Origin of the sequence: Photobacterium rosenbergii, from assembly GCF_033022775.1 — a bacterium.
In the GTDB taxonomy this organism is placed as follows: Bacteria; Pseudomonadota; Gammaproteobacteria; order Enterobacterales; family Vibrionaceae; genus Photobacterium; species Photobacterium rosenbergii_A.
The window spans coordinates 1-57671 of record NZ_JAWJZI010000020.1 but is presented as its reverse complement, the minus strand read 5'-3'; the positions used below and the strand labels follow the sequence as shown (position 1 = coordinate 57671).

General features: G+C 52.8%; 48 protein-coding genes and 4 tRNA genes. 26 read left to right on the top strand and 26 right to left on the bottom strand.

Annotated elements, in window-relative coordinates; translation table 11 throughout:
• Nucleotides 1-49: 49 nt before the first annotated feature.
• From R2X38_RS23880 to R2X38_RS23870, 3 genes are all read right to left on the bottom strand, one after another.
• On the bottom strand, nt 50-679 hold the full coding sequence (locus R2X38_RS23880; protein WP_317524830.1) for a nicotinamidase: 630 nt from the start codon (nt 677-679) through the stop codon (nt 50-52).
• A gap of 11 nt (nt 680-690) precedes the next feature.
• A complete protein-coding gene (gene pssA / locus R2X38_RS23875; protein WP_317524828.1) occupies nt 691-2040 on the bottom strand; it encodes a CDP-diacylglycerol--serine O-phosphatidyltransferase in 1350 nt (449 codons plus the stop codon).
• A gap of 103 nt (nt 2041-2143) precedes the next feature.
• Entirely contained in the window at nt 2144-2596 is a 453-nt protein-coding gene (locus R2X38_RS23870) for a GNAT family N-acetyltransferase (RefSeq protein ID WP_317524827.1), read from the bottom strand.
• 75 nt (nt 2597-2671) lie between these two features.
• On the opposite strand from R2X38_RS23870, the gene murB reads away from it, so the two are divergent.
• The 16 genes from murB (at nt 2672) to rpoC (ending at nt 19341) form a co-directional block, all read left to right on the top strand.
• Nucleotides 2672-3712 carry a UDP-N-acetylmuramate dehydrogenase gene (gene murB / locus R2X38_RS23865; protein ID WP_317524826.1) on the top strand — a complete coding sequence of 347 codons (1041 nt, stop codon included), beginning with the start codon at nt 2672-2674 and terminating at the stop codon, nt 3710-3712.
• Nucleotides 3709-4671, top strand: coding sequence for a bifunctional biotin--[acetyl-CoA-carboxylase] ligase/biotin operon repressor BirA (gene birA, locus R2X38_RS23860; RefSeq protein WP_317524825.1), 963 nt, complete (start codon nt 3709-3711; stop codon nt 4669-4671). Before murB ends, birA begins: the two co-directional genes overlap by 4 nt.
• Nucleotides 4671-5402: a type III pantothenate kinase gene (locus R2X38_RS23855; RefSeq protein ID WP_317524824.1), complete on the top strand. Its 732-nt coding sequence runs from the start codon at nt 4671-4673 to the stop codon at nt 5400-5402. The genes birA and R2X38_RS23855 overlap by 1 nt, the downstream gene beginning before the upstream one ends.
• A 96-nt stretch (nt 5403-5498) precedes the next feature.
• Nucleotides 5499-5574 (top strand) — tRNA-Thr (locus tag R2X38_RS23850).
• A gap of 35 nt (nt 5575-5609) precedes the next feature.
• Nucleotides 5610-5694 (top strand) — tRNA-Tyr (locus R2X38_RS23845).
• 39 nt (nt 5695-5733) lie between these two features.
• Nucleotides 5734-5808: transfer RNA gene (locus R2X38_RS23840), tRNA-Gly, on the top strand.
• 12 nt (nt 5809-5820) lie between these two features.
• Nucleotides 5821-5896: transfer RNA gene (locus R2X38_RS23835), tRNA-Thr, on the top strand.
• A gap of 105 nt (nt 5897-6001) precedes the next feature.
• The gene (gene tuf / locus R2X38_RS23830; protein ID WP_044622103.1) at nt 6002-7186 is read left to right on the top strand and encodes an elongation factor Tu; all 1185 of its coding nucleotides are present in this window, start codon (nt 6002-6004) and stop codon (nt 7184-7186) included.
• A gap of 216 nt (nt 7187-7402) precedes the next feature.
• Nucleotides 7403-7780, top strand: coding sequence for a preprotein translocase subunit SecE (gene secE / locus R2X38_RS23825; protein WP_281025905.1), 378 nt, complete (start codon nt 7403-7405; stop codon nt 7778-7780).
• 11 nt (nt 7781-7791) lie between these two features.
• Nucleotides 7792-8337, top strand: a complete 546-nt coding sequence (gene nusG, locus R2X38_RS23820) for a transcription termination/antitermination protein NusG (protein ID WP_039458779.1) — start codon at nt 7792-7794, stop codon at nt 8335-8337.
• Nucleotides 8338-8461: 124 nt separating this feature from the next.
• Complete coding sequence (rplK, locus tag R2X38_RS23815) at nt 8462-8890, top strand: 50S ribosomal protein L11 (RefSeq protein ID WP_007462791.1); 429 nt, start codon at nt 8462-8464, stop codon at nt 8888-8890.
• A gap of 4 nt (nt 8891-8894) precedes the next feature.
• Nucleotides 8895-9599 (top strand): 50S ribosomal protein L1, encoded by a 705-nt coding sequence (rplA, locus tag R2X38_RS23810; RefSeq protein WP_317524820.1) that lies wholly within the window; start codon nt 8895-8897, stop codon nt 9597-9599.
• Between the two features lie 254 nt (nt 9600-9853).
• Nucleotides 9854-10348: a 50S ribosomal protein L10 gene (rplJ, locus tag R2X38_RS23805; protein WP_036817332.1), complete on the top strand. Its 495-nt coding sequence runs from the start codon at nt 9854-9856 to the stop codon at nt 10346-10348.
• 61 nt (nt 10349-10409) lie between these two features.
• On the top strand, nt 10410-10775 hold the full coding sequence (gene rplL, locus R2X38_RS23800; RefSeq protein WP_187460011.1) for a 50S ribosomal protein L7/L12: 366 nt from the start codon (nt 10410-10412) through the stop codon (nt 10773-10775).
• 223 nt (nt 10776-10998) lie between these two features.
• Nucleotides 10999-15024 carry a DNA-directed RNA polymerase subunit beta gene (gene rpoB, locus R2X38_RS23795; protein WP_317524819.1) on the top strand — a complete coding sequence of 1342 codons (4026 nt, stop codon included), beginning with the start codon at nt 10999-11001 and terminating at the stop codon, nt 15022-15024.
• Nucleotides 15025-15123: 99 nt separating this feature from the next.
• Nucleotides 15124-19341 carry a DNA-directed RNA polymerase subunit beta' gene (gene rpoC, locus R2X38_RS23790; RefSeq protein WP_317524818.1) on the top strand — a complete coding sequence of 1406 codons (4218 nt, stop codon included), beginning with the start codon at nt 15124-15126 and terminating at the stop codon, nt 19339-19341.
• 227 nt (nt 19342-19568) lie between these two features.
• Here rpoC and rsd read toward each other — a convergent pair whose 3' ends face one another.
• Nucleotides 19569-20057 (bottom strand): sigma D regulator, encoded by a 489-nt coding sequence (gene rsd, locus R2X38_RS23785; RefSeq protein WP_317524835.1) that lies wholly within the window; start codon nt 20055-20057, stop codon nt 19569-19571.
• 143 nt (nt 20058-20200) lie between these two features.
• On the opposite strand from rsd, the gene nudC reads away from it, so the two are divergent.
• Together nudC and hemE are read left to right on the top strand one after the other, a co-directional pair.
• Nucleotides 20201-20983 carry an NAD(+) diphosphatase gene (gene nudC / locus R2X38_RS23780; protein WP_317524817.1) on the top strand — a complete coding sequence of 261 codons (783 nt, stop codon included), beginning with the start codon at nt 20201-20203 and terminating at the stop codon, nt 20981-20983.
• Nucleotides 20984-21274: 291 nt separating this feature from the next.
• Complete coding sequence (hemE, locus tag R2X38_RS23775) at nt 21275-22342, top strand: uroporphyrinogen decarboxylase (protein WP_317524816.1); 1068 nt, start codon at nt 21275-21277, stop codon at nt 22340-22342.
• Nucleotides 22343-22741: 399 nt separating this feature from the next.
• On the opposite strand, the gene R2X38_RS23770 is transcribed toward hemE, so the two are convergent.
• Nucleotides 22742-23356 (bottom strand): uracil-DNA glycosylase family protein, encoded by a 615-nt coding sequence (locus tag R2X38_RS23770; RefSeq protein WP_317524815.1) that lies wholly within the window; start codon nt 23354-23356, stop codon nt 22742-22744.
• An 18-nt stretch (nt 23357-23374) separates the two neighbouring features.
• On the bottom strand, nt 23375-24286 hold the full coding sequence (locus R2X38_RS23765) for a D-2-hydroxyacid dehydrogenase (protein WP_317524814.1): 912 nt from the start codon (nt 24284-24286) through the stop codon (nt 23375-23377).
• Between the two features lie 103 nt (nt 24287-24389).
• On the opposite strand from R2X38_RS23765, the gene R2X38_RS23760 reads away from it, so the two are divergent.
• Both R2X38_RS23760 and brnQ read left to right on the top strand, forming a co-directional pair.
• On the top strand, nt 24390-24977 hold the full coding sequence (locus R2X38_RS23760; protein WP_039458751.1) for a YjaG family protein: 588 nt from the start codon (nt 24390-24392) through the stop codon (nt 24975-24977).
• Nucleotides 24978-25491: 514 nt separating this feature from the next.
• Nucleotides 25492-26793, top strand: a complete 1302-nt coding sequence (gene brnQ, locus R2X38_RS23755; RefSeq protein ID WP_317524813.1) for a branched-chain amino acid transport system II carrier protein — start codon at nt 25492-25494, stop codon at nt 26791-26793.
• Between the two features lie 91 nt (nt 26794-26884).
• Here the strand turns inward: brnQ and R2X38_RS23750 are convergent, their stop codons facing one another.
• Nucleotides 26885-27940 carry a hemolysin family protein gene (locus R2X38_RS23750; protein WP_317524812.1) on the bottom strand — a complete coding sequence of 352 codons (1056 nt, stop codon included), beginning with the start codon at nt 27938-27940 and terminating at the stop codon, nt 26885-26887.
• Between the two features lie 227 nt (nt 27941-28167).
• Between R2X38_RS23750 and hupA the strand changes: the two genes are divergently transcribed.
• Nucleotides 28168-28440: a nucleoid-associated protein HU-alpha gene (hupA, locus tag R2X38_RS23745; RefSeq protein ID WP_107301220.1), complete on the top strand. Its 273-nt coding sequence runs from the start codon at nt 28168-28170 to the stop codon at nt 28438-28440.
• A gap of 39 nt (nt 28441-28479) precedes the next feature.
• Nucleotides 28480-29181: a DUF1481 domain-containing protein gene (locus tag R2X38_RS23740; RefSeq protein WP_317524811.1), complete on the top strand. Its 702-nt coding sequence runs from the start codon at nt 28480-28482 to the stop codon at nt 29179-29181.
• Between the two features lie 116 nt (nt 29182-29297).
• Here the strand turns inward: R2X38_RS23740 and purD are convergent, their stop codons facing one another.
• Together purD and purH are read right to left on the bottom strand one after the other, a co-directional pair.
• Complete coding sequence (gene purD / locus R2X38_RS23735; protein ID WP_317524810.1) at nt 29298-30590, bottom strand: phosphoribosylamine--glycine ligase; 1293 nt, start codon at nt 30588-30590, stop codon at nt 29298-29300.
• A 302-nt stretch (nt 30591-30892) separates the two neighbouring features.
• Entirely contained in the window at nt 30893-32485 is a 1593-nt protein-coding gene (gene purH, locus R2X38_RS23730; RefSeq protein ID WP_317524809.1) for a bifunctional phosphoribosylaminoimidazolecarboxamide formyltransferase/IMP cyclohydrolase, read from the bottom strand.
• A 221-nt stretch (nt 32486-32706) separates the two neighbouring features.
• On the opposite strand from purH, the gene zntR reads away from it, so the two are divergent.
• A complete protein-coding gene (zntR, locus tag R2X38_RS23725) occupies nt 32707-33177 on the top strand; it encodes a Zn(2+)-responsive transcriptional regulator (protein WP_317524808.1) in 471 nt (156 codons plus the stop codon).
• 93 nt (nt 33178-33270) lie between these two features.
• Complete coding sequence (locus R2X38_RS23720) at nt 33271-33552, top strand: pyrimidine/purine nucleoside phosphorylase (protein ID WP_107301215.1); 282 nt, start codon at nt 33271-33273, stop codon at nt 33550-33552.
• A gap of 61 nt (nt 33553-33613) precedes the next feature.
• Here the strand turns inward: R2X38_RS23720 and R2X38_RS23715 are convergent, their stop codons facing one another.
• The 12 genes from R2X38_RS23715 to R2X38_RS23660 form a co-directional block, all read right to left on the bottom strand.
• Nucleotides 33614-34126 carry a fasciclin domain-containing protein gene (locus R2X38_RS23715; RefSeq protein ID WP_411185881.1) on the bottom strand — a complete coding sequence of 171 codons (513 nt, stop codon included), beginning with the start codon at nt 34124-34126 and terminating at the stop codon, nt 33614-33616.
• 179 nt (nt 34127-34305) lie between these two features.
• Complete coding sequence (fis, locus tag R2X38_RS23710) at nt 34306-34602, bottom strand: DNA-binding transcriptional regulator Fis (protein ID WP_005372656.1); 297 nt, start codon at nt 34600-34602, stop codon at nt 34306-34308.
• A gap of 22 nt (nt 34603-34624) precedes the next feature.
• On the bottom strand, nt 34625-35590 hold the full coding sequence (gene dusB, locus R2X38_RS23705) for a tRNA dihydrouridine synthase DusB (protein ID WP_317524832.1): 966 nt from the start codon (nt 35588-35590) through the stop codon (nt 34625-34627).
• A 149-nt stretch (nt 35591-35739) separates the two neighbouring features.
• On the bottom strand, nt 35740-36624 hold the full coding sequence (gene prmA / locus R2X38_RS23700; protein WP_317524806.1) for a 50S ribosomal protein L11 methyltransferase: 885 nt from the start codon (nt 36622-36624) through the stop codon (nt 35740-35742).
• Between the two features lie 106 nt (nt 36625-36730).
• A complete protein-coding gene (panF, locus tag R2X38_RS23695; protein ID WP_317524805.1) occupies nt 36731-38188 on the bottom strand; it encodes a sodium/pantothenate symporter in 1458 nt (485 codons plus the stop codon).
• The gene (locus R2X38_RS23690; protein WP_317524804.1) at nt 38181-38462 is read right to left on the bottom strand and encodes a YhdT family protein; all 282 of its coding nucleotides are present in this window, start codon (nt 38460-38462) and stop codon (nt 38181-38183) included. The genes panF and R2X38_RS23690 overlap by 8 nt, the downstream gene beginning before the upstream one ends.
• A 185-nt stretch (nt 38463-38647) precedes the next feature.
• A complete protein-coding gene (gene accC / locus R2X38_RS23685; RefSeq protein WP_317524803.1) occupies nt 38648-39991 on the bottom strand; it encodes an acetyl-CoA carboxylase biotin carboxylase subunit in 1344 nt (447 codons plus the stop codon).
• 12 nt (nt 39992-40003) lie between these two features.
• Nucleotides 40004-40468, bottom strand: a complete 465-nt coding sequence (gene accB / locus R2X38_RS23680; RefSeq protein WP_317524802.1) for an acetyl-CoA carboxylase biotin carboxyl carrier protein — start codon at nt 40466-40468, stop codon at nt 40004-40006.
• Nucleotides 40469-40487: 19 nt separating this feature from the next.
• On the bottom strand, nt 40488-40943 hold the full coding sequence (aroQ, locus tag R2X38_RS23675) for a type II 3-dehydroquinate dehydratase (RefSeq protein WP_317524801.1): 456 nt from the start codon (nt 40941-40943) through the stop codon (nt 40488-40490).
• Between the two features lie 351 nt (nt 40944-41294).
• Nucleotides 41295-43244, bottom strand: a complete 1950-nt coding sequence (gene acs / locus R2X38_RS23670; protein ID WP_317524800.1) for an acetate--CoA ligase — start codon at nt 43242-43244, stop codon at nt 41295-41297.
• A 250-nt stretch (nt 43245-43494) separates the two neighbouring features.
• Nucleotides 43495-44136 carry a 3'-5' exonuclease gene (locus R2X38_RS23665; RefSeq protein ID WP_411185866.1) on the bottom strand — a complete coding sequence of 214 codons (642 nt, stop codon included), beginning with the start codon at nt 44134-44136 and terminating at the stop codon, nt 43495-43497.
• An 18-nt stretch (nt 44137-44154) separates the two neighbouring features.
• Nucleotides 44155-45957, bottom strand: a complete 1803-nt coding sequence (locus R2X38_RS23660; protein WP_317524799.1) for a putative nucleotidyltransferase substrate binding domain-containing protein — start codon at nt 45955-45957, stop codon at nt 44155-44157.
• A gap of 217 nt (nt 45958-46174) precedes the next feature.
• On the opposite strand from R2X38_RS23660, the gene R2X38_RS23655 reads away from it, so the two are divergent.
• Nucleotides 46175-47359, top strand: a complete 1185-nt coding sequence (locus R2X38_RS23655) for a 3-phenylpropionate MFS transporter (RefSeq protein WP_317524798.1) — start codon at nt 46175-46177, stop codon at nt 47357-47359.
• A gap of 133 nt (nt 47360-47492) precedes the next feature.
• Nucleotides 47493-50960, top strand: coding sequence for a PAS domain-containing hybrid sensor histidine kinase/response regulator (locus tag R2X38_RS23650; protein ID WP_317524797.1), 3468 nt, complete (start codon nt 47493-47495; stop codon nt 50958-50960).
• A gap of 176 nt (nt 50961-51136) precedes the next feature.
• Here R2X38_RS23650 and R2X38_RS23645 read toward each other — a convergent pair whose 3' ends face one another.
• From R2X38_RS23645 to R2X38_RS23625, 5 genes are all read right to left on the bottom strand, one after another.
• Complete coding sequence (locus tag R2X38_RS23645; protein ID WP_317524796.1) at nt 51137-52840, bottom strand: sodium:solute symporter family protein; 1704 nt, start codon at nt 52838-52840, stop codon at nt 51137-51139.
• Between the two features lie 11 nt (nt 52841-52851).
• Nucleotides 52852-53118, bottom strand: a complete 267-nt coding sequence (locus R2X38_RS23640) for a DUF4212 domain-containing protein (protein ID WP_317524795.1) — start codon at nt 53116-53118, stop codon at nt 52852-52854.
• A 209-nt stretch (nt 53119-53327) separates the two neighbouring features.
• Nucleotides 53328-53963, bottom strand: a complete 636-nt coding sequence (locus R2X38_RS23635) for a response regulator transcription factor (protein WP_317524794.1) — start codon at nt 53961-53963, stop codon at nt 53328-53330.
• 285 nt (nt 53964-54248) lie between these two features.
• Complete coding sequence (locus R2X38_RS23630; protein WP_317524793.1) at nt 54249-56144, bottom strand: protein-disulfide reductase DsbD; 1896 nt, start codon at nt 56142-56144, stop codon at nt 54249-54251.
• 149 nt (nt 56145-56293) lie between these two features.
• Nucleotides 56294-57205 carry a LysR family transcriptional regulator gene (locus tag R2X38_RS23625; protein ID WP_317524792.1) on the bottom strand — a complete coding sequence of 304 codons (912 nt, stop codon included), beginning with the start codon at nt 57203-57205 and terminating at the stop codon, nt 56294-56296.
• Nucleotides 57206-57671 lie beyond the last annotated feature (466 nt).

Genomic DNA, 57671 nt, shown 5'->3' with positions numbered 1-57671 from the left:
CCCAGCCAATGGCTGGGTTCATAATATTAAGAACAAACGGTGGCTTCGGTTATAACAGGGCTTTGACAGCCTCAGTGCTATCGCACACGCAAATACCGGCCGCTTTCATTTCTATACAAGCTTGTTCGACAGTATCGGGTGCAATGCCACGACATGCTGCGAGATTGACGATCACCTGGAATAGGCCGGAAGCTTGTAATTGCAAGGCTGTGGTTTTAACACAGTAGTCAGTAGCAAGACCACCAACTAAGACTGTTTTGACCGCCTTGGCTTGCAGCCACTCGATAAGGCCCGTGCTGAGCTTCTCTTGAAGATCATGATAACAGGCACCGTAGGGGTGAAGATCCGGCTCGATCCCTTTCCAAATAACATGATCATACTCTGTCACCGGAGGAAGTTCAGGGATCGTTTCAAATCCAAGGGTGCCCGGAACAGCATGGCTAACCCAGGTTAAATCGGCATTAGGGTGATCCAATGGAGAGAGCATCTTGTCATGTGAGTCGACAACCCATACCGCATTATGCGGATGGGCATCTTTTGTCAGTACACGAACGTTAGCTAATGCTGCCTGGCGATTCAATTCAGAGCCGATAGTGTCCCCTTCGGCTACTGGTAGCTCATTAGGGCACAGTGGAGTAAAGGTCTTTTGAGGATCTACATCGATGGCAGCAATAGTCATGATCGTCTCTCTTACAGGATCTGGTTGAGGATATGATCGGCTTTGACCCGACGGATACGCTTGATCAATTTGCGCACCGGTGCCGGGTAGGCGTCGATTTTATCGATAAACTTATAGCTACCGACAAGCTGGGTATGTTCAAGGATACGGTCGAGCTCACCTTGTTTCTGCTCTGCCAGCAACTGTTGCTTGTCATGGACCAGGATGGCATTTTCGAGATCCAGTTTCCAAGCTCGGGGGTTGAGGTTATTGCCAGTGATCAGCATATAGCTGCGGTCAACCCAAATCCCTTTTAGGTGGAAACTGTTGTCGTTGTGCTTCCAAAGGTGGATGGCAAGCTGGCGTCTGGCAATAGCTCCTTCATTTTGTTTGGCGAAGTTACGCAGGTTGACTTCGTATAGATACGGCAGCCCGGCAATTGTCCTGAACGGCTCACTCGGTGGGATATAGAAGTCATTTGCGGTCTTGTCACCAACAACGATGGTCACTTTCACGCCACGGCGTAGTGCCCTTTTTACTTCCCGGCTCACGCTACGTGGGAAGTTGAAGTAAGGGGTGCAGATCGTCAACTCTTGCTGTGCGCTGGCAATCAGGGTACAGATATGCTGATTAAGCTTATTCTTTCGCTTGCCAAGGCCAACGAGTGGGGTAAGACCCACTTCGGTATCAGAAACCTGCTCAGGCTCAAACTGGTAGCTGGCTCTTTGTAATTGATGGCGCAGCGTTTTAATTGCCCCTTTCAGGTTTCTGGTTTCTGGGCGATTCGCTTGGCTTAGACAGTTGACCGCATCGCTGTTGACCAAGGTGTCGACTATAAAGTTGGCCATGCTATCGGCAAGTTGGCTGTTGTGGATCACATGATAGCGGTCATAGCGGTAGCGTTGGTGCTGGGCTAGGTACACATCATTGAGGCTTGCACCGCTGTAGATGATCTTATCATCGACGACAAAGCCTTTGAGGTGCAGTACGCCGAATACTTCGCGGTTACGTACTGGCACACCAAGAATATCGATTTGGTGTTCGTATTTTTCGGAGAACTCGCGGTACAGAGCGGCGTTACCGTCTGATTTGTCTGCGCCGATAAGCCCGCGTTGTGCCCGGTGCCAATCGACCAGAACCTTTATATCAAGCTCTGGGTTAGCTTGCTTGGCTTCGTACAGTGCCGTGAGGATCCCACGCCCACCGTCGTCATCTTGTAGGTAGAGCGCAACTAGATAAATACGCGCTTTGGCTTTGGAGATTTCTTGGTGGAGACGTTCACGGAACGATCCTGCATCGAGAAGGGTCTCTAAATCTTCTGGCTTGTGTGCAATACACGGCAGTTGCTCAATGCGTTGCTTGTTAGCAATAGCTGAATCCATTATCGCCTCGTTTACGCGACCTTAATAAGGATGAATCGGTTAGTTAAGGGCGCAATTATATCAGAAAAACATCATAGTCCACGTATTGCTAAGTTGGCTTATGTCACGCTTGGCTTAATTCACGTTTACTACTTTGATCATAGAGCATAGGAGTAAGGCTTTTACCGCTTTGTCGGTAGCGGTTGATCCTTGTACGTAACGACTCTGGCAATTGGTTGTCCTCTAGAGTTACAAAACCTGAAGATTGGTAAAATGACTCTAAATAGCTAAAAGCAAAGCAGTAGCAAGGTTGTACTGAGGTCTGGGCTTGGCAAGCGCTCAGTAATGCTGCGCCTTGTCCTTGTGAGCGTAAATCAGGGTGAACCAGCATTCCGGTTAGTAGCTGAAATTGTTCAAATTGCTTGAACCTGACACACGCTTGTATGCCTTTGTTATCCTCGCCAATCCAGATGATTTCGTCTTTTTTCGCCTTACCTGCTGGATAATATGTCTTATAGAAGCGGTTAATAAGGGGAAAACGGAGAGGCTCTAATGGGTGGAATCTAAGCTTGCTCATAGGGAAAACACTGCCAAGAATGGATGAATCAGTTAAAATGCAGCTCCTAGTATAAAGGTATGGATCATAAGTCGCATGAAAGTTTTGCAGGATAGGTCGCTAGCACCGTTTCACACATTTGGTCTCGATGTTAAGGCCAGAGAAATTGTTATAGCCGAAACGGCGCAGGATTTGGTGTCTATCTGGCAAGATGAACGCTATCAAGAAATGCCTAAGCTGATCCTCGGCCAGGGCAGCAACATGCTTTTTTGTGAAGACTTCGCCGGTATCGTTGTACTAAACCGCATAATCGGTATCGAGGTAACAGAAACCGCCGATGCCTTCTTGCTGCATGTAGGTGCTGGAGAGGATTGGCACCAACTGGTGACCCAAACCGTTGAGCAGGGCATGCCGGGGTTAGAGAATCTTGCTTTGATCCCTGGCTGTGTTGGCTCGTCGCCGATTCAGAATATCGGTGCCTATGGGGTGGAGTTAAAGGATGTCTGCGCTTATGTCGATACTGTTGAGCTTGCCAGTGGTGAACAAAGCCGTTTTACCGCAGAGCAATGCCAGTTTGGTTACCGAGACTCCATCTTCAAGCATGCATTGAAAGATACCCACGCCATTACAGCGGTAGGCTTCCGGTTGACTAAAGCCTGGAGGCCGGTCGTTTCTTACGGCCCGCTGGCGCAGTTTGAGCAGGAAACCGTTTCAGCAAAAGAAATCCTCGAAGCCGTTTGTGCTATCCGTCAATCCAAGTTACCGGATCCCAATGTGTTGGGTAATGCAGGGAGCTTCTTTAAAAACCCCGTTGTTGAAAGTCATGTTGCTAAGCATCTACTTGCACAATATCCGTCGATGCCGCATTATCCTCAATCCAACGATTTGGAAAAACTTGCAGCTGGTTGGTTGATTGATCAGTGTCAGCTCAAAGGTCACCAGATTGGTGGGGCACGGGTACATGATCAGCAGGCGCTGGTATTAGTGAATTACCATAATGCTCAGGTTGAAGATGTATTGCACCTTGCCCAGTTTGTGGTGGACAGCGTGCAGGCCAAGTTCGGTATTGAACTGGAGCATGAAGTCCGCTTTATGGCAGGAACAAAAGAAACCACATTGGCCGAGGTTTACCAATGAAAGAGCATGCTACGCGTCTTGCCCTGATTGCCAAGCTGGCAGATGGGCAGTTTCATTCCGGTGAGGCTCTGGGTGAAGCGCTAGGGATATCCCGGGCGGCAGTCAGTAAGCATATCAAGGTACTACGTAGTTGGGGAATTGATATTTTCCGCCTCCAAGGCAAAGGCTATAGCCTTCCTGCAAAACTGGAACTGCTTGATTGCGATACGATCTTGGCTCAGGTAAAGTGCCCGAGCTTAGAGGTTATTCCTGTCATTGACTCGACTAACCAGTATTTGCTTGATCGTGTCGGTACGATGCCTAAGGGAGCAAGTTGCCTGGCGGAATACCAGCAGGCAGGCCGCGGCCGCCGAGGTCGTCAGTGGCTATCGCCATTTGGCAGTAACCTCTACCTTTCGATGTATTGGCGCCTTGATGCCGGTATTGCCGCGGCCATGGGCCTGAGTCTTGTGGTCGGTGTAGCGATAGCCGAAGCATTAGAGTCGCTGGGTGCGGAAGGCATTAAGGTTAAGTGGCCGAATGACCTTTACTACCAGGATCGAAAACTGGCTGGCATCCTGGTGGAAATGTCGGGCCAGGCTGGTGAAGCAGCCCACTTGGTGATTGGCATGGGGCTTAATATTGCGATGCCAGAAGCAGAAGGTGAAGCCATTGAGCAGTCGTGGACCAATCTTACCGAGGCTTGCGACTCTTTACCTGATCGCAATATGCTCGCTGCTACGCTGATCAACAGACTGCATGAAGCGTTGAGTGAATATGAAGAAAGCGGGATGAATGGCTTTACACCTCGCTGGAATAGGCTGGATAACTTTTTGGATCGCCCTGTGAAGTTATTGATGGGTAACCGCGTAGTGGAAGGGATTGCTCGCGGGATCAATAACCAGGGAGCGTTATTACTGGAAACCGAACAAGGGATCACTCCTTACCTCGGTGGAGAAATCAGCCTTAGAGGTTGTTGATGCAAATTTTGATTGAAGCGGGCAACAGTTATGTAAAAGTTGCCCAACTATTTGAAGATGGTCATTTCACGCTGCTGGGGCGCTTCCCAAGCAAGAAGCTGGAAATGGTCTTGGAACCGTTACTGGAGAATGGAGTCACCAGAATCGTATTTGCCAGTGTAGGGCCGGTTGAAATTGATAACTCCCTGCAGCGTATCTCTCAGCTTGCCAATATCCCCGTGATGCAGGTTAAGACACTGAGAAAAGATTTTGGTGTTAAGAACGCCTACAGCGAATATCAATATCTGGGTGTTGACCGTTGGCTGACGCTGGTGGCTATTCGCCAGGAATTCAAAGCGCCAACCGTTATTGTTGATATTGGCACCGCGCTTACCTTCGATGTGATGACGGAAGAGGGCAAACACCTTGGTGGTTGGATAGCCCCTGGTTACCAGCTGATGATGAAGTCGGTGTTGGAGAATACCACTAAAGTCTTTGCCGATCGTGAGCACAGCGATGCCCTCACGTTTGCCGATAACACCGCCGATGGCCTTAAGAACGGTTGCCGTGCCGCTTTGGTGGGGTTGATTGAATACGGTCTATCACAAGCTCGCGAGAAGCTGAAAACCGAACCCAAGGTGATCCTGTGTGGTGGTGGGGTTAGACACCTGCCTCAGCAGTGGGGGAAAGACTTCTGTCACCGCTCGGATTTGGTGCTGGAAGGCCTTGCTTTGTATGCAAAATGTCGGTGATGGGTGAATTTTCGCCAATAAAGTTCGAAATCTGGAAAAATCGAAAAAAAGGTATTGCAAGGCTAGGGATAGTTCTCTAGAATGCGCAGCACTTACGCCGACTTAGCTCAGTAGGTAGAGCAACTGACTTGTAATCAGTAGGTCACCAGTTCGATTCCGGTAGTCGGCACCACTTTCTCCTAGATGAGTGAAAGTGCAAAAAAATCTGGAGGGGTTCCCGAGTGGCCAAAGGGAGCAGACTGTAAATCTGCCGGCACTGCCTTCGATGGTTCGAATCCGTCCCCCTCCACCATTTTCTTAAGAAAGAATAGCTTATCGAGTGACGAGTTTTGCGGGCATCGTATAATGGCTATTACCTCAGCCTTCCAAGCTGATGATGCGGGTTCGATTCCCGCTGCCCGCTCCACACTTCTTGTGTGCTGATATAGCTCAGTCGGTAGAGCGCACCCTTGGTAAGGGTGAGGTCGGCGGTTCAAATCCGCCTATCAGCACCACTCTCTCCTCAAGTGACTTCTTTTCTTTTGATATATACTCTACAAAACCCATGATTGGTTGTGTGGTCGTAATGCCACCAAATACCGTGCCTAGAGGGACTATCCATGTCTAAAGAAAAATTTGAACGTACTAAACCGCACGTTAACGTTGGTACTATCGGCCACGTTGACCACGGTAAAACAACTCTAACAGCTGCTATCTGTACTACGCTTGCAAAAGTATACGGTGGTGAGGCTAAAGACTTCGCATCTATCGATAACGCTCCAGAAGAGCGCGAGCGTGGTATCACAATCTCTACTTCTCACGTAGAGTACGATACTCCAACTCGTCACTACGCGCACGTAGACTGCCCAGGACACGCCGATTACGTTAAAAACATGATCACTGGTGCTGCGCAGATGGACGGTGGTATCCTAGTTGTTGCTGCAACTGACGGCCCAATGCCTCAGACTCGTGAGCACATCCTACTAGGCCGTCAGGTTGGTATCCCATACATCATCGTGTTCATGAACAAGTGTGACATGGTTGATGACGAAGAGCTTCTAGAGCTAGTTGAGATGGAAGTACGTGAACTTCTATCCGAGTACGAATTCCCAGGTGACGACTGCCCAGTAATCATGGGTTCTGCTCTTGGCGCGCTAAACGGCGAGAAAGAGTGGGAAGACAAGATTGTTGAGCTAGCTGAAGCACTAGACAACTACATCCCAGAGCCAGAGCGTGCGATCGACCGTCCGTTCATCCTACCTATCGAAGATGTATTCTCAATCCAGGGCCGTGGTACTGTTGTAACTGGTCGTGTTGAGCAGGGTATCATCACTGTAGGTGACGAAGTAGAAATCATCGGTATCAAAGAGACCACTACAACTACTTGTACTGGTGTTGAGATGTTCCGTAAGCTTCTTGACGAAGGCCGTGCTGGTGAGAACGTTGGTGTTCTTCTACGTGGTACTAAGCGTGACGAAGTTGAGCGTGGTCAGGTTCTTGCTAAGCCAGGTTCTATCACTCCGCACACTACTTTCGAATCAGAAGTATACGTTCTGTCTAAAGACGAAGGTGGCCGTCACACGCCATTCTTCAAAGGCTACCGTCCACAGTTCTACTTCCGTACAACTGACGTAACTGGTACTATCGAGCTACCAGAAGGCGTAGAAATGGTTATGCCTGGCGACAACATCAAGATGGTTGTTACTCTAATCGCTCCTATCGCGATGGACGAAGGTCTGCGCTTCGCAATCCGTGAAGGTGGCCGTACCGTTGGTGCTGGTGTTGTAGCTAAGATCGTTGAATAATATTTGACGACTAGGTACTAAAAAGGGCATCATTTGATGCCCTTTTTCTGCGCTGTTGCTTGGTTTTGCATATTTTTTGCTCAAGCCTGCAGAGAAACATTTTATTATGATGAAGTTTTTTGTTTGTAATTAAAGCTTTAGTGCTTTCCTTCATTGTTAGCCTCGCAAATGCGGGGTTATTTTCGTCTATATTGAGACTAGTTACAGGTTGGTTGTATGAAAGCGAATGCCGAAAACCAAAGCAGCTCCGGCGGTATGGACGGCCTTAAATGGGTCGCTGTATTTGCTCTGCTAGCTGCCGCTGTGGTTGGTAATTACCTGTACAGTGATGTTTCTGTAGTGCTACGCGCTGCCGCGGTTGTTGTCCTAGTGGCAGCGGCTGGTGGTATTGCTGCACTTACAGCAAAAGGTAAAACCGCGATTGCGTTTGCACGCGAATCGCGCATGGAAGTCCGCAAGGTAGTATGGCCTACTCGTCAGGAAGCTACGCAGACAACCTTTATCGTTTTAGCTGTCACTGTCATTATGGCGTTAGCCTTGTGGGGCATCGACGGCATCATGGTCCGTCTAGTCCGCCTAGTTACCGGTGTGTGAGGTAAGAGTTCATGAGCGAAGCTCCAAAAAAACGATGGTATGTAGTACAGGCCTTCTCTGGTTTTGAAGGTCGTGTTGCACAATCCCTACGTGAGCATATTAAAATGCACGGCATGGAAGAGTACTTCGAAGAAGTGCTTGTCCCAACAGAAGAAGTTGTGGAAGTGCGTGCTGGCCAGCGCCGTAAGAGCGAGCGCAAGTTCTTCCCTGGCTATGTGCTTGTACAGATGGTGATGAACGATGAGACATGGCATCTGGTACGTAGTATCCCTCGTGTAATGGGGTTCATCGGCGGTACATCTGACCGTCCGGCTCCGATCTCTGATAAAGAGGCTGATGCAATCCTTAACCGCCTTGAGAAGGCGAGCGAATCACCTGTACACAAAACTGTGTTCGAACCGGGTGAAGTTGTCCGTGTTACTGACGGCCCGTTCGCAGACTTCAACGGTGTGGTGGAAGAAGTCGATTACGACAAGAGCCGCCTGAAGGTATCTGTATCAATCTTCGGCCGTGCGACTCCTGTTGAACTGGAGTTTGGCCAGGTCGAAAAAAGCTGATCATTAAATAATCAGTTTTAGTTGTCAGGGGCGTGAAATTGGACTATAATTTCGCGCCCTTTCGTTAGACGGGGAGTCTATTTCTAGAGAATAGACGTTCGAACCCAAATTAAGGTAAATAGCAATGGCTAAAAAAGTAGAAGCTTACATCAAGCTGCAAGTTGCAGCTGGTATGGCAAACCCAAGTCCACCGGTTGGTCCTGCACTAGGTCAGCACGGTGTGAACATCATGGAATTCTGTAAAGCGTTCAACGCTAAGACTGACTCAATCGAGAAAGGTCTACCGACTCCAGTTGTTATCACAGTATACAACGACCGTTCTTTCACGTTCATCACTAAGACTCCACCTGCTGCTGTTCTTCTTAAGAAAGCTGCTGGCGTTAAGTCTGGTTCTGGCCGTCCGAACACTGAGAAAGTTGGTACTGTAACTGACGCTCAGATCCAAGAGATCGCAGAAACTAAAGCTGCGGACATGACTGGTGCTGACATCGAAGCTATGAAGCGTTCGATTGCTGGTACTGCTCGTTCAATGGGTCTAGTGGTAGAGGGTTAAGACAATGGCAAAACTTACTAAACGTATGCGCGTAATCCGCGAGAAAGTTGATGTTAACCGCGAGTACGACATCAACGAAGCTGTTGCTCTTCTTAAAGAACTAGCTACTGCTAAATTTACTGAAAGCGTTGACGTTGCTGTTAACCTTGGCATCGATGCACGTAAATCTGACCAGAACGTTCGTGGTGCAACTGTACTACCAAACGGTACTGGCCGTGAAATCCGCGTAGCGGTATTCACTCAGGGTGCAAACGCTGAAGCTGCTAAAGAAGCTGGCGCTGACCTAGTAGGTATGGACGATCTAGCTGCACAGGTTAAGAAAGGCGAGATGAACTTCGACGTAGTTATCGCATCTCCAGATGCAATGCGCGTTGTAGGTCAGCTTGGTACTATTCTTGGTCCACGCGGTCTAATGCCAAACCCTAAAGTTGGTACTGTAACTCCTAACGTTGCTGAAGCTGTTAAGAACGCTAAAGCGGGTCAGGTTCGTTACCGTAACGACAAGAACGGCATCATCCACACTACTATCGGTAAAGTGGACTTCGACGCTGCTCAACTAAAAGAGAACCTAGAAGCTCTTCTAGTTGCTCTGAAGAAAGCTAAGCCTTCTTCAGCTAAAGGTACTTTCATCAAGAAAGTAAGCATCTCTACCACTATGGGTGCAGGTGTAGCGCTAGACCAGAATACTCTGGAAACTAACGCACAGTAATTTGCAGAAGCGCAAATTTCGTGTATAATTTGCGCTTCCGAATTCGTGGCTAAGGCTGTTGCCTCGGTAACAGCCTTCGTCAAAGACCGTAGGCGTCAACTCTTAGAGCTGACTTAATATCACCTACGTAGACGGTGCCAGAACATGATTGATGTAAGTCTTTCTTGGATCTGCGCCGTAAAAACTCTCCTGCCATACCGGCAGTGAGTGGTGTACAGTCCGGGACTTCCCGGCATAATCCAGGAGCAAATCCAATGGCATTGAACCTTCAAGACAAAAAAGCAATTGTTGCTGAAGTCAACGAAGCTGCCAATGGTGCCCTGTCTGCAGTTGTTGCTGACTCTCGTGGCGTTGCTGTGGGTGCGATGACTTCTCTACGTAAACAAGCTCGTGAAAACGGCGTTTACCTGAAAGTTGTTCGTAACACACTAGCTCGTCGTGCAGTGGAAGGTACTGATTTCGAATGTCTTACTGAGACTTTCGTAGGTCCTACACTGATCGGTTTCTCTAATGAGCACCCAGGTGCTGCAGCGCGTCTTTTCAAAGACTTCGCTAAAGAGAACAAAGATTTCGAGATCAAAGCAGCCGCATTCGAAGGCGCTGTTGCTGACGTTGAAGTACTAGCAACTCTACCAACATACGACGAAGCGATTGCACGCCTAATGATGTGCATGAAAGAAGCGTCTGCTGGTAAGCTGGTACGTACTATCGCAGCTGTTCGCGATCAGAAAGAAGAAGCTGCGGCTTAATAGCCCTTGCTTTTCACTGATTGCTATTTAAACTAATTGTTGACTTTTAAAGAGAATTGTTATGTCTATCACTAACGAGCAAATCCTAGACGCAGTTGCAGAAATGTCTGTAATGCAAGTTGTTGAGCTAATCGAAGCTATGGAAGAGAAATTCGGCGTTTCTGCTGCAGCAGCAGTAGTAGCGGGCGGCGCAGCTGCAGAAGCAGCTGAAGAGCAAACTGAATTCGACGTAATCCTAACTGGCGCTGGCGCAAACAAAGTTGCAACTATCAAAGCTGTACGTGGCGCGACTGGCCTAGGTCTTAAAGAAGCTAAAGCTCTAGTTGACGGCGCTCCAGCACCTCTGAAAGAAGGTGTTGACAAAGCTGAAGCTGAAGCTCTTAAAGCTCAGCTAGAAGAAGCTGGTGCTTCTGTTGAAGTTAAGTAATAATTACTTAATTTCTTAGCCTTAATTGGCTAATGGCTGGTGGCTAAAAAGCCACCGGCCTTTTTGCGCTGTAGGGTAGTGGTGTTTTCACATTGTTTTGCGACCACTCTCCATGCAAAAAACAGTCCTGCTCTCGCGGAGCTGTTCCTACAAAAACAGTGTTATTAGTCACTGCTCCTCGTTTTGAGCAGTTTGGATCACTTATCAGCGATCTGAGGAACCTATGGTTTACTCTTATACCGAGAAAAAGCGTATCCGTAAGGATTTTGGTAAGCGTCCACAAGTTTTGGATGTACCATACTTGCTGTCGATCCAGCTTGAGTCTTTTAAAAAGTTCATCGAGCAGGATCCAGAAGGGCATTACGGTCTAGAAGCTGCCTTTCGTTCTGTTTTCCCAATTCAGAGCTATAACGGCAATTCCGAGCTGCAATACGTTAGCTATCGTCTCGGTGAGCCGGTCTTCGATGTTAAAGAATGTCAGATTCGTGGCGTAACGTACTCTGCACCACTTCGTGTGAAGCTTCGTCTTGTCATGTACGATAAAGACGCGCCAGCTGGCACAGTCAAAGACATTAAAGAACAAGAAGTTTACATGGGCGAAATTCCGCTCATGACAGATAACGGTACATTCGTTATTAACGGTACCGAGAGGGTTATCGTATCCCAGCTACACCGTAGCCCGGGTGTTTTCTTCGACAGCGATAAGGGTAAGACCCACTCCTCAGGTAAAGTGCTTTATAACGCACGCGTAATCCCATACCGTGGTTCATGGTTGGATTTCGAATTTGATCCTAAGGATAACGTATTCGTACGTATCGACCGTCGTCGTAAGCTTCCTGCTTCAATCATCCTGCGCGCGCTAGGCTACACCACCGAGCAGATCCTTGACATGTTCTTCGAGAAGGTAAACTTCGAAGTACAGGGCAAGTCTCTTGTGATGGAACTGGTACCTGAGCGTCTACGCGGTGAAACCGCCAGCTTCGATATCGAAGCCAACGGCAAGGTTTACGTTGAGCAAGGCCGCCGTATTACCGCTCGCCATATCCGCCAGCTAGGTAAAGACGGTGTTGACCACATCGAAGTCCCTGTTGAATACATCGTGGGTAAAATCGCATCACGTGATTACGTGAACGAGGAAACCGGCGAGCTGATCGCAGCAGCTAACCAGGAACTAAGCCTGGAAACACTAGCTCTGCTATCTCAGGCAGGTTACAAATCTCTAGAAGTTCTGTTTACGAACGATCTAGATTACGGTCCGTACATGTCTGACACTATCCGTGTCGACAGCACGACCGACCGTTTAAGCGCACTGGTAGAAATCTACCGCATGATGCGCCCGGGCGAGCCACCAACGCGCGAAGCGGCAGAGCAGCTTTTCGAAAGCTTGTTCTTCACTGAAGAGCGTTACGATCTATCTGCTGTGGGCCGTATGAAGTTCAACAGCTCGCTAGGTCGTGAAGAGTCTACAGGTCAGGGTACCCTAGACCACGCTGACATCATCGATGTAATGCGTCGTCTGATCGATATCCGTAACGGTAAAGGTGAAGTTGATGATATCGACCACCTAGGCAACCGTCGTATTCGTTCTGTAGGCGAAATGGCTGAAAACCAATTCCGAGTTGGTCTGGTACGTGTTGAGCGTGCTGTTAAAGAGCGCCTAAGCCTTGGCGATCTAGATGCAGTAATGCCTCAAGACCTAATCAATGCCAAGCCAATTTCTGCGGCAGTGAAAGAGTTCTTTGGCTCTTCTCAGCTGTCTCAGTTTATGGACCAGAACAACCCACTGTCAGAAGTTACTCACAAACGTCGTATCTCGGCGCTTGGTCCAGGTGGTCTGACTCGTGAGCGTGCTGGCTTTGAGGTTCGAGACGTACACGCGACCCACTACGGTCGTCTATGTCCGATCGAAACGCCGGAAGGTCCAAACATCGGTCTGATCAACTCACTGTCAGCATTTGCTCAGTGTAACCCTTACGGTTTCTTGGAAACTCCATACCGTAAAGTGATCGACGGCAAGGTAACCGAAGAAATCGACTACCTATCTGCTATCGAAGAAGGCCATTACGTAATCGCTCAGGCGAACGCCGCGCTTAACGAAGACGGCTCTTTCGCTGACGAACTGATCACTGCCCGCCAGAAAGGTGAATCAGGTCTGCACCCACGTGACCATGTCCAGTACATGGACGTTGCAACCAACCAGGTTGTATCGGTGGCTGCGTCTCTGATCCCATTCCTAGAGCACGATGATGCGAACCGTGCCCTTATGGGTGCGAACATGCAGCGTCAGGCAGTTCCTACTCTACGTGCTGACAAGCCGCTAGTAGGTACAGGTATCGAGCGTAACGTAGCGGTTGACTCCGGTGTTACAGCCGTAGCTAAACGTGGCGGTATGGTTCAGTCAGTAGATGCTTCTCGTATCGTTATCAAGGTTAACGAAGACGAGTTGGTACCAGGCGAAGCGGGTATCGACATCTACAACCTGACCAAATACACCCGTTCTAACCAGAACACATGTATCAACCAGCGTCCAACTGTGATGCCGGGTGAGCCTGTGGCTCGTGGTGACGTACTAGCTGATGGTCCATCTACCGACCTTGGTGAACTAGCCCTTGGCCAGAACATGCGTATCGCGTTCATGCCTTGGAACGGTTACAACTTCGAGGATTCCATCCTTGTATCTGAGCGTGTTGTACAGGAAGACCGCCTGACAACTATCCACATCCAAGAGCTATCTTGTGTGGCGCGTGATACCAAGCTAGGTGCGGAAGAAATCACTGCCGATATCCCGAACGTGGGTGAAGCAGCGCTATCTAAGCTGGATGAGTCAGGTATCGTTTACATCGGTGCTGAAGTTAAGGGTGGCGACATCCTAGTTGGTAAGGTGACACCTAAGGGTGAAACTCAGCTAACTCCTGAAGAGAAGCTACTACGTGCTATCTTCGGTGAGAAAGCGTCTGACGTGAAAGACTCTTCTCTACGCGTACCTAACTCTGTGTCTGGTACTATCATCGACGTTCAGGTATTTACCCGTGACGGCGTTGAGAAAGACAAGCGTGCGCTAGAAATCGAAGAGATGCAGCTGAAAGAAGCGAAGAAAGACATCACTGAAGAATTCCAGATCCTTGAAGGTGGTCTTCTTGCACGTGTTCGTACGCTTCTTCTTGCCGCGGGTTACAGCGAAGACAAGCTGTCTTCAATGGACCGCGAGAAGCTGTTCGCACAGACTCTTGATGACGAAGCACAGCAGAACCAGCTTGAGCAGCTAGCCGAGCAGTACGACGAGCTGAAAGCTGAGTTCGATAAGAAATTTGAAACCAAGCGCCGTAAGATCACACAGGGTGATGACCTAGCGCCGGGTGTCCTTAAGATTGTTAAGGTTTATCTAGCGGTTAAGCGTCGTATCCAGCCTGGTGATAAGATGGCGGGTCGTCACGGTAACAAGGGTGTAATCTCTAAGATTTGTCCTGTTGAAGATATGCCGTACGACGAAAAAGGTCAGACAGTAGACATCGTACTTAACCCACTGGGTGTACCGTCTCGTATGAACATCGGTCAGATCCTGGAGACTCACTTGGGTCTTGCAGCGAAAGGTATCGGTGACAAGATCAACGAGATGCTTAAGCAGCAGCAGGAACTACACCAGTTCCGTAACTTCCTGCAGAAAGTGTACGATCTGGGCGACACGCGCCAGAAAGTAGACATTGCCGCGCTAAGCGACGACGAAGTACGTACTCTGATCAGCAACCTGCGCAACGGTCTACCAATCGCGACACCTGTCTTCGATGGTGCGCCAGAATCCTCTATCAAAGAGCTTCTGAAATTGGGTGATCTGCCAGAATCTGGTCAGCTGACTCTGTTTGACGGCCGTACTGGTGACAAGTTTGAGCGTCCTGTAACTGTTGGTTACATGTACATGCTGAAACTGAACCACTTGGTTGATGACAAGATGCATGCCCGTTCTACCGGTTCTTACAGCCTTGTTACTCAGCAGCCGCTGGGTGGTAAAGCTCAGTTCGGTGGTCAGCGTTTCGGTGAGATGGAAGTGTGGGCACTAGAAGCATATGGTGCTGCATACACCCTACAGGAAATGCTAACTGTTAAGTCGGATGACGTTAACGGCCGTACGAAGATGTACAAGAACATCGTCGATGGCGACCATCGTATGGAACCTGGTATGCCGGAATCGTTCAACGTACTGTTGAAAGAAATCCGCTCGTTGGGTATCAACATCGAGCTGGAAGACGAATAAGCCTCGGTTCATACCAAGATTTATTAGTTACTCCGGTATAAATATGAAGGCGCCAGCAGACTGGCGCCTTTATGGGTCAACTCCTCACAGGAGCCGAATGTGAAAGACTTACTTAAGTTTCTGAAAGCACAACACAAGACTGAAGAATTTGATGCAATCAAAATCGGTCTTGCTTCACCAGACATGATCCGTTCATGGTCTTTCGGTGAAGTGAAAAAACCAGAAACCATCAACTACCGTACTTTTAAGCCTGAGCGTGACGGTCTTTTCTGTGCACGTATCTTTGGCCCGGTAAAAGACTACGAGTGTCTGTGTGGCAAGTACAAGCGCCTGAAGCACCGTGGTGTTATCTGTGAAAAATGTGGTGTAGAAGTAACTCAGACTAAAGTGCGTCGTGAGCGCATGGGTCACATTGAGCTAGCTTCTCCTGTAGCCCACATCTGGTTCCTTAAGTCACTGCCATCTCGTATCGGTTTGTTAATGGACATGCCGCTACGTGACATCGAGCGTGTACTTTACTTTGAATCTTACGTGGTAATCGAACCGGGTATGACCAACCTTGAGCGTAGCCAGCTGCTGTCTGAAGAACAGTACCTGGATGCACTTGAAGAGTGGGGCGACGAGTTCGACGCGAAGATGGGTGCTGAAGCCGTTCAGGCACTTCTGGCCAATATGGACCTGAATGCTGAAATCGAGCTGATGCGCGAAGAGCTAGAAGAAACTAACTCTGAAACCAAGCGTAAGAAGCTAACCAAGCGTCTTAAGCTGGTTGAAGCATTCCTACAGTCAGGCAACAACCCTGAGTGGATGATCCTGTCTGTACTGCCAGTACTGCCGCCGGATCTACGTCCGTTGGTACCGCTAGATGGTGGTCGTTTCGCTACTTCAGATCTGAACGATCTGTACCGTCGCGTTATCAACCGTAACAACCGTCTGAAGCGTCTACTGGATCTAGCAGCCCCTGATATCATCGTACGTAACGAAAAACGTATGCTTCAGGAGTCTGTTGATGCATTGCTTGATAACGGTCGCCGTGGCCGCGCTATCACAGGTTCGAACAAGCGTCCTCTGAAATCTTTGGCTGACATGATCAAAGGTAAGCAGGGTCGTTTCCGTCAGAACCTACTTGGTAAGCGTGTTGACTACTCAGGTCGTTCTGTTATCACCGTAGGTCCATACCTACGTCTGCACCAGTGTGGTCTTCCTAAGAAGATGGCACTTGAGCTATTCAAACCATTTATCTACGGCAAGCTAGAGACTCGTGGTCTGGCGACAACGATCAAAGCTGCTAAGAAGATGGTTGAGCGCGAAGAAGCGGTTGTTTGGGATATCCTAGACGAAGTAATTCGCGAACACCCAGTTATGCTTAACCGTGCACCAACACTGCACCGTTTGGGTATCCAGGCATTCGAACCAGTACTAATCGAAGGTAAAGCGATTCAGCTTCACCCACTAGTGTGTGCGGCATATAACGCCGACTTCGATGGTGACCAGATGGCGGTACACGTACCTCTAACGCTGGAAGCACAGCTAGAAGCACGTGCACTGATGATGTCTACCAACAACATCCTTTCACCAGCATCTGGTGATCCGATCATCGTACCTTCTCAGGACGTTGTATTGGGTCTTTACTACATGACTCGTGAAAAGATCAACGCGAAAGGCGAAGGCATGTACCTTGAAGGTCCTGCTGAAGCTGAAAAAGCTTACCGTACAGGTAATGCTGAGCTACACGCTCGCGTTAAAGTTCGTATCACTGAGCACAGCAAAGACGAGCAGGGTAACCTGACGGCTGAAACTAAGCTGATCGATACGACTGTTGGTCGTGCAATGCTATGGACTATCGTACCGAAAGGTCTGTCTTACAGCCTTGTTAACACTGAAGCTCTTGGTAAGAAGCAGATCTCTAAACTGCTTAACACCTGTTACCGTGAGCTGGGCATGAAAGATACTGTTATCTTTGCTGACCAGATCATGTACACAGGTTTTGCTTACGCGGCACTATCTGGTGTATCTGTTGGTATCGACGACATGGTTGTACCAGAAGCGAAATACACCAAGATCGCCGAAGCCGAAGCTGAAGTTGCTGAAATCCAGGAGCAGTTCCAGTCAGGTCTTGTTACCGCGGGCGAGCGTTACAACAAAGTTATCGATATCTGGGCAACAGCCAACGAGCAGGTTGCTAAGGCGATGATGGATAACCTGTCTTACGACACAGTTATCAACCGTGACGGCGAAGAAGAACAGCAGAAATCGTTCAACAGCGTATACATGATGGCCGACTCAGGTGCTCGTGGTTCTGCCGCTCAGATCCGTCAGCTAGCGGGTATGCGTGGTCTGATGGCTAAGCCGGATGGCTCAATCATCGAAACGCCGATCACAGCGAACTTCCGTGAAGGTCTGAACGTACTACAGTACTTCATCTCTACTCACGGTGCTCGTAAGGGTCTTGCCGATACCGCACTTAAGACTGCGAACTCCGGTTACCTAACACGTCGTCTGGTAGACGTTGCTCAGGACGTGGTAATCACGTCTGATGACTGTGGCACTCACGAAGGTATCACTATGATGCCTCTAATCGAGGGTGGTGATGTTAAAGAGCAACTTGGTGATCGCGTTCTTGGCCGTGTGGTTGCGGAAGACGTTATCAAGCCGGGTACAGACGAAGTTCTAGCGCCACGTAATACACTTCTTGATGAGAAGTGGTGTGACATCCTAGAAGCGAACTCTGTCGACCAGGTGAAAGTACGCTCTGTGGTAACCTGTCAGAACGACTTCGGTTGTTGTAAGAACTGTTACGGTCGTGACCTAGCACGTGGTCACCTAGTGAACCAGGGTGAAGCGGTGGGTGTTGTTGCAGCACAGTCAATCGGTGAGCCGGGTACACAGCTTACGATGCGTACGTTCCACATCGGTGGTGCGGCATCTGCGGCAGCGGCTGAGAACAGCATCCAGGTTAAGAACAACGGTTCGATGAAACTGCACAATGCCAAGTTTGTTACCAACAACGAAGGCAAGCTAGTTATCACTTCTCGTGCCTCAGAAATGAGCGTTATCGATGAGTTCGGCCGTACTAAAGAGAACTACAAACTGCCATACGGTTCTCACCTGACTAAAGGTGACGGTGCTGAAGTAGCAGCTGGCGAAGTTATCGCTAACTGGGACCCGCACACAATGCCAATCATCACTGAAGTGGCAGGTCGTGTTCAGTTCGTTGACCTAATCGATGGTGTCACTGTTTCTCGTCAGACTGATGAGCTAACAGGTCTGTCTATGATTACCGTACTTGACGCTGCTGAGCGTACCGGTGCAGGTAAAGACATGCGTCCAACGGTTAAGCTAGTTGACGAAAACGGTAACGATGTAATGATCGCCGGCACTGAAATGCCAGCTCAGTACTTCCTACCGGGTAAAGCAATCGTCCAGCTTGAAGACGGTGCAATGGTTGGTATCGGTGATACGCTAGCACGTATCCCGCAGGCATCTGGCGGTACGAAAGATATCACCGGTGGTCTACCACGAGTTGCGGACCTATTCGAAGCACGTAAGCCGAAAGAGCCTGCGATCCTTGCTGAAATCACTGGTACCGTATCGTTCGGTAAAGAGACTAAAGGCAAGCGTCGTCTGATCATCACGCCTGCAGAAGGCAACGCATACGAAGAAATGGTTCCTAAGTGGCGCCAGCTGAACGTATTCGAAGGTGAGAAGGTTGAGAAGGGTGATGTAATCGCCGATGGTCCAGAGGCTCCACACGATATCCTACGTCTGCGTGGCGTTCACGCCGTTGCAGAGTACATCGTGAACGAGGTTCAGGAAGTTTACCGTCTACAGGGCGTTAAGATTAACGATAAGCACATCGAGACTATCGTTCGTCAGATGCTACGTAAGGCAACTATCCTGTCTTCTGGTGATTCTGAGTTCCTACCTGGTGAGCAGGTTGAGTTCTCTCGCATCACGATTGCGAACCGTAAGCTTGAAGCTGAAGGCAAGCTGCCAGCAACGTATGAGCGTGACCTACTGGGTATCACCAAAGCGTCGCTTGCAACTGAGTCGTTCATCTCGGCTGCATCGTTCCAGGAAACAACTCGCGTACTAACAGAAGCTGCGGTTTCTGGTAAGCGTGACGAGCTACGTGGCCTGAAAGAGAACGTAATCGTTGGTCGTTTGATCCCTGCTGGTACCGGTTTCGCGTACCACCAGAACCGCCAGCGCCAGCGTGATGCTGAGCTAGAGCCGGTTGCACCTCAGGTAGATGCAGAGCAGGCATCGCAAGATCTTGCAGCGCTACTGAATGCAGGCCTAAGCGACGAAAACTAATCGTTAGCTAACGCATTGAATAAAAGGGTACCTTCGGGTGCCCTTTTTATTGCCTACAGTTTGGGCGAGTTGTTAGCCAGTTAGCAAATGGGCAGGGGCGATACGGCGGCATCAACACTGAGGTCGCGTTGGCGATGTTTTGCAGGATGCAGGAATAAGGCGTATAAAAGGATGACCAGCCCGGTGAGTCACCAGGCTGGTGGCAGGTGAGGACAGGTAGGAGCTGGCTAGGCGCCCGGTGGGCAGGCTAGGCTCTCACTGATCAATTCGATGAGCTTGTCTTCAAGGGCAAAGCGGATTTCAATCAGCTCGCCGATGGCAGACAGATCATTGTCAAAGTCTGGTAGTTCGTCATCTTCACCCATATCGGTGTATTTATCGCTGAAGTTCAGCAACGGATCGGTGGTTTGGGTGATTTGTGCGTAGAGCTGGGAGATTTCTTCTGTCGGTGAAAAGCCGGTTGCGTTCCAGCGCTCCATGACCATATCGTAGATTTTAAAATGGCCTTCGGAGATATAGTCGACCAACTGTTGGCTGAAAAGTTGGAGCTGGGAAGAGGTTGGAAGTTGGCGATTATTACTTTCGAACGGAGGAAGTCCGGCTAACTTGCAGTAATCGATCAGCAATTGTTGCCGAGACATGAGCCAGTGGTCGATAACGTCACTGGTACCGCCCCATTGTTTTTGTACTTGCTCGAATTTACTTAACATGACCATGCCCTCATGATCTACAGTACCGAGTACTGGAAACAATACCTGTTAATCTCTTAAAAAAGAGAACCTTGAATTACGGATCCTTTTCCGTATTAACTTTAGATTGCCAGTAAAAACGATACCCTGCAAGGATGGATGTGACGTTGATGTTAGAAAAACAAGAAAAAGCCTATTGGTGCATAGTCAAAGATCGTCAGCTCTACTTGGAAGATCAACAACTTCCCCTCAAAGAGCCGAACGAAATAGAGGTTGATCTTGAAAATGTGGTGGAGGTTGGCCGATACCGCGATAGACCGGTTTACTGGCTCGAAGCGTCAGCAGAGTTTGATGAGAGTGGGCTAGGAAAGGGTGAGTTTGATAGCTTACGGGCATTACTGACCATAGACGGTGAGTTATTTAATCTCGCTGGGCGCGCTATCCAATTGTCGCATATGCTGCATTCTCAGCGATTTTGCCCCCAATGCGGAAGCGAATGCAGGTTGGTCCATGCTGAGCTCGCTATGGCCTGCCAGGGATGCCATGGCCATCATTACCCACGCCTGTCACCGTGCGTTATTGTCGCCGTGCGCAATCAAGACAAAATCCTGTTGGCCCAGCACCCGCGACACAAAACGGGTATGTATACCGTGATTGCCGGCTTTGTCGAAGCCGGGGAGACGCTGGAGCAGTGTGTGGCAAGGGAAGTCCTGGAAGAAACCGGGATACACGTGACCAATATTCGCTACTTTGCCAGCCAGCCATGGGCGTTTCCGTCCAACCTGATGATGGGATTCCTGGCCGACTACCAAAGCGGTGAGCTCAATCCTGACTATGCCGAACTGACCGATGCCCTTTGGGCAACGAGAAATAGCCTGCCTGAACTTGCCCCGCCGGGGACGATTGCCAGGGCGTTGATAGAGTACACCCTGACATTGATGGGCAAAGAGTAAAGCGAGCGCTTGGAGGGTGAGCGAATGGGCAACGGCTGGTGGCGAGGAGCCAGTGAACAATAGAATAAAAAAACCCTCCGTGAGGAGGGGTAAGGTGCAGTTATTTTGCCTTCTACGAGCAAAGTCATTGTTATTATTGCTAGCGCGCAGATTTTGTACCACGATAGCCCTGAGTGTCGCAAATCTGGTGACCAGATTGTTACTATAAACTTGATCCGGTTAACAAATGGCCTCTTTTGTTGACCGCCGTGAGTGATACAATACGCGCATAATAAAACCATGGAGTCCCAAATGAGCGAACTAAAGAATGACCGCTACCTTCGCGCTTTATTGAAGCAGCCAGTCGATTGCACCCCGGTATGGATGATGCGTCAGGCAGGGCGTTACCTACCTGAATATCGTGCAACTCGCAGCGTAGCCGGTGACTTCATGTCGCTATGTAAAAATGCTGAGCTTGCCAGTGAGGTGACACTACAGCCTCTTCGCCGTTTCCCGCTGGATGCGGCCATCCTGTTCTCAGATATTCTGACTATCCCAGATGCGATGGGATTGGGACTGTACTTTGAAGCTGGCGAAGGGCCTAAGTTCGAGCGTCCAATCACTTGTAAGGCCGATGTCGACAAGATTGGCCGGCCGGATCCGGAAGGCGAGCTGCAGTACGTGATGAATGCCGTACGCCAGATCCGCAAAGATCTGCAAGGTGAAGTGCCGTTGATCGGTTTCTCGGGTAGTCCGTGGACACTGGCGACCTACATGGTGGAAGGTGGCAGCTCGAAGGCGTTCACCAAGATCAAGAAGATGATGTATGCCGAGCCGCAAACCCTGCACCTGTTGCTGGATAAGTTGGCTGACAGTGTGGTTGAGTACCTCAACGCACAGATCAAAGCCGGTGCCCAGTCGGTAATGGTATTCGATACCTGGGGGGGCGTTCTGACACCGCGTGACTACAACGAGTTCTCACTGCGCTACATGCACAAGATTGTCGATGGACTGATCCGTGAAAATGACGGCCGCCGTGTACCGGTGACACTATTTACCAAGAACGGTGGTATGTGGCTGGAGCAAATCGCAGCAACAGGCTGTGATGCAGTTGGCCTTGACTGGACCATCAATATTGCTGATGCCAAGAAGCGTGTAGGCGACAAAGTGGCCCTGCAGGGCAACATGGATCCATCGATGCTGTACGCCCAGCCAGAGCGTATTCGCCAGGAAGTTGCCACTATCCTTGAAGGCTTCGGCGACGGTGGTACTGGCCACGTATTCAACCTAGGCCACGGTATCCATCTGGATGTGCCGCCTGAGAACGCAGGTGTGTTCGTCGATGCGGTGCACGAGCTGTCAAAGCCATACCATAAATAAAGCGGATCCTGGGTGCTAGGTTGCTAGGCCCTTGGGAAAAGCATTAGAAGCCCATACAGCTTGCTGTGTGGGCTTTTTTATTTTGAGATCCTTGGAAAAGCGGGTCCTGGTTCCTAGGAAAAGATTAAAAGCTAAAGAGTTTGAAGCAATGGTATGACTTTAGGGTATTTTTGCAGAACCCAGAACCCAGAACCCAGAACCCAGAACCCAGAACCCAGAACCCAGAACCCAGAACCCAGAACCCAGAACCCAGAACCCAGAACCCAGAACCCAGAACCCAGAACCCAGAACCCAGAACCCAGAACCCAGAACCCAGAACCCAGAACCCAGAACCCATGAACTAGGAACCCATGAACTAGGAACCCATGAACTAGGAACCCATGAACTAGGAACCAGGATCTAGGTTCTAGGATCTCGCTTCTCGAGATGCTGATGGACGTATTCGCGGATATACGGCACCACTTCTTCTTCGAACCACGGGTTCTTCTTTAGCCACAGCGTGTTGCGCGGTGAGGGGTGTGGCATCGGGATGTACTGTGGCGCCCAGTTGCGCCACGCTTTTACGGTTTCTGTTAGCGTCTTCGGTTTGTCTTTGAGGTAGCGTTGCTGGGCATATTGGCCGACCAGCAGGGTCATCCCTATATTGGGCAGCAGCGGCCAGACCTGCGGGTGCCACTGTGGCGCGCATTCGGGGCGGGGCGGGAGATCGCCGGACTTGCCCCGGCCGGGATAACACAGCCCCATCGGCATGATGGCGATATGCTCGGGGTCATAGAAGGTCTCGCGGTCGAGATCCAGCCAGCGGCGGAGACGGTCGCCGCTCGGATCGTTCCACGGGATCCCGGTTTCATGCACCTTGGTGCCCGGAGCCTGGCCGATGATCATCAGGCGAGCGCTACCGGCGGCCTGGATGACAGGCCGTGGGCCGAGAGGAAGATGATCCCGGCAGATCGCGCACTGCCGAATTTGATCGAGCAGGTTATCAAGTTGTTGCTTGTCGGCAGAAGGGCTCATACGGCTCCGTGAACGGCATTAATAACCGTGCTGAAAGTCTATGGTATAGCGCAACGGTTGTTGGTTCATCCAGCGCTCGGCATTACTGCGTAAAATTGCCATGACCTGATGGGGAAAGCTTTCGGCGGCAATGTGCGGGGTAATAGTGATAGCCGGATGCTGCCAGAAAGGATGGCTCTGGGGCAGCGGCTCCTGCTTGAAAACATCAAGGAAAGCATGGGCGATTGCACCTGAATCCAATACGCTGAGCAGGCCGGTTTCGCAAAGGGCATTGCCTCGGCCGACATTGAACAACAAAGCCTTGTGGCAATGGCCCAGGCTGGTGGCATTGAGGATATCATTGGTTCCAGAGGTGGCCGGCAAGGTGGAGACCACTAAGTCTGCCTGCTTGAGCGCTGAATTGAGCCCTGCCAGAGGGAGAGTGGTATCGAAAGCCGGTTCACTGGTGGTCCCAGAGCGATTGACCCCGACAAGGTGGAACCCCAATGCTTTGGCCGAACGGGCAAGGTGGCTGCCGATACTCCCTGTACCCAGTATCACCATCGTTTTGCCGGCAAGGGTGCTATAGGAGTGAGGTTGCCAGTGACTGGCCCGCTGCTGGGTTTGGTAGGTCGCAAAGTGGCGCTGGTGGGCGATAGCCAATCCCAGCACGTACTCGCTGATCAACTGGCCGAAGCAGCCGCGGATATTGGTCAGGGTATAATCTTGGCGTAGGCTTTTATCGGTCAAGGCATCGATGCCGGCAAAGGTTGACTGGAGCCACTCAAGCGCCGGGAACTCATCGAGCAACGGGGCGACCTTCGGCGGATCGGCCAGCAAGATAGTGGCTTCTTGCGGCTTCTGGGTCAACTCAAGTCCGGCTATCGGCTGCTTGGCGAACAGGGCTTCATAGGCCGCTTTTTGGCGGGAAACAATCATCAGTTTATGCATCGTCGTTCCTTGGTGGTAGCACGGGGTTATCCGCTTTCCATGTATTGCAGTAGCAGGGGGATACAAGTAAGATCCGGGGCAAATCACTATTGCGGATTATCCCATGCTAAAGAATCCAGTTCAGCTCCGTTTAGAAAAATTAGAACCATGGCAACACATTACCTTTATGGTGTCACTGTGTGAACGAATGTATCCCAACTATGCGTTCTTCTGTCAGCAAACGGAGTTCGCGGATGAGCAGAAGTACCGTTCGATTCTGGACAGTATCTGGGAAATTTTGACGGTCAAAACTGCCAAGATCAACTTCGAGAAGCAGCTGGAGAAACTCGAAGAGTTGGTGCCAAATGCCGAAGATTATGATTTGTATGCGGTAAACCCGGCGATCGATGCTTGTGCAGCGCTGGCTGATTTACTCCATGCGATGCTTGACCGCGACCTGATGCTGGAAACACTGGCCAAGCTAAGCTCGTTGTCTGCCGCAACCGTTGCGGATCTTGAGTTTGCCCAGACCGGTGTGGAAATTACCAACGACAACCAAAAAGAAAATGAAGCGGTATGTGCCGAGTGGGACATGCAGTGGGCGATTTTCCGTGCGCTTAAAGAAGCTGAGCGCCGTGATATCGAGCTGATCAAAGGACTGCGCCAGGAGTTGCGCGAAGAGCCGGTCAGCAATATCGGTATCGAGCTGTAAGCAACCTGTTTGAATCGAGAAGGGCCCTAGCGGCCCTTTTTTATTGCACTGCTCGGAATGGGAAAAGACACGGCGAGAAAAAGGCAAAGCGGCTTTCTGAAGAGATGTAACGGTACTGTGAAGTTTTAAATCTCACCATAAAATGGTATTGCTAGCAGTTTGTGCTGCTTTTTTTGGGTGGCGCTAATCCATTCCACTTATTTTATTTTTCTGCTTGTATTGCTCTGCTGCCGCCGTTTATAACAAAGGTATCGCGGAAAACGTCTTGTTTTCTGGTTTTTATTTTCTGTCAGCTAGGACGAGTTATGCCAGTATCAGCTATCAACATTGCTGTTTCCTGCAAGGGCCTTAACGCCGTTGCGGCTAGCCTGCTCCTCCTGCTCTCTCTGGGTCTTATCCGGGGCTGACAGGCCGTATCTCAATTTTCCTGTCAGCTTGAAGCGAAGCTGACAGGTTAATATTCCCTCCCGAATTCTCCTTAGTTTCCTTCAAGCCGACGCGGTAGAGGATAACTATGTTAAGTGCACGCAACATCGCCGCCTTGGGCTTTATGACTTTCGCCATGTATCTTGGTGCCGGCAACCTGATCTTCCCTCCGTTCCTTGGCTTGCAGGCCGGCGAACATTTTGCTTCCGGCATGGCCGGCTTCCTTTTGACTGGCGTTGGCCTGCCGGCACTGGCTTTGGTGATGGTCGCACTGGTCAATGGCTCCGATAACCTGACCGCCGCCCTGCCCAAACCGGTTGCGACGGGGTTTTGGGTGATGGTGTTTATTGTGATTGGTCCGGCCTTTGTGATCCCCCGGGCTATCACGGTCGCCTACCAGTTTAGTTTTGCCCCTTTTGTCGGCGAGGCGGCATTGCTTCCTTTCACTGTGGTGTTCTGTTTGGCTGCCATCGTGTTTGCGCTCTACCCGGGCAAGCTGGTCGATACGCTGGGTAAGTGGCTGACCCCGATGCTGGTGGTGATCCTGTCCGTGCTGGCTGCCACTGCGTTTATGTCTCCGGTCGGTGAAGCATTGGCTGCTGTGGGACCTTATCAGGATAAGGCATTTGCCGAAGGGCTGACCCAAGGCTACATGACCATGGATGCGCTGGGCTCGATTGGCTTTGGCTGGATCATCTTCCGCGCTATCCGTGAAATGGGCGTGGAGTGCCCGAAAGCGACCGCTAAATACACCCTGATGGCCGCTGTGATGTATGCCGTGGCGATGGCCTTGGTATATCTGTCGTTGGCTTATATCGGCGCGACCAGCGCCAGCCTGGGCTCGGCATTCGGCAATGGCGGCGAGATCTTGACTGCTTTCACTTTGGCCCACTTTGGTACTTTTGGCAGTGTTTTGTTGGGTGCGGTAATGATTTTGGCCTGCCTGACCACCGCGATTGGTGTGACGACCGCAGGCAGTGAGTTTTATAGCCGTACCTTCCAGCCGGTGACATACTCGCGTAGTGTCTGGGTGACGATGATGGTTGCCGGGTTGGTGGCCAACCTTGGCTTGGAGCAGCTATTGGCGATCACCCTGCCGGTGGTTGTGGCCTTGCACCCCGTCGCCATTGCCCTGCTGGTGATTGCCCCGCTGCGCCGCCGTTTGGCGACACCGGCCGTGATGGCAGCAGTAATGACAGCCTTGGCCTTAGGCAGTATTGATGCGTTGCATATCTTGGGCAAAATGCCTGCCGGGATCGATAGCTGGTTGGCGCAGTACCTGCCGCTGTATAGCGATTATGCGGGCTGGGTGGTGCCTAGTTTGGTAGTGATCGCGATAGGTGTTGTGGTTAGCCGGGCGACACGTCCTATGTTGGCGGTACAGTCTTGAAGGAAAGGGTGAAACCTTGAGATAAGGAAAAGGGGCCATTTGGCCCCTTTTATATTCGGTGATTCAATGCGGTCGCAAAGCGCTAGTGAGATTACTCGTCGTCTTTGCTTTCGATCACGCCGTGGGTTTTCTTCCACTTCTCCCAACGCTGGTAGGCCAGCTGCTGCATGTCGGTGTTCTTGTCGGCTTCATCGACAATCTCTTCGCCCACCAAGTGCTCGAAGATGTCTTCCATGGTCACTAGGCCCTGGACGGTACCATATTCATCAACCACCAGTACCAGCTGGGAGCGCTCTTTCATTAGCTGCTCGAAGGCTTTTGGTACGCTGGCGTTGTTCATGATAACCGGTAACGGGCGCATCAGGGTGCCCAGCTCTTTCTGGCCGCGGCCAGCCTGGCTTTCGGCAAACAGCTCAAGGCGGTGGACGAAGCCGAGGATATTGTCTTTCTGCTCGCTATAGACTAGCGGGCGTGAAAACGGGCTGTCTTTGTGGTTTGACAGGAACTCGTTGATCGGCTGCTCGGCGTCAACGCGGAACAGCACCGGGCGTGGCGTCATGATTTTGGTGACGCTGACATCACGGAACTGCAGCAGGTTGGTCATGATTTTCGACTCGCCTTCGGCCAGCTCGCCCGATTCTTTGGCCAGCATGGCCATCGCCGATAGCTCATCACGCAGTTTCGGCGCTTCATGGCCTCGTGACAGACGGCGGGTGATTTGTTCTGATACCCAGACAAACGGCGTCAGGGCCCAGACCATCCAGCGCAGGGTCGATGCCGAGGCCGGTGCCAGCTGGCGCCAGTAGGTGGCACCGATGGTTTTCGGGATAATTTCTGAGAACAGCAAAATACCAATTGTCAGTACGCCGGAGAATACACCCAGCCATTGGCTACCGAATACCACTGCAGCCTGGGCACCGGCTGTTGCCGCGCCGATAGTATGGGCGATGGTATTTAGGGTCAGGATCGATGCCAGCGGGCGGTCGATGTTGTCTTTCAGGGCAGCCAAACGGTCTGCTGCTGGGTGGCCTTGCTGGCGCAGGGTGCCAATGTAGCTAGGGGAGATGCTGAGAAGAACAGCTTCCAGGACTGAACAAATAAACGAAACACCAATCGCAACAGCGATGTAAATCGTAAGGAGTATCATGCTTACCTTAGTAATAATTAACGGATAACGCCTATATTAATCGGTGTTGAAGCGAATAAATACAACTATTTCAGGTCTCATATTAGTAACATTTTGTGAACTTGCGCTCAGTTTATGGTTAAAGAGTCCGCACCTAGCCACATCAAGGCTGACAAACCTTTGCCACACGGGCTTCTTTTGAATTAGAGTTGATGCGTCTTAAGAAAAAACCTTAGAAGGGAAACCTAATGAACAAGACCCAACTGATTGACCTGATCGCTGAAAAAGCGGATCTTTCTAAAGCTCAAGCTAAAGCTGCTCTAGAGTCTACGCTAGACGGTATTACTGACGCGCTTAAAGAAGGTGACCAGGTTCAACTAATCGGCTTTGGTACTTTCAAAGTAAACCACCGTGCAGCGCGTACTGGCCGTAACCCACAAACGGGTCAGGAAATCCAGATCGCAGCAGCCAACGTACCAGCTTTCGTTGCTGGTAAAGCACTGAAAGACTCAGTGAAATAATCTATACTCCGCCAGGTATCTATCTGGCGGAGTTTTTCCATGAAGCGACTACTGACTTTTCTTACCCTCTCGCTATTGGCGGGATGTGCCTCCAATCCAACAGTCCCCGAAAACAATCTTACGCCAGTGTTGACCCATACCGGTGGTCAGAGCCTCGGCGACAGCACCTCTATCTATTGGTATACCTCACAGCAGAACCGCCCTGTCAGCCTCGCAGATCGCGTGATGGCCGGTGATTATGGTGACTACCGCACCGACTACCGCTGGCGCGACGGCAAGCTGCGTGAAATCAAGCGTGAAGGCAAGCAGCTTGACGAGCAGCAAATCAAGCCGTTTACCCTGCATGTGCGCTATGACACCCTGGGCAATGCCGTTTTTCAGCGCTATACCCTGGGTGACGAGCTGATCCCGCTCAGCGGCGACCAGCTGCAGCAATTGGTGCAGGAAGCCAAGCATGGCGCTGATGTGGTCAAGCAGCAGCGCAAGGATGACTTGTCCCTAGTGCAGGGCTTCTGGAAGCAGGGGCAGTTCTACCGCTGTGGTGATGAGCGCCAGCTCAAGGTGACCTTCAAGCCTGAGTTACCTGATTATGTGCTTCAACAGCTGCAGGCTCGCCAGCAGGACGGGTATATGGCGGTGATCGGCCAGGTTCGCCGCGGTACCCTGACTGCCAATACCTTGTTGATGCTGAATGATAACCAGCCTACTTGCCTGAGTGCGCCGGTGCTGCTGGCTAACTAACCTAACCCCGCGCCTAACCTCGCGCTTAACTTCACGATAGTGGATTGCGAGATAGCTGAAATGAAAAAAACGCGCCAAGGGGCGCGTTTTTATTAGGTAGGCTTGCTTAGACGCGATTAGGCGTCTTGCTGCTCACGGGCAACGGCACGGTAACCGATGTCGTTGCGGTGGAACATGCCGTTCCAGCTTACCTGCTTGGTCAGCTCGTAGGCACGTTGCTGGGCTTCAGAGACCGAGTTGCCAAGTGCCGTCGCACACAGTACGCGGCCGCCGTTAGTCACGATTTCGCCTTCGGCGTTGGTTGCCGTACCGGCGTGGAAGATCTTCTGGCCTTCAACGTCAGTGCCAGGCAGGCTGATGACATCGCCTTTGCCATAGCTTGCTGGGTAACCGCCAGCGGCCAGTACGACACCAATTGAGGCTCGTGGATCCCACTTGGACTCTGCTTGGTCTAGCTTCTCGTCAATTGCCATCAGGCAAAGCTCAACCAGATCCGATTCCATGCGCATCATGATTGGCTGGGTTTCTGGATCGCCGAAGCGGCAGTTGTACTCGATAACTTTCGGCGTGCCGTCAGCAGCAATCATCAGGCCAGCATACAGGAAGCCGGTGTAAGGGTGACCTTCTGCAGCCATACCGCGTACAGTTGGGTAGATCACCTCTTCCATGATGCGGTTGTGGATCTCAGGCGTCACCACAGGCGCAGGTGAGTAAGCACCCATACCGCCGGTATTTGGGCCGGTGTCCTTGTCGCCGACACGCTTGTGATCCTGGCTGGTGGCCATTGGCAAGACGTTCTCGCCATCAACCATCACGATGAAGCTTGCTTCTTCGCCTTCCAGGAATTCTTCGATAACCACGCGGCTACCGGCTTCGCCAAAGGCATTGCCAGCCAGCATGTCTTTGATGGCATCTTCTGCTTCTTCAAGGGTCATCGCAACGATAACGCCCTTACCGGCAGCCAGGCCGTCAGCCTTAACCACAATCGGTGCCCCTTGCTCGCGCACGTAGGCCAGAGCAGGCTCGATCTCAGTGAAGTTAGCGTAGGCACCGGTTGGGATCTGGTGACGAGCCAGGAAGTCCTTGGTGAAGGCTTTAGAGCCTTCTAGCTGGGCTGCGGCTTCAGTTGGGCCGAAGATTGGCAGGCCAGCAGCGCGGAAAGCATCAACCACACCGATAACCAACGGTGCTTCAGGGCCAACAATGGTTAGCTCAATTGCTTTTTCTTTGGCAAAGGCAACCAGCGCCTCGATGTCTTCAACGCCAATCGCAACGTTTTCCAGCTTAGGCTCAAGCGCAGTACCAGCGTTGCCCGGGGCAACGAAGACTGTTTCAACATTCGGGTTTTGTGCTGCTTTCCAGCCCAGTGCGTGTTCGCGGCCGCCAGCGCCAATAATCAATACATTCATCTTCAAAATCCTTATAGCGTCGTCAGTGACTTTATTTCTGTGTCAAAAGTGCTCATTTATGCTTATACAGTTGTTATAAACAAAAAGGGCGCTTTTTCCTTGAACTAAAGCCACTGACTTGCTCTAACGCATTTCAAATACTTTCGTATCCAAAATGAAAATCCGTAAATATTATTTATTCAAAATAGTTGGTGCTGTGGCTAGGCAACAATTGAGCCCATCCCCGGGAGCATAGCTCGCTATGTGACTGGGGTGGGCGAAAGCAGATAACGACGCCACAGTGCCAAATATGAAGAATAAGATTAGTGGCGGAAGTGGCGCATGCCCGTAAAGATCATCGCCATGCCGTGCTCGTCGGCAGCATCGATTACTTCCTGGTCGCGCATCGAGCCACCTGGCTGGATAACACACTTGATGCCAGCCTCAGCCGCCGCGTCGATACCGTCGCGGAACGGGAAGAAGGCATCAGAAGCCATCACGCTACCCGCAACTTCCAAATTCTCGTCTGCCGCTTTGATACCGGCAATTTTCGCTGAGTAAACGCGGCTCATCTGGCCAGCGCCCACACCGATGGTCATATCGCCTTTGGCGTAAACAATCGCGTTAGACTTCACGTACTTAGCGACTTTCCAGCAGAATAGGGCATCTTTCAGCTCTTCTTCAGTTGGCTGGCGTTTAGAAACCACTTTAAGGTCAGCTTCAGACACCATACCTTGGTCACGATCCTGAACCAGCAGGCCGCCGTTGACGCGTTTCACGTCAAAGCCAGTGGTTTTGCTGCTCCACTCACCGCACTCTAGCAGGCGAACATTTTTCTTGGCCGCGACAATTTCTACCGCTTCAGCAGAAACAGCAGGTGCAATGATCACTTCAACGAACTGGCGCTCGGTAATTGCTGTTGCCGTTGCTGCATCTAGCTCACGGTTGAATGCGATGATGCCGCCAAATGCCGAGGTTGGGTCCGTTTTGAACGCACGGTCGTAGGCTTCAAGGATGTTGTCACCCAGGGCCACACCACAAGGGTTGGCGTGCTTAACAATCACACAGGCTGGCTGGTCGAATTCTTTCACGCACTCAAGAGCGGCGTCGGTATCAGCGATGTTGTTGTAAGACAGGGCTTTGCCTTGGATCTGGCGAGCGGTTGCCACAGAAGCTTCTTCCGGGTTGCTCTCAACGTAGAAGGCTGCGGCCTGGTGGCTGTTTTCGCCGTAGCGCATGTCCTGCTTTTTCTCGAACTGCTGGTTGAAGGTGCGAGGGAATTTAGACTCTTCGTCACCTTCCTTGTTGTCGCCGTATGAAGGCACCATGGTACCGAAGTAGTTGGCGATCATGCCGTCGTAAGCAGCAGTATGCTCGAATGCAGCAATCGCTAGGTCAAAGCGGGTCGCATGAGTCAGTGAACCGTCATTGGTCGCCATTTCAGTCAGCACGCGATCGTAATCGTGGGCATTGACGATAATGGTTACGTCTTTGTGGTTTTTCGCTGCAGAGCGAACCATGGTCGGGCCACCGATATCGATGTTTTCAACCGCATCTTCCAGGGTGCAATCTGGGTTGGCAACCGTGGCTGCGAACGGGTAGAGGTTCACAACAACCATATCGATTGGAGCGATACCGTGCTCGCTCATCACTGCATCGTCAGTGCCGCGACGGCCCAGTACACCACCATGGATTTTTGGGTGTAGGGTCTTAACGCGACCGTCCATCATTTCAGGGAAGCCAGTGTGATCGGAAACTTCAGTCACCTTGATACCCTGCTCGGCAAGCAGGCGGGCTGTGCCACCTGTAGACAGGATGTCGACACCACTATCAGCTAGTGCTTGGGCGAACTCAACAATACCAGTTTTGTCTGACACGCTAATTAGCGCACGGCGGATAGGACGAGCGTTTTCCATTGCAACCATCTCTTTGTAAACACGGAGGACTATTTGCCAAAAGCCAGAGGAGATAGGCTGGCTTTTGGTAAATACCCTCGGCTAGAATCGAAGATATACACAGTGCTGCTGTTGGTGTGTTGTGATCAACGTGGCATATTTTACATTAATTCCACCACTACGCAAACGTTTGCTTTTTGATGTCTACTTTGATGTTTGCGTGGTATTGAAGGTAGGGCGGTATGTATTTGATTGGTCAGCTGGCTAAGCATTGCGGTGTCAGTAGCGATACCTTGCGGTTTTACGAGAAGAATGGCTTGCTGGTTCCTGCTGGGCGCAGCGAGAGCGGTTACCGTCTCTATAGCGAAGACGACCTGTCGCGGATCCATTTTATTCTCCGGGCCAAGGCCATTGGCCTGAGCCTGGATGAAATCAGGGAGCTACTGGATATTCGCCTCGAAGCCAGCCAGCACAGTTGCGCCGAGGTCAAGGCGATCACCCAGGCCAAATTGGACGAGGTGGACCGCAAGATGGCGGAGTTGTCACGGATCCGCAACGCGCTGAAAAAAATCAATGATGCCTGTTGTGGCCATGTCGATGACGATGCCAGCCATTGCTCAATTCTTGAGGCGCTGGGGGACGAAGAGGCTGACAGTATTGGCAAAAATGACAGCCGATGTTGTAGCGGTCGGACTACGTGTACCGAGCAATAGCCTGAAATGAGAGCAATAACGATAAATTATATTGGGCAGGCGGTAAAGTTGTGGTAGCGTCGATGTATCAGGTTGTTATTGATAGGGAAAGTCATGTTGAAAGTAAATGAGTATTTTGATGGCCAGGTAAAATCACTGGGATTTGAAACATCTGGCGAGCGTGCCAGTGTCGGTGTAATGGCTGCGGGCGAATACACTTTTGGTACTGCCGCGCCGGAGCGAATGACGGTGGTTAAAGGCGCCCTGACGGTGAAACTACCGGGTCATATCGAATGGGAAACCTACTACGCTGGTGATGACTTTGAAGTGCCTGGCGACTCTTCGTTTGACGTTAAGGTGTCCGAACCAACTGCCTACCTGTGTGATTACCTTTAATAGACAGGCGCTTCACCGAGGGTGAAGCGCTACTGCTCTCTACTCTATTGGCATCGAGCCATTATTCTTCTTGCGCTGGGATCAGCACCGTGTCGATGACATGGATCACCCCGTTACTGGCTGGCACGTCTGCCAGGATGACGTTGGCGCCGTTGATAGTTACCTTACCATCGTCATCAGTCTCTATCGTGACGGTACCACCTTGTACAGTTTCTGGTAGTTTGAGTTTGGCCACTTCCTCTGAAGAGATGGCACCAGGTAGGACATGGTAGGTCAAAATGGCTTGTAGTTTTTCTTTGTTTTCTGGCTCGAGCAATGCGGCCAGCGTACCTTCGGGGAGCTTGGCAAAGGCATCATCGGTCGGGGCCAACACCGTAAATGGACCTTTGCCTTCTAGAGTCCCAACCAGATCGGCAGCTTTAATCGCCATCACAAGAGTCTGGAAGTCATCATTGTTGGCGGCGACCTGTACCAAGTTCTTCTCTGCTTCGCTTGTTTCGTGGTGACTGGCCATAGCAAAGCCGGAGAACAGCATAACAACAAACATTAGAGTACGGCTGAATATACAGAGCATTGATTTCATCATTATTGCCTCGTTGTGGTTATCATCAAGCAACTAACGTACAAAGAAGCAGTATGGTTCAACCGACTTTATGGGCAGTCTTAATATTGAGAAGGGTAAGAGCGATAAAGAAAAAGCCCAAACCAGTTGCCTGGTTTGGGCTTTTCGCAATCAGGATAACCGAATGCGGCTTAGTTCATGCCGTATTTTTTCAGTTTCTTGCGAAGAGTACCGCGGTTGATACCCATCATGGTTGCCGCGCGGGTTTGGTTACCACGGGTGTACTGCATGATGGTGTCCAGCAGTGGCTGCTCAACTTCAGCAAGCACTAGCTCGTACAGATCATCGACTTCCTGACCGTTTAGTTGAGCCAGGTAGTTTTTCAGTGACGCCTTAACAGAGTCACGAAGTGGCTTCTGTGTGATTTGGTCCTGTGAAGTAACAGTAGTTACTGTCAATGCTTCGGAAGTCAGATTTTGTTCGAACATATTCTGTAAGCTCTTCTCGTATTTATGCAACGTTGTCGAAGTAGCCTTGCAGCGCATCGAGTTGCTGTTGGGCATCCTCGAGTGCGTTGAAGGTCCGGCGGAAACCACCTGCTGGGGCATGCTCTTTCAAATACCAGCCCACGTGCTTGCGCGCGATACGCAAACCCAGGTACTCACCGTAGAAACGGTGGAGTTCCTGGACGTGGCCCAGCATGATGCTACCAACTTCATCGAATGATGGAGCCGGCAGGTGTTCGCCAGTTGTTAAGTAATGGTGGATTTCCTGGAAAATCCACGGCCGACCTTGCGCAGGGCGGCCAATCATCAAGCCATCGGCACCGGTGTAATCCAGTACAAAGCGTGCCTTCTCCGGTGAGTCGATATCACCGTTCGCAATCACCGGAATCGAGATCGCTTCTTTCACTGCCTTGATGTAATCGTATTCTGCCTCGCCTTTGTACATACAGGCTTTGGTCCGGCCGTGCAGGGCCAGCGCCTGGATGCCACATTGTTCGGCACGTTTGGCAATATCGACACAGTTTCGGTTATCAAGATCCCAGCCGGTACGGGTTTTGAGCGTCACCGGAACATCAACCGCCTCGACGACGGTACGAAGGATATCTTCGATCAGCTCTGGATACTGCAGCAGGGCAGAGCCTGCCAGGCGTTTGTTGACCTTCTTGGCTGGACAGCCCATGTTGATATCGATGATTTGCGCACCGTTTTCAACACTGAACTGCGCCGCCTCGGCCATCAGTTTGGGATCAGCGCCAGCGATTTGCACTGAGCGGATCCCTGACTCGCCTTCATGTACCATGCGGTTCTGAGACTTGGCTGTTTTCCACAGGTCCGGGTTAGACGACATCATTTCGCTCACTGCCATACCTGCCCCGTAGCGCAGGCATAATTCGCGAAATGGCCGATCGGTCACACCTGCCATTGGGGCGACTATCAGCTGGTTGTTAAGTTGATAAGGACCGATCTTCAAACGTCTATTCCTGACTATGCCAGTAAGGGCGCGCATTTTACGCATTTTTTCCCCTTCTGAAAAGGCCAATAATTGAGCATTTAGGTTTTGATTTTCAAAACTGTACTTTTTTCAATCAATTGACTGTTTATCGAAGAGGAAAAAGTCGATTACGCTTTGCGCCCTGAGATGCGACACCACTCTTCGCGGGCGGCAATCGGGTCAAGCGTCAGCTCGTCGCTGTAGTAGGTCGCGACATCTTCTGCCTGGCTCTCCAGCACGCCTGAGATAGCCAGCAGGCCACCGTCTTTGACCAGGCTCTTGATCACCGGCGATAGCTCGCGCAGCGGGCCGGCCAGGATGTTGGCGACAACCACGTCTGCCTGGATACCTTCAGGCTGGTCCTGAGGCAGGTACAGCTCGAGGTTTTCCGCCACGCCATTGCGCTCGGCATTGTCGCGGGAAGCTTGGATAGCCTGCGGGTCGATATCGATGCCGATCACCTTCTCGGCGCCCAGTTTCAAGGCAGCAATTGCCAGGATGCCTGAGCCACAACCGAAGTCGATGATGGTTTTGCCGGTCAGGTCTTGGCCGTCCAGCCACTCAAGGCAAAGTGATGTGGTTGGATGGGTACCGGTACCGAAGGCTAGGCCCGGATCCAGCATCACGTTGACCGCATCCGGCTCGGGTACTTCACGCCAGCTTGGGCAAATCCACAGGCGGCGGCCAAAGCGCATCGGGTGGAAGTTGTCCATCCACTCGCGCTCCCAGTCCTTGTCTTCCAACTGCTCGATTTTGTGGGCAAAATCGTCGGCAATCAGCGGGCTGTTGTTGAGCATCTCCAGGACAAAATTCATGTCCGTTTCTGCATCGTACAGGCCGACCACATCCGTATCGCCCCACAGGCGGGTTTCGCCCGGTAGTGGTTCGAATACTGGCGTGTCCTGGGCATCAAGGAAGGTAACCGAGACTGCGCCCGTCTCTTCCATCAGCATATCGCCGATAGCTTCAGCATTCTCAGCCGTCGCGTTCAGTTTGATTTGAATCCAAGGCATGGTTATTTCGCTTTTAGGTTAGCTAAATTCAAGGATGCGGAGTCTAGCATGATTTTTAGCCAGTTAAAAAAAAGATAGCACCCGAAGGTGCTATCTGTAGGTTGATTTAGACCTGTTGCAAGGTCTGCTGCGGAACAGGTCTTGCCAGGCTTCCTAAAACGAAGGTGACAAGGCCTATCGCCAATGTCGGTACGATGGCATGGATACCGCCTAAATCGGGCTTGAGCAGCGATAGAGCGATATAACAGGCCAGTCCGCTGACCATGGATGCGAAGGCACCGGTGGCCGAGGCCTTTTTCCAGTACAGGCCCAGCACCAGCGGCCACAGGAATACCGCTTGCATACCACCAAAGGCCAACAGGTTGAGCCAGATGATCATATCCGGCGGGTTAGTCGCGGCAACAAAGACCAGCAGTGAGAAAATACCGGTGACCCACAGCGACATCTTCGGCAGGCGGCTTTCCGCCTCCGGGCCCTGGGCGGCTTTCGGATTGATGTAGTTGAGGTACAAATCCTTGAGCAGGGTGGCTGAGGCCTGGATCAGCTGGGAGTCGATGGTCGACATAATCGCTGCCATTGGACCGGCCAGAAATACCCCGGCAACCACAGGCGGCAGTACCGTCATCATCAGGGTCGGCATGATCTGATCCGGGCTGGCAATATCCGGCACGATGGCGCGGCCAAGTGCGCCGGCAAGGTGCATGCCGAGCATCAGGAAGGCCACCATGGCGGTGCTGATCACCATGCCCTTATGCAGGGAGCCGGTGGATTTATAGGACATGCAGCGCACTGCGGCATGGGGCAGGCCGATAACCCCGAAACAGACCAGCACCCAGAAACTGAGCATGAAAGGCTGGCTGAGGAAATTGTCCGGGCCGAACGGGGTGACCAATGCCGGGTCGATACGGTGCAGCTCGCCCATCATCTCGCCGATGCTGCCACCGGCATGGACGATACCGACCAGTAGCGCAATGGTGCCGATGATCATCATGATCCCCTGCACGGTATCGGTCATCACCACGGCACGGAAGCCACCGATGGTGGTGTAGAGGCCGACGGTGGTAGCAAACAGGATCAAGCCGTGATGGTAGGACAGGCCGGTGACCGTCTGCAGCAGGCGGGCACCGCCGACAAACTGCACTACCATAGTGCCGAAAAACGCCAGCAGCAATGCCAGCGAGGCGAATATTACTACCCCGCGGTTCTTATAGCGGGCATAGAGAATGTCGTTCAGTGTCAGGGCGTTGTGGCGGCGTGCTTCGATAGCGAACTTCTTGCCCAGCACCCCGAGGGTCAGCCAGGCTGCCGGAAGCTGGATCATGGCCAGCAGCACCCAACCGAGTCCCATTTTGTAGGCGGCACCCGGCCCACCGATAAACGAGCTAGCACTGGCATAGGTCGCTGCCAGCGTCATGGCAAGGACAAAGCCACCCATGCTGCGGTTACCGACCAGATATTCGTTGAGGAAGCCATTGCCGGTGCCGCGATGGCGGCGGGTGTAGATGGCTAGGCCGAACACGGCCATCAGGTACAAGACGAGTGGGATCAGCAGTTGGCTATTCATCATTTGCCTCCTGCTCGACTTCAAGCGACATGTCGCGGTAGATATATTTCACCATCAGGCCGCAGAGTACAGTAAACAGGATAGGGCCGATGATACAAGCCAGCAGGAACCACAGCGGGAATCCCCAGTACAGGGTAGGCAGGCTTTCGTCTATGCCGTTAGGGGCAAAAGCATAGGCCGAGAAATACCACCAGGCGAAGTAGGCCAGAGCGAGGCCGACAGCCCATTTGGCTTCTTTGTGGGCCTGGCGATAGCGCGCAGACAGCGTTTTCATGGTGTTTTTTCCGGTTGATGGGCAGCGAAGGGGCAGCGTGAAGGTGCGCCTTTGCTCATTCTTCATACAAATTTAAGGAGGCTATTGTGGCAAAAGTTAGCAGGGAGCGCTAGGAAGCGAGCAACAATGCGATACAAAGAGATAAAAAAAGCTGCCGAAGCAGCTTTTTACTGAGGATGTCAACCTTACTGCAGGCCGAGTTTCTTCTCCAGGTAGTGGATATTGGCACCACCGTGCTGGAAGTTCTCGTCTGCCATGATTTCCTGCTGCAGAGGAACGTTGGTCTTGATACCGTCGATGATCATCTCACCAAGCGCGTTCTTCATGCGGGCAATCGCCACGTCACGGTTCTCGCCGAAGGTGATCAGCTTACCGATCATTGAATCGTAGAACGGTGGAACGCTGTAGCCAGAGTAGATGTGCGATTCCCAACGCACGCCCATACCGCCAGGAGCGTGGAAGCGTTCGATCTTGCCCGGGCAAGGTAGGAAGCGCTCAGGATCTTCGGCGTTAATACGACACTCAACGGCGTGGCCTTTGATCTTGATGTCATCCTGGGTGAACGACAGTGGCTGACCCGCAGCGATGCGCAACTGCTCTTTGATCAGGTCAACGCCGGTCACCATCTCGGTTACTGGGTGCTCAACCTGGATACGGGTGTTCATCTCGATGAAGTAGAACTCGCCGTTCTCGTACAGGAATTCGAAGGTACCGGCACCGCGGTAGCCGATTTCGATACACGCACGGGTACAACGTTCACCGATGTACTTGCGCATTTCTTCGGTGATACCCGGCGCTGGTGCTTCTTCGACAACCTTCTGGTGGCGGCGCTGCATTGAACAGTCACGCTCACCGAGGTGGATAGCACCGCCCTGGCCGTCAGCCAGTACCTGAACTTCGATATGGCGTGGGTTTTCAAGGAACTTTTCCATGTAAACCATATCGTTGTTGAAGGCTGCCTTGGCTTCGGCACGGGTCATCTGGATAGCTTCGATCAGCTCAGCTTCGCTGCGAACCACACGCATACCACGGCCGCCGCCGCCGCCAGACGCCTTGATGATCACCGGGTAGCCGATACGCTTGGCAAAGGCTTTGTTCTTGGCGTCATCGTCATCAAGCGGGCCGTCAGAGCCCGGTACACAAGGAACACCGGCTTTTTTCATCGAGGTGATGGCTGAAACCTTGTCGCCCATCAGGCGGATAGTCTCAGCTTTCGGGCCTACGAAAATGAAGCCAGAGCGCTCAACCTGCTCGGCAAAATCCGCGTTTTCAGACAGGAAGCCGTAACCCGGGTGGATAGCCACCGAGCCAGTAATTTCTGCCGCGCTGATAATACGAGGGATGTTCAGGTAGCTCTCGGTACTCTTGGCAGGGCCAATACAGATCGCTTCATCAGCCAGTAGTACGTGCTTGAGATCACGGTCAGCGGTGGAGTGCACCGCGACCGTCTTGATACCGAGTTCTTTACATGCGCGCAGGATACGCAGCGCAATCTCGCCTCGGTTGGCAATTACAATTTTATCTAGCATAAAAGGCCCCGGTTACTCGATGATAACTAGTGGCTGGTCGAACTCAACGGCATCACCGTCTTCTGCCAGGATAGCTACAACCGTACCGGCTTTGTCAGCTTCGATCTGGTTCATCATCTTCATTGCTTCGACGATACACAGGGTATCACCAGCATTGACAGATTGGCCGATTTCAACAAATGGTTTCGCATCTGGGCTAGGCGCACGGTAGAAGCTACCTACCATTGGCGACAGGACCTGGTGGCCAGCAGGCGTTGCAGCAGCTGGTGCTTCGGCTGTAGGAGCAGCGGCTGGTGCGGCAGCCGGAGCGGCTGGTGCGGCAACCGGTGCAGGAGCAGCAATCACCTGAGTAGGTGCAGCGACTGGGGCAGTGGCACGGCTGATGCGTACTGACTCTTCACCTTCAGAGATTTCCAGCTCGGCAATACCAGACTCTTCTACTAGCTCAATCAGTTTTTTGATTTTACGAATATCCATTTATCTTTCTCTTTTATGTTCAGTTGGCGTCTGCTTGCAGACGGCGTACCGCAGCTTGCAGGGCGAATTCATAACCATCTGGGCCCAGGCCGCAGATCACCCCGACAGCCTTATCTGACAGGTAGGAGTGGTGGCGGAATGGTTCCCGGGCATGAACATTAGACAGGTGTACTTCAATGAACGGGATGCTGACTCCCAGCAGGGCATCGCGAATAGCAACGCTGGTGTGGGTAAAGGCAGCGGGATTGATCAGAATGAAATCGACCGTGCCGTGGGCCTGGTGGATTGCATTGATGATTTCGTGTTCCGCGTTCGATTGGATGTGGTCTAGCGTCACGCCTAACTCGGAGGCTTTGGCAGTTAAGTGCGTTACGATCTGGGCCAGAGACTGCTGGCCGTAATGTCCCGGCTCGCGCAAACCCAGTAGGTTCAGATTCGGGCCATTGATCAGTAAAATTCGTTTAACGGTCGACATCTTGACGTTATATCACTTGTATTTGAGGTTTTACTCTAGCAACGTGCAAAAAGCTGAAATGTTGCTTCCCTGTGTTCCGATGTTATCTGCCAAAACATGCTTGATGTGCAATTATAGAGAATTCACCGCAAATCGCAGCAAAATACTGGTCTAATCACCACATTTTAATTTGTACACATGTACGCTGTCTGGCGCTAGAGAGGGGATGGAATTTATAGCAGCTGACACTATGCGTGACCCTTGGGCAGGAGACAATAGCTAGCGGCGACAGAAGTGTAACTTTTAGCACTGGATCAAAAAAGCCGCCGCCAGCGAGGGCTGGGGCGGCTTGGTTTGACTGAAGCGCCAGGGTTATAGCACTTTTTGCTTTTCTGCGATCAATTTATCCACCACGCTTGGATCGGCCAGGGTGGACGTATCCCCCAGGGTTGCCGTATCGCCGGTGGCAATCTTGCGTAGGATACGGCGCATGATTTTGCCTGAGCGGGTTTTCGGCAGCGCGTCGGTCCAGTGCAGGAAGTCCGGTGTAGCGATCGGGCCGATTTCCTTGCGCACCCAGTCTTTGACTTCTTTGTGCAGCTCTGCCGATGGAATTTCACCATCGTTGAGGGTGATATAGGCGTAGATGGCCTGGCCCTTGATATCATGCGGTACCCCGACAATGGCGGCTTCTGCAATCTTGTCGAAGGCCACCAGTGCCGACTCGATTTCCGCGGTCCCCATGCGGTGGCCGGAAATATTCAGTACATCATCGACACGGCCGGTGATCCAGTAGTAGCCGTCTTCATCGCGGCGGGCACCGTCACCGGTAAAGTACATGCCCTTGAAGGTCGAGAAGTAGGTTTGCTCGAAGCGCTCGTGATCGCCCCACAGGGTGCGCATTTGCCCCGGCCAGGAATCGATCATCACCAGGTTGCCCTCGGTGGCACCATCAAGGATGTTGCCCATGTTATCGACCAATGCAGGCTGCACGCCAAAGAACGGACGGGTGGCCGAGCCCGGCTTAAGCGCAGTTGCCCCCGGCAGCGGGGTGATCAGGATACCGCCGGTTTCGGTCTGCCACCAGGTGTCGACAATCGGGCAGCGGCTGTCACCAATGGTGCGGTGGTACCACTCCCACGCTTCAGGGTTGATAGGCTCGCCGACCGATCCCATGATGCGAAGCGATGAGCGCTTGGTGCCAGCAATGGCTTCGTCGCCTTTTGCCATCAGGGCACGGATTGCTGTCGGTGCGGTATAAAGGATGTTGACGCTGTGCTTGTCGACCACTTCGCTCATGCGGCTGGTCGATGGGTAGTTCGGTACACCTTCAAACAGCAAGGTCGTCGCACCGTTGGCCAGCGGACCGTAAACTAGGTAGCTGTGGCCGGTGATCCAGCCCACATCGGCGGTACACCAGTAGATATCGCCTTCCTGGTAGTCGAAGACATATTTGAAGGTCATGGTGGCGTAGACGAGGTAGCCGCCAGTGGTGTGCAGTACGCCTTTCGGCTTGCCGGTTGAACCCGAGGTGTAGAGGATGAACAGCGGATCTTCGGCATTCATTTCTTCTGGTTCACAATGGGAAGAGGCAACGGCTGTGGCTTCATGCCACCAGACATCACGGTTGCTGTCCCACTCAACGTTGCCGCCTGTGCGCTTGAAGACAATGACTTTCTCGACGCTGGTGACGTCGTCGTTGGCCAGCGCATCATCGACATTTTTCTTCAGTGGTACCGCACGGCCGCCGCGGATCCCTTCATCGGCTGTGACCACGACTTTGGCATTGGAATCGGTAATACGGCCAGCGAGGGCTTCTGGTGAGAAACCACCGAATACAATCGTGTGAACCGCACCGATGCGGGTACAGGCTAGCATGGCAACCGCGGCTTCGGCGACCATTGGCATGTAAAGGCAAACTACATCACCTTTGCGCACGCCTTGGCTCTTCAGGGCATTGGCAAACTGGCACACTTGCTCGTGCAGCTCGTTATAGGTGAGGGTGGCATCATCGGCCGGGTCATCGCCTTCCCAGATAATGGCTGGCTGGTCGCCGCGGGTCGCCAGGTGGCGGTCAATACAGTTGGCTGACACGTTGAGGGTGCCGTCTGCGAACCAGTTGATGCTGACATGGCCGGTATCGAACGAGGTGTTCTTGACCTGGCTGAATGGCTTGATCCAGTCGACGATCTGGCCGTGCTCGCGCCAGAAGCCTTCAGGGTTGATCACAGACTGCTGGTACATTTCACGGTACTGCTCGTCGGTAACATGGGCGTTGGCTGCGATGTCCTGGTTTACTGGATACACATGAACCTCACTCATTCTTTTCTCCTTGTGTTCCGTCAATGTCCGTACTGGACCGGATTATTCTGTATGCAGGTTTTTGGCTTGCGTGAATATTAACTTCCGACAGATTGCCGCAGGTCTCAATTAGACTTTAGGATGAGAGTGGCCGAAATGCGGGGTATCGGTCTGTTTTGCAGCCTTGTTGCAGTCAAAAACTTGCGCTTTATCGCTAACGCTGCGTAAGGCATTTTCAAGATAAGGTGTTGATAACTAAAATCTCTTGTGCTCAGCAGGGTGTTTGGCGAGCGACAGGGTGAGGCAGATCACCGTGTGTTAGCCGAACGTAGATCATGGCGGCGGCGATTGCATCTTGCAGGGCGTCGTGGCGCGGCGGCACCGGCAGGTCGAGGTGGCGGCTGATCGCCTCGAGGCTAAGGTCGAAATAGGCATTGGGCAGCTGGCGCTCGAGCTGCTCATGGTAGAGGTGGCTGACTTCGACAGTCTTGTTGGGCAGCGGGAAACCGAAGTGGCGGCGGAAATAGCGATCGAGGATCGTTTTGTCATAGCGGATATGGTAGCCGACCAACGGGCGGTTGCCGATAAAGGCCAGCAGTTTTTCCAGGGCCAGGCTCTCTTCCAGGCCCTGGTTGAGATCCTGATGGCGGATGCGGTGAATGGCCACCGAGCCGGCATCGAGGCTGGCTGGGGCTCGCAGGGTGAGGTGGATCGATTGGCTGGTCAGGATACGGTTGTCCTGGATCCGGGTCGCAGCGATGGTCACCAACTCGGCGCTGTGTGGATCCAAGCTGGTGGTTTCGCAATCGAGTGAAACCAGTTCGGTGCCGCGATAGCGGGAGAATAGGTTGTGGTACTCACTGTCCTTGAATTTATGGCGGTACCACCAGCGTCTCAGGGTATTGATCATCATAGTGCTCCTTGGCTGGTGTTAGTCGCGGATCTGGTAGTGATACCCGAGCCATTCCTTGAATTTTTTCACCACATGCAGGCTGTGACGCAGCAAGTCACGGTCGGCGCGGTTGAGCCGTTCGACATTGAGATGCTGTTGTAATCCACCGGCCGGGATATCCAGCTGCTGGCGCAGCCGCAATTTGATGAACAGCTTCAGGGCCTCGCTGAGGTTGGAAGCGGTCTCGGTTTCCAAGACCTTGTGCTGTGCCAGTTGCTCGAGGCGGGTGAAGGTATTGTTGTCCTCGATGCCGTGCTCCAGTGCCAGTGCCCTTACGCCGTGCACAATCGGGAAAATACCGCCACGCTTGATATCCAGCCCATCCTTGCCTGATTTCAACTTGCCGAACAAGGACAGCGGGACGCTAAAGCGTAGGGCCGGGCGGGTGAAGGTGGTTAGCAGCAATTCCTGCTCGGCCATTTGCTGGTGCAGTTGCTGCTTGATCGGGCGTAGCAGTTCGGGGTTGCCGGCGACGGCATGGCTGTCGGCGAGGATCGCCAAGTCCATCATTTCATTCTCGGTTCCCTTGCGGGCAAACTCTTTTAATGTATGTAACCACTCACTTTGGTGCTTGACCCACTTGGGGTTATTGACCATCACCTTGCCCGGGCAGAGCGGGTAGCCCAACTGGTGCAAGGTATGGGTCAGGGTGTCCATGGTGTCGCTCAGCCCCGGCCACTCGACACCGTCTTCGATGATCAGGGCATTGTCTTGATCCGTCTTGAGAATTTGCTCGCCTCGCCCTTCCGAGCCCATGACTACCAGGCAGCAGTGGTTCTGCAGTGCCTGCGGTACCACCAGGCGGAAGGCTTTTTCGATAATTTGCTCATTGACCGCCGCAATGAGCTCCATCACGAAACGGGTATGGATACCGTTGTTGAACAGGGTCGCCACCAGCCGTGATTGGCTGCTGGCTGCCAGCGAGAGCTCCTCGACAGTCGTTGCACGGGCGATCCGCAAAGTTAGTACATGGGAATGGGTCGAGAACAGGCTCAAGACCTGGGTCAGATCCAGCATGCCAACCAGCGCTTCGCCGTCGGTGACCGAGACCCGCTTGACCTTGTGCCGGGTCATCGCCAGCATGGCATTGAACAAGTAATCGCCTTTGCTGACGCTGATCACCGGACTGGTGGCCACTTCGCCAATGGCGGTAGAGGTGGGCAGGTTGTCGAGCATGACGGCATGAAGCAAATTGGTGCGGGTAATGATGCCGTAGGGCTGCTCGTCTCCCGCTTCGACCAAGGCGGCATCCATGCCCTGCTGCTGCAGTTTTACCGTTGCAGCGTGCAAATCACAGCTGCGCGGCAATATCAGGCAGGGTTGGATATTGCTACTGTCGACTCGGGTCAGTATGAACTCGGCCAGATTCTGCTGGCGCTGGGCCTCTTCCAGTAATTGCTGGCGGCGGGCCAGACTGGTATCGAAATAGGCGGCGAACTGGCTGTTGCCATGATAGAGGTCGAGAAACAGTGACTTGGGAACCAAGTAACACAGGGTATCTTCCAGCGCGGTATAGCGGTGGCGGCAGGTGGATTCGAGCTGGGAGCGGACATCGAACAGGTCATCGCTGGTGTAATGGGCATAGATTTCGCTACCGTCAGCGGCACTTTCCTCGACGCTGCCCTTGATAATGATGTGCAGTTGCTCGCTGGGTTTGCCGGCCTCGATCAGGATATCCCCATGGCGGTAGTAGGCCACATCCAACGAGTCGACCAGGCGCTGTTGTTGCTCGCTGCTGAGGCGGTCAAAAGGGGGCAGGGAAGTATCAAAGCTGTCGGACATGGCGGCTCTCCGGAACGATGGGCACTGTATGCAGTGTCTGCCTGTTGACGCAAAAGCTCCAGACGACTTTAGTCTACTATCAGCAAAAAAGGGTTGTCCTGCGAAGTACAGCTGGCAGTGAAATGGGGGAAAGAAAAAGAGCGGATAATTTCATTGGGGCTATGTTCCATTAGAGGCATAATAACGCCCAGATTTTTTCAGTACGATAGGACAAGGCATGTTTCGTAGTAGCCCTTACGGTTGGACCTCGCAGTACCTGCTGGGGTTTTTCTTTAATTATGGTGTTTATCTTCCGTTCTGGGCGTTGTGGTTGGCGCACCTTGAGGTCAGTGCCTCTAATATCGGCCTGTTGCTGGGACTGGGCTTTGGTGTCCGTTGCTTGGCTAACCTCGTTATCACTCCCCGTATTCATAAAGTCGAACATCTCATCCCGGCCCTGCGTGGTTTCGGTTTGGCAGCGCTGGTCAGCTGTGTCGCCTATATCTACTGCGGCGGAAGTTTGTGGGCACTCACTGTCATGACGGTGATATATAACATGATGGTCGGGCCTATCGTGCCGCTGTCAGATGCGTTGGCAAACCACTACGCCAAAGAAGGTCACCTAGACTATGGTCGAACTCGCCTGTGGGGCTCGATCGCTTTTATTGCTGGCTCTACGGTGGTGGGTTTGCTGGCGGCGCAATACAGCCCGGATGTGATCCCTTGGGTGGCCGCCGCGGGTTTGGTCGGGGCACTATTACTGGGTATGCGCCAGCCGACTATCCTGCCGGTTTCTGAGCCGGGCAGCCACGACCAGCCGCGTCCGGCCCTTATGCAGCTGTTGCGTGATCCGGCGGTCCTTCGTTTCCTGACCATTATTGCCTTGCTGCAGGGGAGCCATGCCGCCTACTACAGTTTCAGTGCTATTTACTGGAAGGAAGTGGGCTACAGCGAAGATGTCATTGGTTATCTTTGGAGCTTCTCGGTGGTCGCTGAGGTCGCCGTCTTTGCTCTAAGCAAGCGCCTTTTCGCCGGTTGGTCGGTGGTAGGGATGTTCCGCCTGGCCGCTGTTGGTGTGTTGATCCGCTGGGGGATCACCGCCAGCATGACCGAGCTGCCGTTGCTGGTTGCCGCGCAGGCACTGCACGGTGTGACGTTCGCTGCCTGTCACCTGGCTACTATTCGTTATATCCAGAAAGCACAGAGCAACCAGATGGTTGCCCTACAGGCATTGTATAACGCCTTGCCGATGGGCGCTTTCATGGCTCTGATGACCGCATTGAGTGGCTGGTTGTACGGTCTGTGGGGCGCCAACATCTTCTGGCTGATGGCGGCGATGGGGATCCCGGCGCTGCTGATGAAGGTCGAGCCCAAGGCCCGACGCCAGTTTGCCCAAGCGGGTGAAGCGGCCGATAACCCGTAATCCAGGCTTGGTTGTAGCACGCTGCAGCCAAGAACTGTGATCCTGCTGATTGGTGAGTGCCAGTGGTTTGGTTACACTGGTGCTCACAATATATTCAAATCATTTGGGTATTATCAATCAGTTGGAGATAAACATGGCACAGGGATGGATTGTCGTGCCTGTCACTTTGGCCTATCTGGGGCTGTTGTTCTGGATAGCCTGGTACGGAGACCGAAAAAAACAGTGGATGTCACGCTGGCGGCCGTGGATTTACTGCCTGTCGATTGCCGTGTATTGCACCTCCTGGACCTTCTACGGCACGGTTGGCCAAGCCAGCCAGAATATCTGGTCCTTCCTGCCTATCTATATAGCACCGATTTTGGTGTTCACTTTCTTCTGGCGGGTACTCGCCAGGCTCATACTGATTGCCAAGCGCGAACACATTACCTCTATTGCCGACTTTATTGCGGCCCGTTACGGTAAATCACAGGGCCTCGCGGTCTTGGTCACGCTGATTGCCGTGGTCGGCATATTGCCGTATATCGCTCTGCAGTTGCGTGGGATCACCATGGGGCTGGAGTTGGTCGCCCCGGGGCTGGGCCAGGGTATGGGCGTGCTCGGTGCGGATAGCTCGCTCGATACGGCCTGGGTCGTGACGGTAGCCTTGGCGGTCTTCACTGTGTTATTCGGTACCCGCCATATCGACAGTACCGAGCACCACCGCGGCATGATGATGGCGGTGGCGTTCGAATCCATTATCAAGCTGGTGGCCTTCCTGGTCGTCGGGGTGTTCGCCGTGGTGTTGCTGTTTGATATCCCCGATCTGACCACCGCAAGCCGCGAGTTACTCCAGCCGGCGAGCCCTCATGTCGGCAGTTTATTGATCCACACCCTGTTCACTATGGCGGCGATCATCTGTCTGCCGCGCCAGTTCCATACCACGGTGGTCGAAAATGAAAGGGCGCAGGACTTGCACCGGGCACGCTGGGTGTTCCCGGGCTATCTGGTGCTGATGGGGATTTTTGTTATCCCGTTGGCATTGGCAGGCCAGGTGTGGCTGCCCCATATCGCCGCCGATACCTATGTGATTAATTTGCCGTTGCTGCATGGTGCCGAAGGCATTGCCCTGCTGGCTTTCCTGGGGGGAACCTCGGCCGCGAGCGGGATGGTGATTGTTTCGACCATCGCCCTTGCCATCATGGTCTCCAACGATCTGGTGCTGCCGATGCTGCTGCGCCGTATGCGGATCTCTGGCCGTAACTACCACGCATTTTCGGGGATACTGCTCAATATCCGCCGTGGCCTGATCTTGCTCTTGTTATTGGCGGCGTGGGGCTTCTATCAGATATTGGGTGAAATCCCATCGCTGTCGGCTATCGGTTTGCTGTCCTTTGCGGCGATAGCCCAGTTTGCCCCGGCGCTGCTCGGTGGGATCTACTGGCGCGAAGGCAACCGCAACGGGGTGTATGCGGGCCTATTGGGCGGTATTGCCATTTGGGGGGTGACCATGATGGGCCAGACCAATATGCTGGCCGGTACACCGCAGACCAATATCTTGCTGTGGCTGCTAGCGCCGCCGAACTGGCCGGTGCTCGGCAAACTGTCGAGTGTCGATTGGGGTATGTTGTTGAGCTTGCTGGTCAATATTGGTTTGTACGTTAGTATCTCCTTACTAACTCGCTCAAGCCTGACTGAAAGGCTCCAGGCGGCTTCATTTGTTGGTGCGCCATTGCCGGAAAGCGGTGACAGCAGCTTGTACCAGACCCGGGTAACGGTCGCCGAGCTGGAAATGCTGGCGGCAAGGTTTGTTGGTCGCAAACGCATTCGCCATGCCTTCCGCCAGTTTGGCGAGCAGCGCCATGAAGCGCTTTTACCACAACAGCAAGCGCCTTCTACTCTGATCCGCCATACCGAAAGGGTGTTGGCGGGGGTGTTCGGGGCGTCTTCTGCCCGCTTGGTCCTGACATCGGCGTTGCAGGGGCGCAAGATGCAGCTCGAAGAAGTCGCAACGATTGTCGATGAAGCTTCGGAACTGTTTGATTTCAGCCGCGGCCTGCTGCAAGGGGCGATTGAGCATATCAGCCAGGGCATCGCGGTGGTCGACAAGCAGCTGCGGCTGGTGGCCTGGAATCAGCGCTATACCGAGCTGTTTACCTTCCCGCCCGGCCTGATCCAGGTCGGCAGGCCGATTGCCGATGTCATCCGCCACAATGCCGAGTTGGGGTTGTGTGGCCCGGGCGATCCGGAAAGCCATGTCGCCAAGCGGGTTGAGCACCTGCAGCGGGGCACGGCACATACGTCTTCACGCATCCGTCCTGACGGCCAGGTAATTGAAGTGCAGGGCAACCCGATGCCCGGTGGTGGCTTTGTGATGAGCTTTACTGATATCACCGAGTTCCGCAATACAGAAAAAGCTCTGCAGGAAGCCAATGAAACCCTGGAAGAACGCGTCAGGCAGCGAACCAGTGAACTCGAGCGGCTAAACCGCCAGCTGGTCAGTGCGACCCAGCAAGCTGAGCTACAGGCCCATTCCAAAGGGCGTTTCTTGGCAGCGGTCAGCCATGACTTGATGCAGCCGCTCAATGCCGCCAGGCTGTTTTCCTCCTCGTTGGCCGAAGTGGCAAAAGAGCAAGAAGCGGCCAAACTGGCCCGCCATATCGAGAGCGCTTTGGGCGCGGCGGAAGATTTGATTGGTGACTTGCTGGATGTGTCTCGGTTGGAGTCCGGTAAGCTGCAGGTCAATGTCCATGCGTTTCGGATCAGCGAAGTGCTCGATACCCTCAGTGCCGAGTTTGGCGCCTTGGCCCGCGAGCAGGGGATCACTTTCGAGGTGGTGCCTTGTAATGCGGTGATCCATTCGGATCCCAAATTGCTGCGCCGGGCACTGCAGAACTTCCTGACTAACGCGTTTCGCTATAATCCCAAAGGTAAGGTCGTGCTCGGCGTTCGCCGCCGTGGCAGTGGGCTGCAGGTTGAGGTGTGGGATAACGGCCCGGGCATTCCCGAGGAAAAGCAGGCTCATATTTTTGATGAATTTACCCGTATCGAACGCAGTGGGGTCGACCATGGACTCGGACTGGGCCTTGCCATTGCCCGCGGGATCAGCCGGGTATTGGATCATTCCCTGTCACTGCGCTCATGGCCGGGCAAGGGCACGGTATTCTCGCTCTGGGTACGACGGGGTGTGTTGGTCGAAGCGCCGGAGAAACCGGCGGTGGCTGAAAAGGCGCCCGCTCCGCTGGCTGGCCTCAAAGTGCTGTGTGTCGACAACGAGCCAGATATCTTGCTGGGGATGGAAACCTTACTGGCCCGCTGGGGCTGCGAGATCCGCCTGGCCGAAACAGTAACTGCGGCGATGCAGCAGCTGGCTGATGGTTGGCAGCCTGACTTTATCTTGAGTGATTATCACCTTACTGACGGTGAAACCGGGTTGCAGGTGCTGCAGCAATGCACCCTGAAGCTCGGTAGGTGTTTCCGCGGCGCGGTGATCAGTGCTGATAGAACCGAGGAGACCAAGACCATGATTGAAGGGCACGGTTTCAGTTTTATCAGCAAGCCGGTCAAGCCGCTCAAGCTGAGGGCTCTGCTTAACCAGCACCAGAAAGCGAGTGCAAAGTTATAGCCTTTAATTGCATGTCAGAGAGTGTAATTTCAAAGCCTACCCGACATGGAGGCCGGATTGGAGCGACAGGGATGTCTTTATGCGCTTTTGAAATTATCACTCTGTAACATGCCCTTACTTTGATAAAAAACGGAGCCAAGCAGGCTCCGTTTTTATTTGCTTATCAGGACATTTGATTAGTGATCGTGTGCAGCACCAGCACCTTTCGGATAGCGGATTGACTCCACCATATCCTGTACATCTTTCGGTACTTCGGCGGTGAACTTGTTCACGACAATCGATACTACGAAGTTCACACACATACCCAGCGTACCGATACCCTCAGGGCTGATACCGAACCACCAGTTTTCTGGCGTGCTCGCGGCTGGGTTGATGAACTTGAAGTAGATGATGTAGCTGGCGGTGAAGGCGATACCTGTCAGCATACCGGCAATCGCCCCTTCCTTGTTCATCTTCTTGTAGAAGATACCCAGGATAATTGCCGGGAAGAAGGAAGCCGCTGCCAAGCCGAAGGCAAAGGCGACAACCTGTGCCACAAAGCCCGGTGGATTGATACCCAGGTAACCCGCACCCACGATGGCGACGACGGCGGCGACACGAGCGGCAAGCAGCTCCTGCTTGTCGGTCATATTGGGCTTGAAGCCTTTCTTCAGCAAGTCATGGGATATCGAGGTCGAGATAACCAGTAGCAGACCTGCTGCCGTCGATAGTGCTGCTGCCAGACCACCGGCTGCCAGTAGTGCAACCACCCAGTTCGGTAGTTTCGCCAGCTCAGGAGAAGCCAGTACGATGATGTCACGGTTGATGGTCATCTCGTTGCGCTCATCGCCCGAGTAGAACATCATGCCGTCGCCGTTCTTGTCTTCCCAGCCGACTAGGCCAGTACTTTCCCAGTTTTTATACCAGCTTGGTGCATCTGCTGCAGCGACACCCTGCATGTCAGGACCGTTGATGGTCTCAATCATGTTGACACGGGCGAATGCGGCCACACCTGGTGCTGTGGTGTATAGCAAGGAGATGAACAGCAGTGCCCAACCGGCAGAGATACGAGCATCGCGCACTTTAGGTACCGTGAAGAAACGGATGATAACGTGTGGCAGACCTGCGGTACCCACCATCAGGGCAGCACAGATGAAGAACACATCTACCATGCTCTTGTTGCCTTCGGTATAGGCGGTGAATCCGAGCTCTTCGGTTAAGCCATCGAGCTTATCCAGCAGATAGACGTCAGTGCCCGAGATGGTCGACCCCATACCAATTTGCGGGAATGGATTGCCAGTCATCATGATTGAGGTAAAGATAGCCGGGACAAGGAAGGCGAAAATGAGCACACAGAATTGAGCAACCTGCGTATAAGTGATGCCTTTCATACCACCCAGTACGGCGTAGAAGAACACAATCCCCATACCGATGATGATACCCAGGTTGATATCAACCTCGAGGAAACGGGAGAACACCACGCCCACCCCACGCATTTGGCCTGCGACATAGGTAAAGGAAACGAAGATGGCACAGAAGACCGCCACCATACGTGCGGTTTTGGAGTAGTAGCGCTCGCCAATAAAGTCAGGCACGGTGAACTGACCAAATTTACGCAGGTAAGGTGCCAGGCAAAGTGCCAACAATACGTAGCCACCTGTCCAGCCCATCAGGTATACCGCACCATCGTAACCGACGAATGAGATGATACCGGCCATAGAGATAAATGATGCCGCCGACATCCAGTCAGCGGCGGTCGCCATGCCGTTGGCGACAGGGTGGACACCGCCACCGGCGACGTAGAACTCACTGGTAGACCCGGCGCGGGCCCAGACAGCGATACCAATGTACAGTGCGAATGTGATGCCGACGAGAATAAACGTCCAAGTTTGAATATCCATGTTCTAAACCCCTAGTCTTCCTGTACGTTGTATTTCTTGTCGAGCGCATTCATACGCGCTACGTAGACAAATATCAGGACAACAAAAGTATAAATTGACCCTTGCTGGGCGAACCAAAACCCAAGCTTGAAACCGCCCAGTTGAATGGTGTTGAGCGCATCGACAAATAAGATCCCTGCGCCATAAGACACCACAAACCAGATGGCCAGCAGTGTGCCCATAATTCCCAAGTTTTCCTTCCAGTAGGCTTGAGCATGTTCTGTTGATTCGAACGCCATTGCCTTCTCCTTCACGTCGTCATAAATCACGTTAATGAAATGTTACGCATTGACAATAGCAATGAATGGTCAAGGAAACAGTGCAACTTTAGTCGAGGAAAAAACGGCAAAATCGCTGGCTTAGCAGCGATTTTGTGAAGTCAGGCGGGAATTGAGGATGTTGTGAAAATGTTACGTTAGCCGAAAGTCTAACGGGATAATGAAAAAAATTACGGGTTGATATCCATCTGCTGCAGCAAGATGACCGCTTGGGTGCGGTTCTTGACCCCAAGCTTGCGGAAAATGGCGGTCATGTGGGCTTTGATGGTGGCTTCGGAGACATTGAGCTCATAGGCGATTTGCTTGTTGAGCAGGCCGTCGGAGAGCATTCCCAGCACCTTGTATTGCTGCGGGGTGAGGGCGGCGATTCTTTCTGTCAGCTCGGTGAGTTCATCGTTGTCTTCACCGAGCCCCTCCGGGAACACCGGCTCGCCATCAAGCACCTGGTTGAGCGAGCTGATCAGCGCCCGCATATCGCTGGATTTGGGAATAAAGCCAAACGCGCCGTGGCTGCGTACCTGGCGGATCACGCTCGGCTCTTCGCTGGCGGAAATCACCACAATCGGCAGGTCAGGGTATTGGCTACGGAGCTGGATCAGTCCCGACATGCCGTTGGCTCCGGGCATCTTGAGATCGAGTAGCAGCAGGTCGACATCGTCCTCTTTGTCGAGCAGGGTCAGCAGGCTGTCGAGCGAGTCGGCTTCGAGCAGGTTGGCCCCGCTGATCGCCATATGCACGGATTGAAACAGTGCATTACGGAACAGCGGGTGGTCATCGGCAATCACTATCGTGTACTGGGCGTCCATGGCAATCACATCTTGTTGTTTTTAATAACGCTATCACTGCCTTAAGAGTAGATCAATTTGTTAACACTCAAGATCTGAACTGGATCAGACCAGGGTGTCAGTGTTGTGCAACCAGCACTGCAATAGCGGGAGAGAGTGTGGTGGAAGCGGTGGATTAAGCGGGTGGAGGTTGGCACTGTCGGTGTGCTTTAGGTTGTGTTTTAGATATGGGGCAGGGAGGGGGGTAAGCTGCGGTCTCCGGTGGCGGAAACCGCATTTCTCGTTGTGCTCGTTAGCTAGGCACGCTTAACGGGCTAGCTGGTGATTGGCCAGATGGGCAAGGAAAGGCTCGGCCTTCATAAAGCCGGTCAGGCGCGCGCCTTCCATCCGGTTGCCATTACTGTCCCAGAAATCCAGGGTCGGCAGGCCGAGCACATCCATCGCCTGCAGCAGCTCGATATCGGCCGGTGAACTCTGGGTGACATCGGCCTGCAGCAGGACGAAGTGACCGAGCTGTTTGGCCACGGCCGGGTCGTGGAAGGTGTACTTCTCGAACTCCTTGCAGGCCACGCACCAGTCGGCGTAGAAATCGAGCATTACTGGCATTTGCAGGGCCTTGGCTTCTTCCAGTGCCAGGGTCAGATCATCGATATTGCTGACACGCTTGAATTCCACTTTGATTTCTTGCTCTGCTGCGACTTTTGCAGTGTTGCCTGTCAGCAGTGGGTACAGGGGCTTAACCGAGATAAACAAGCCGACAATCGCCACCACGGCCAGTGTGCTGCTGCGCCATGACACGGCCAGGGTATTTTTGACATGGTAGAGCCAGCCGAAGGCGGCAATACCGAGCAGCGACCACAGGTAAGGCATCAGGGCATCTGGCAGGATGCGCTCAAGCAGGAACAGCGGCACGGCCAGCAGGACAAAACCGAAGAAGGCTTTGACATGGTTCATCCAGTTGCCGGCTTTTGGTAGTAGCTTGTTGCCAAACATCGCGGCAAGGATCAGCGGGATCCCCATGCCGATAGCCAGGGCATAGAGGGCCACGGCACCCGTTAACAAGTCGCCGCTCTGGGCAACGTAGATCAGCGCGCCGGACAGCGGCGCGGTGGTGCATGGCGAGCAGACCAGCCCGGAGATCGCCCCCATGGCGAATACGCCGCCAGCGCTACCGCCTTGTTGCTTGTTGCTCAGGCTGTTGAGCCAGGTCTGGACGCTGCTCGGCAGTTGCAGGGTATACATGCCGAACATTGACATGGCCAGCGCGACGAACAGCACGCTCAGGCCGATCAGGATATACGGGTGTTGCAGGGCAGCCTGGAACTGCATGCCGGCAGAGGCAACCACCAAGCCGAGCAGGGTGTAGGTCAGCGCCATGCCTTGCACGTAGATAAAGGCAAGGCGGAAGGCGCGGCCGTGGCTGAGCTGGCCGTTGCCAAGCACGATACCGCTCAGGATCGGGTACATCGGTAGCACGCAGGGGGTGAAGGCAAGCCCTACTCCCAGAGCTAGGAAGACCAGCGGTGTCCACCATTGGTCGGCCAGGTCACTGGCCAGTTTGTCTTGCTCGGAAGCTGGTGGCGTGTTTGCATTTGAAGGTTGTGAGTATGTACTTACATTGCCTTCAGGGGCTTTTTGCTGTGCCGGCTGGCTGTCTGGTATTTGGCTGTCTGATATTGGAGCTTGAGGCTCAGAAGGTGCCGCATTGGCGGCTGCCATGACGGCGCTGAGCGGAACCTGGCGGATCTCCGGCGGGTAGCAGAAGCCAGCTTCGGCACAGCCCTGGTAGCGGATGGTCAGGGTATCGCTGTCGCTGGCCTGGACGATTGGGACGGTCAGGGTCAACGGCTCGGTGTAGATGTTGACCTCACCGAAGAACTCGTCGTGATAAGGCTTGCCGGTAGGGATATCCACTGTGCCCAGCGTCGCAGTGTCCGAGCTGACCGACAGCTGGTGCTGGTAGAGGTAGTAGCCCGGCTTTACCTGCCAGTCGAGATAAACCTGATCGCCCTGCTGGGTGAAGTTGAAGCTGAAGGCTTCATCAACGGCAACAAAGGTATTGGGTGAACTGTTGAAGCCCGGCAGTTTCAGGGCCGCGGCTGGGTGGCTGAGTACCAGCAGGCTGAGCAAGGCAAACAGGGAAAGGGTTCGCTTTAATGCGAACTGGTCTGCTGCACACTGAAGTCTTTGTAATAGTGTCATTAAATCTGGCTCGTCTATGAGTTGCCCTGCCCAAAGCGGCGGCAGGGAAAGAACAGCTAGTCTGGCGCAGCAACATGGGCCGCTAGCGGAAAAATCGCGCGCCATGACCTAACTATACTCTCTCAGACCGAGTTAATCAGTGTTTGGTTTTATTTGCTTGCGATAGCCTGCTGGCTATTGTCGAGTGCATCACGCATGAAGTCTGTGAAGATCTGGATATGGGCAGGGACATAGCCCAGGCGCTGGTAGAGCATGTAGATAGGGCGCGGCGGCGAGCACCAGTTTTCCATCATGGTAGAGAGCTGGCCTGCGGCAATGGCATCGGCCACAACATAGTTGGGCAGGCTGGCTATCCCCAGCCCCCGGATGGCGGCTTGCTTGATACTGTTGAGATCGGCAATTGCCATTCTGACCGGCGAGTTAATCCAGATGGTTTCCTGATTGCTTTTTTGGTTAGTTAGTGCCCACTCAAACTCTGGCACGCTGGCCAGGCGGGCATGGTCGTTGAGCTCATCCGGGTGGGATGGTGCGCCTTGGCTAGCAAGGTAGGCCGGGCTGGCGACCAGCACCCGCTGCGACTCGCCGATATTGGCAGCGGCGAAACTGGAGTCCGGTTGCTGGCCGACGCGGAATACCACGTCGTATTGCTCAGGGCTGTAGTCATGGTGCTGGTTAGACAGGTGGGTCAGCGACAGGGTGATCTCCGGGTACTGGGCAAGGAATTGGTTGAACAGCGGCATCAGCCGGTAGGTCAGCAGGCCGACCGGGGCCGAGACCCGCAGCGCGCCCTGTGGTTCGTTGTGGCTGCTATCGTGCAGCTCGGCTGTCGCGGACTCAAGTTGCGCCAGCAGCGGTTGGCAACGCTCGAAGTAATCCCGGCCGAGCGGTGTTAGCGACACATTGCGGCTGTCCCGGATCACCAGTTGGCTACCCAGGGTATCTTCCAACCGCTGGAGCCGCCTGCTCAGGGTTGTCGGGGGAATATCTAATGCACTGGCGGCTGCTCTGAAACTTCCGTGTTGGGCAATCTCAATCAGGGTGCGCAGGTCGTCTAACTTCATACCATTTTTGCATCGCTGCATAACACTTTTACCTCTATCACCAAGTTGCCTCAATGACTACTATTACTGGGCAGGCTTTCCTGTCTTGGCCTGCTCTGTAGCAAAAAGAGACATGAATCCGGTCGGGATGTTGGGATTGACGTCACCACCGGAATGAGCAAATACGTCGGGAATCCGTATTTGTTCTTGTCTTCGCCCTAGGACGGGGCGGAGACATTAAATTTCTATTGTAACCTTTCTTCTCGGCTCGAATCCTGAACCACACTTTTCATATCCTATATTTTCGCTTCTCTTGGTTGTCAAAACCGAGTTATTTTCGTGCGCCTAAACCATATACTTCCTGAATAAATTCATTTATTTCTTGATTGTTGTTGGTGGGTGCTCACAATGCCTCTAGCCTCTAGCCTCTAGCCTCTAGCCTCTAGCCTCTAGCCTCTAGCCTCTAGCCTCTAGCCTCTAGCCTCTA

What these genes read in the sequence shown, in the direction of transcription:
- rplK (WP_007462791.1), top strand. Translation starts at nt 8,462, where the DNA reads ATGGCTAAAAAAGTAGAAGCTTACATCAAGCTGCAAGTTGCAGCTGGT.
- purH (WP_317524809.1), bottom strand. Translation starts at nt 32,485, where the DNA reads ATGGAAAACGCTCGTCCTATCCGCCGTGCGCTAATTAGCGTGTCAGAC.
- rpoB (WP_317524819.1), top strand. Translation starts at nt 10,999, where the DNA reads ATGGTTTACTCTTATACCGAGAAAAAGCGTATCCGTAAGGATTTTGGT.
- R2X38_RS23650 (WP_317524797.1), top strand. Translation starts at nt 47,493, where the DNA reads ATGGCACAGGGATGGATTGTCGTGCCTGTCACTTTGGCCTATCTGGGG.
- birA (WP_317524825.1), top strand. Translation starts at nt 3,709, where the DNA reads ATGAAAGAGCATGCTACGCGTCTTGCCCTGATTGCCAAGCTGGCAGAT.
- tuf (WP_044622103.1), top strand. Translation starts at nt 6,002, where the DNA reads ATGTCTAAAGAAAAATTTGAACGTACTAAACCGCACGTTAACGTTGGT.
- aroQ (WP_317524801.1), bottom strand. Translation starts at nt 40,943, where the DNA reads ATGTCGACCGTTAAACGAATTTTACTGATCAATGGCCCGAATCTGAAC.
- rplL (WP_187460011.1), top strand. Translation starts at nt 10,410, where the DNA reads ATGTCTATCACTAACGAGCAAATCCTAGACGCAGTTGCAGAAATGTCT.
- R2X38_RS23770 (WP_317524815.1), bottom strand. Translation starts at nt 23,356, where the DNA reads ATGAGCCCTTCTGCCGACAAGCAACAACTTGATAACCTGCTCGATCAA.
- R2X38_RS23760 (WP_039458751.1), top strand. Translation starts at nt 24,390, where the DNA reads ATGCTAAAGAATCCAGTTCAGCTCCGTTTAGAAAAATTAGAACCATGG.
- R2X38_RS23880 (WP_317524830.1), bottom strand. Translation starts at nt 679, where the DNA reads ATGACTATTGCTGCCATCGATGTAGATCCTCAAAAGACCTTTACTCCA.
- panF (WP_317524805.1), bottom strand. Translation starts at nt 38,188, where the DNA reads ATGAATAGCCAACTGCTGATCCCACTCGTCTTGTACCTGATGGCCGTG.
- R2X38_RS23665 (WP_411185866.1), bottom strand. Translation starts at nt 44,136, where the DNA reads ATGATGATCAATACCCTGAGACGCTGGTGGTACCGCCATAAATTCAAG.
- pssA (WP_317524828.1), bottom strand. Translation starts at nt 2,040, where the DNA reads ATGGATTCAGCTATTGCTAACAAGCAACGCATTGAGCAACTGCCGTGT.
- R2X38_RS23765 (WP_317524814.1), bottom strand. Translation starts at nt 24,286, where the DNA reads ATGCATAAACTGATGATTGTTTCCCGCCAAAAAGCGGCCTATGAAGCC.
- R2X38_RS23625 (WP_317524792.1), bottom strand. Translation starts at nt 57,205, where the DNA reads ATGAAGTTAGACGACCTGCGCACCCTGATTGAGATTGCCCAACACGGA.
- R2X38_RS23855 (WP_317524824.1), top strand. Translation starts at nt 4,671, where the DNA reads ATGCAAATTTTGATTGAAGCGGGCAACAGTTATGTAAAAGTTGCCCAA.
- R2X38_RS23660 (WP_317524799.1), bottom strand. Translation starts at nt 45,957, where the DNA reads ATGTCCGACAGCTTTGATACTTCCCTGCCCCCTTTTGACCGCCTCAGC.
- hupA (WP_107301220.1), top strand. Translation starts at nt 28,168, where the DNA reads ATGAACAAGACCCAACTGATTGACCTGATCGCTGAAAAAGCGGATCTT.
- R2X38_RS23690 (WP_317524804.1), bottom strand. Translation starts at nt 38,462, where the DNA reads ATGAAAACGCTGTCTGCGCGCTATCGCCAGGCCCACAAAGAAGCCAAA.
- secE (WP_281025905.1), top strand. Translation starts at nt 7,403, where the DNA reads ATGAAAGCGAATGCCGAAAACCAAAGCAGCTCCGGCGGTATGGACGGC.
- accB (WP_317524802.1), bottom strand. Translation starts at nt 40,468, where the DNA reads ATGGATATTCGTAAAATCAAAAAACTGATTGAGCTAGTAGAAGAGTCT.
- acs (WP_317524800.1), bottom strand. Translation starts at nt 43,244, where the DNA reads ATGAGTGAGGTTCATGTGTATCCAGTAAACCAGGACATCGCAGCCAAC.
- zntR (WP_317524808.1), top strand. Translation starts at nt 32,707, where the DNA reads ATGTATTTGATTGGTCAGCTGGCTAAGCATTGCGGTGTCAGTAGCGAT.
- R2X38_RS23750 (WP_317524812.1), bottom strand. Translation starts at nt 27,940, where the DNA reads ATGATACTCCTTACGATTTACATCGCTGTTGCGATTGGTGTTTCGTTT.
- R2X38_RS23635 (WP_317524794.1), bottom strand. Translation starts at nt 53,963, where the DNA reads ATGGACGCCCAGTACACGATAGTGATTGCCGATGACCACCCGCTGTTC.
- hemE (WP_317524816.1), top strand. Translation starts at nt 21,275, where the DNA reads ATGAGCGAACTAAAGAATGACCGCTACCTTCGCGCTTTATTGAAGCAG.
- R2X38_RS23720 (WP_107301215.1), top strand. Translation starts at nt 33,271, where the DNA reads ATGTTGAAAGTAAATGAGTATTTTGATGGCCAGGTAAAATCACTGGGA.
- R2X38_RS23645 (WP_317524796.1), bottom strand. Translation starts at nt 52,840, where the DNA reads ATGGATATTCAAACTTGGACGTTTATTCTCGTCGGCATCACATTCGCA.
- brnQ (WP_317524813.1), top strand. Translation starts at nt 25,492, where the DNA reads ATGTTAAGTGCACGCAACATCGCCGCCTTGGGCTTTATGACTTTCGCC.
- rplA (WP_317524820.1), top strand. Translation starts at nt 8,895, where the DNA reads ATGGCAAAACTTACTAAACGTATGCGCGTAATCCGCGAGAAAGTTGAT.
- purD (WP_317524810.1), bottom strand. Translation starts at nt 30,590, where the DNA reads ATGAATGTATTGATTATTGGCGCTGGCGGCCGCGAACACGCACTGGGC.
- rplJ (WP_036817332.1), top strand. Translation starts at nt 9,854, where the DNA reads ATGGCATTGAACCTTCAAGACAAAAAAGCAATTGTTGCTGAAGTCAAC.
- R2X38_RS23740 (WP_317524811.1), top strand. Translation starts at nt 28,480, where the DNA reads ATGAAGCGACTACTGACTTTTCTTACCCTCTCGCTATTGGCGGGATGT.
- R2X38_RS23715 (WP_411185881.1), bottom strand. Translation starts at nt 34,126, where the DNA reads ATGCTCTGTATATTCAGCCGTACTCTAATGTTTGTTGTTATGCTGTTC.
- R2X38_RS23640 (WP_317524795.1), bottom strand. Translation starts at nt 53,118, where the DNA reads ATGGCGTTCGAATCAACAGAACATGCTCAAGCCTACTGGAAGGAAAAC.
- nusG (WP_039458779.1), top strand. Translation starts at nt 7,792, where the DNA reads ATGAGCGAAGCTCCAAAAAAACGATGGTATGTAGTACAGGCCTTCTCT.
- accC (WP_317524803.1), bottom strand. Translation starts at nt 39,991, where the DNA reads ATGCTAGATAAAATTGTAATTGCCAACCGAGGCGAGATTGCGCTGCGT.
- R2X38_RS23655 (WP_317524798.1), top strand. Translation starts at nt 46,175, where the DNA reads ATGTTTCGTAGTAGCCCTTACGGTTGGACCTCGCAGTACCTGCTGGGG.
- nudC (WP_317524817.1), top strand. Translation starts at nt 20,201, where the DNA reads ATGTTAGAAAAACAAGAAAAAGCCTATTGGTGCATAGTCAAAGATCGT.
- prmA (WP_317524806.1), bottom strand. Translation starts at nt 36,624, where the DNA reads ATGCCTTGGATTCAAATCAAACTGAACGCGACGGCTGAGAATGCTGAA.
- R2X38_RS23630 (WP_317524793.1), bottom strand. Translation starts at nt 56,144, where the DNA reads ATGACACTATTACAAAGACTTCAGTGTGCAGCAGACCAGTTCGCATTA.
- R2X38_RS23870 (WP_317524827.1), bottom strand. Translation starts at nt 2,596, where the DNA reads ATGAGCAAGCTTAGATTCCACCCATTAGAGCCTCTCCGTTTTCCCCTT.
- fis (WP_005372656.1), bottom strand. Translation starts at nt 34,602, where the DNA reads ATGTTCGAACAAAATCTGACTTCCGAAGCATTGACAGTAACTACTGTT.
- rsd (WP_317524835.1), bottom strand. Translation starts at nt 20,057, where the DNA reads ATGGTCATGTTAAGTAAATTCGAGCAAGTACAAAAACAATGGGGCGGT.
- murB (WP_317524826.1), top strand. Translation starts at nt 2,672, where the DNA reads ATGAAAGTTTTGCAGGATAGGTCGCTAGCACCGTTTCACACATTTGGT.